Annotated in this window: 52 protein-coding genes and 1 tRNA gene (1 of these 53 running past the window's edge); 35 read left to right on the top strand and 18 right to left on the bottom strand. The window is 66.9% G+C overall.

Annotated features, from left to right (window positions below):
• The 5 genes in view from CRO50_RS00265 to CRO50_RS00245 are tightly spaced (at most 24 nt apart) and all read right to left on the bottom strand, a layout consistent with a single transcriptional unit that may run on beyond the window.
• Window positions 1-511, bottom strand: the beginning of a protein-coding gene (locus CRO50_RS00265; RefSeq protein ID WP_097143877.1) for an amidohydrolase family protein. Its footprint begins 716 nt before the window's first position; 511 of the gene's 1,227 nt are visible here — the first part of the coding sequence; it begins with the start codon at window positions 509-511; the stop codon falls past the left edge of the window.
• Window positions 512-535: 24 nt separating this feature from the next.
• Window positions 536-1,693 carry a M24 family metallopeptidase gene (locus tag CRO50_RS00260; protein ID WP_232617788.1) on the bottom strand — a complete coding sequence of 386 codons (1,158 nt, stop codon included), beginning with the start codon at window positions 1,691-1,693 and terminating at the stop codon, window positions 536-538.
• Window positions 1,690-2,796: an Ldh family oxidoreductase gene (locus CRO50_RS00255; protein WP_097143876.1), complete on the bottom strand. Its 1,107-nt coding sequence runs from the start codon at window positions 2,794-2,796 to the stop codon at window positions 1,690-1,692. Before CRO50_RS00255 ends, CRO50_RS00260 begins: the two co-directional genes overlap by 4 nt.
• Window positions 2,793-3,668: a DUF4438 domain-containing protein gene (locus CRO50_RS00250; RefSeq protein WP_097143875.1), complete on the bottom strand. Its 876-nt coding sequence runs from the start codon at window positions 3,666-3,668 to the stop codon at window positions 2,793-2,795. Before CRO50_RS00250 ends, CRO50_RS00255 begins: the two co-directional genes overlap by 4 nt.
• The gene (locus CRO50_RS00245) at window positions 3,665-4,546 is read right to left on the bottom strand and encodes a DUF4438 domain-containing protein (RefSeq protein ID WP_097143874.1); all 882 of its coding nucleotides are present in this window, start codon (window positions 4,544-4,546) and stop codon (window positions 3,665-3,667) included. The genes CRO50_RS00250 and CRO50_RS00245 overlap by 4 nt, the downstream gene beginning before the upstream one ends.
• A gap of 197 nt (window positions 4,547-4,743) precedes the next feature.
• On the opposite strand from CRO50_RS00245, the gene CRO50_RS00240 reads away from it, so the two are divergent.
• Genes CRO50_RS00240 through CRO50_RS00190 form a run of 11 tightly spaced genes read left to right on the top strand, consistent with a single transcriptional unit; the run spans window position 4,744 to window position 15,614 of the window.
• Window positions 4,744-6,273 (top strand): carboxypeptidase M32, encoded by a 1,530-nt coding sequence (locus CRO50_RS00240; protein WP_097143873.1) that lies wholly within the window; start codon window positions 4,744-4,746, stop codon window positions 6,271-6,273.
• Window positions 6,274-6,290: 17 nt separating this feature from the next.
• A complete protein-coding gene (locus CRO50_RS00235) occupies window positions 6,291-7,493 on the top strand; it encodes a pyridoxal phosphate-dependent aminotransferase (protein WP_097143872.1) in 1,203 nt (400 codons plus the stop codon).
• Between the two features lie 17 nt (window positions 7,494-7,510).
• On the top strand, window positions 7,511-8,002 hold the full coding sequence (locus CRO50_RS00230; RefSeq protein WP_097143871.1) for a VOC family protein: 492 nt from the start codon (window positions 7,511-7,513) through the stop codon (window positions 8,000-8,002).
• The gene (locus CRO50_RS00225) at window positions 7,999-8,997 is read left to right on the top strand and encodes a succinylglutamate desuccinylase/aspartoacylase family protein (RefSeq protein ID WP_097143870.1); all 999 of its coding nucleotides are present in this window, start codon (window positions 7,999-8,001) and stop codon (window positions 8,995-8,997) included. The genes CRO50_RS00230 and CRO50_RS00225 overlap by 4 nt, the downstream gene beginning before the upstream one ends.
• A gap of 33 nt (window positions 8,998-9,030) precedes the next feature.
• Window positions 9,031-9,930, top strand: coding sequence for a polysaccharide deacetylase family protein (locus CRO50_RS00220; RefSeq protein WP_097143869.1), 900 nt, complete (start codon window positions 9,031-9,033; stop codon window positions 9,928-9,930).
• Complete coding sequence (locus tag CRO50_RS00215) at window positions 9,927-10,448, top strand: ureidoglycolate lyase (RefSeq protein ID WP_097143868.1); 522 nt, start codon at window positions 9,927-9,929, stop codon at window positions 10,446-10,448. The genes CRO50_RS00220 and CRO50_RS00215 overlap by 4 nt, the downstream gene beginning before the upstream one ends.
• A gap of 43 nt (window positions 10,449-10,491) precedes the next feature.
• A complete protein-coding gene (locus CRO50_RS00210) occupies window positions 10,492-11,412 on the top strand; it encodes an NAD-dependent epimerase/dehydratase family protein (protein ID WP_097143867.1) in 921 nt (306 codons plus the stop codon).
• Entirely contained in the window at window positions 11,409-12,461 is a 1,053-nt protein-coding gene (locus CRO50_RS00205) for a Gfo/Idh/MocA family protein (protein ID WP_097143866.1), read from the top strand. The genes CRO50_RS00210 and CRO50_RS00205 overlap by 4 nt, the downstream gene beginning before the upstream one ends.
• On the top strand, window positions 12,458-13,540 hold the full coding sequence (locus tag CRO50_RS00200) for a Gfo/Idh/MocA family protein (protein ID WP_097143865.1): 1,083 nt from the start codon (window positions 12,458-12,460) through the stop codon (window positions 13,538-13,540). The genes CRO50_RS00205 and CRO50_RS00200 overlap by 4 nt, the downstream gene beginning before the upstream one ends.
• Window positions 13,537-14,253, top strand: a complete 717-nt coding sequence (locus CRO50_RS00195; protein ID WP_097143864.1) for an SDR family NAD(P)-dependent oxidoreductase — start codon at window positions 13,537-13,539, stop codon at window positions 14,251-14,253. Before CRO50_RS00200 ends, CRO50_RS00195 begins: the two co-directional genes overlap by 4 nt.
• On the top strand, window positions 14,250-15,614 hold the full coding sequence (locus CRO50_RS00190) for a M20/M25/M40 family metallo-hydrolase (RefSeq protein WP_157791756.1): 1,365 nt from the start codon (window positions 14,250-14,252) through the stop codon (window positions 15,612-15,614). Before CRO50_RS00195 ends, CRO50_RS00190 begins: the two co-directional genes overlap by 4 nt.
• A 94-nt stretch (window positions 15,615-15,708) precedes the next feature.
• On the opposite strand, the gene CRO50_RS00185 is transcribed toward CRO50_RS00190, so the two are convergent.
• On the bottom strand, window positions 15,709-17,928 hold the full coding sequence (locus tag CRO50_RS00185; RefSeq protein WP_232617789.1) for a transglycosylase domain-containing protein: 2,220 nt from the start codon (window positions 17,926-17,928) through the stop codon (window positions 15,709-15,711).
• Window positions 17,929-18,193: 265 nt separating this feature from the next.
• Here CRO50_RS00185 and CRO50_RS00180 point away from each other — a divergent pair, with 265 nt between their 5' ends.
• Window positions 18,194-18,532, top strand: coding sequence for a P-II family nitrogen regulator (locus CRO50_RS00180; protein ID WP_097143862.1), 339 nt, complete (start codon window positions 18,194-18,196; stop codon window positions 18,530-18,532).
• Window positions 18,533-18,563: 31 nt separating this feature from the next.
• Complete coding sequence (locus tag CRO50_RS00175; protein WP_097143861.1) at window positions 18,564-19,895, top strand: ammonium transporter; 1,332 nt, start codon at window positions 18,564-18,566, stop codon at window positions 19,893-19,895.
• A gap of 96 nt (window positions 19,896-19,991) precedes the next feature.
• Here the strand turns inward: CRO50_RS00175 and CRO50_RS00170 are convergent, their stop codons facing one another.
• Window positions 19,992-20,405 carry a rhodanese-like domain-containing protein gene (locus CRO50_RS00170; RefSeq protein ID WP_097143860.1) on the bottom strand — a complete coding sequence of 138 codons (414 nt, stop codon included), beginning with the start codon at window positions 20,403-20,405 and terminating at the stop codon, window positions 19,992-19,994.
• Window positions 20,406-20,688: 283 nt separating this feature from the next.
• Here CRO50_RS00170 and CRO50_RS00165 point away from each other — a divergent pair, with 283 nt between their 5' ends.
• The 5 genes from CRO50_RS00165 (at window position 20,689) to CRO50_RS00145 (ending at window position 26,179) form a co-directional block, all read left to right on the top strand.
• Window positions 20,689-21,912, top strand: a complete 1,224-nt coding sequence (locus tag CRO50_RS00165; protein WP_097143859.1) for a urate hydroxylase PuuD — start codon at window positions 20,689-20,691, stop codon at window positions 21,910-21,912.
• 44 nt (window positions 21,913-21,956) lie between these two features.
• Window positions 21,957-22,262 carry a hypothetical protein gene (locus CRO50_RS00160; protein WP_097143858.1) on the top strand — a complete coding sequence of 102 codons (306 nt, stop codon included), beginning with the start codon at window positions 21,957-21,959 and terminating at the stop codon, window positions 22,260-22,262.
• A gap of 406 nt (window positions 22,263-22,668) precedes the next feature.
• Window positions 22,669-24,552, top strand: coding sequence for a DNA mismatch repair endonuclease MutL (mutL, locus tag CRO50_RS00155; RefSeq protein WP_097143857.1), 1,884 nt, complete (start codon window positions 22,669-22,671; stop codon window positions 24,550-24,552).
• Window positions 24,549-25,769 carry a DNA recombination protein RmuC gene (locus CRO50_RS00150; RefSeq protein ID WP_097143856.1) on the top strand — a complete coding sequence of 407 codons (1,221 nt, stop codon included), beginning with the start codon at window positions 24,549-24,551 and terminating at the stop codon, window positions 25,767-25,769. The genes mutL and CRO50_RS00150 overlap by 4 nt, the downstream gene beginning before the upstream one ends.
• An 83-nt stretch (window positions 25,770-25,852) precedes the next feature.
• On the top strand, window positions 25,853-26,179 hold the full coding sequence (locus tag CRO50_RS00145; RefSeq protein ID WP_097143855.1) for a DUF3775 domain-containing protein: 327 nt from the start codon (window positions 25,853-25,855) through the stop codon (window positions 26,177-26,179).
• A 17-nt stretch (window positions 26,180-26,196) separates the two neighbouring features.
• Here CRO50_RS00145 and CRO50_RS00140 read toward each other — a convergent pair whose 3' ends face one another.
• The 3 genes from CRO50_RS00140 to CRO50_RS00130 all read right to left on the bottom strand — a co-directional run bounded on the left by CRO50_RS00140 (window position 26,197) and on the right by CRO50_RS00130 (window position 29,350).
• The gene (locus CRO50_RS00140) at window positions 26,197-26,931 is read right to left on the bottom strand and encodes a TonB-dependent receptor (RefSeq protein WP_097143854.1); all 735 of its coding nucleotides are present in this window, start codon (window positions 26,929-26,931) and stop codon (window positions 26,197-26,199) included.
• Window positions 26,932-27,143: 212 nt separating this feature from the next.
• On the bottom strand, window positions 27,144-28,298 hold the full coding sequence (locus CRO50_RS00135) for a saccharopine dehydrogenase family protein (RefSeq protein ID WP_097143853.1): 1,155 nt from the start codon (window positions 28,296-28,298) through the stop codon (window positions 27,144-27,146).
• Entirely contained in the window at window positions 28,295-29,350 is a 1,056-nt protein-coding gene (locus CRO50_RS00130; RefSeq protein WP_097143852.1) for a saccharopine dehydrogenase, read from the bottom strand. The genes CRO50_RS00135 and CRO50_RS00130 overlap by 4 nt, the downstream gene beginning before the upstream one ends.
• 133 nt (window positions 29,351-29,483) lie before the next feature.
• Between CRO50_RS00130 and CRO50_RS00125 the strand changes: the two genes are divergently transcribed.
• Window positions 29,484-30,680, top strand: coding sequence for a hydantoinase/carbamoylase family amidase (locus CRO50_RS00125; protein ID WP_097143851.1), 1,197 nt, complete (start codon window positions 29,484-29,486; stop codon window positions 30,678-30,680).
• Window positions 30,681-30,690: 10 nt separating this feature from the next.
• On the opposite strand, the gene CRO50_RS00120 is transcribed toward CRO50_RS00125, so the two are convergent.
• Both CRO50_RS00120 and CRO50_RS00115 read right to left on the bottom strand, forming a co-directional pair.
• Window positions 30,691-31,392, bottom strand: coding sequence for a response regulator transcription factor (locus CRO50_RS00120; RefSeq protein WP_097143850.1), 702 nt, complete (start codon window positions 31,390-31,392; stop codon window positions 30,691-30,693).
• On the bottom strand, window positions 31,389-33,293 hold the full coding sequence (locus CRO50_RS00115) for a PAS-domain containing protein (RefSeq protein WP_232617790.1): 1,905 nt from the start codon (window positions 33,291-33,293) through the stop codon (window positions 31,389-31,391). The genes CRO50_RS00120 and CRO50_RS00115 overlap by 4 nt, the downstream gene beginning before the upstream one ends.
• A 274-nt stretch (window positions 33,294-33,567) precedes the next feature.
• Between CRO50_RS00115 and CRO50_RS00110 the strand changes: the two genes are divergently transcribed.
• From CRO50_RS00110 to CRO50_RS00070, 9 genes are all read left to right on the top strand, one after another.
• A complete protein-coding gene (locus tag CRO50_RS00110; RefSeq protein WP_097144654.1) occupies window positions 33,568-35,535 on the top strand; it encodes an AMP-binding protein in 1,968 nt (655 codons plus the stop codon).
• Window positions 35,532-36,374 carry an ABC transporter ATP-binding protein gene (locus CRO50_RS00105; RefSeq protein WP_179747175.1) on the top strand — a complete coding sequence of 281 codons (843 nt, stop codon included), beginning with the start codon at window positions 35,532-35,534 and terminating at the stop codon, window positions 36,372-36,374. Before CRO50_RS00110 ends, CRO50_RS00105 begins: the two co-directional genes overlap by 4 nt.
• A 125-nt stretch (window positions 36,375-36,499) precedes the next feature.
• A complete protein-coding gene (locus tag CRO50_RS00100; protein ID WP_097143847.1) occupies window positions 36,500-37,486 on the top strand; it encodes a branched-chain amino acid ABC transporter permease in 987 nt (328 codons plus the stop codon).
• A gap of 92 nt (window positions 37,487-37,578) precedes the next feature.
• Window positions 37,579-37,806 carry a hypothetical protein gene (locus CRO50_RS00095; protein ID WP_143516828.1) on the top strand — a complete coding sequence of 76 codons (228 nt, stop codon included), beginning with the start codon at window positions 37,579-37,581 and terminating at the stop codon, window positions 37,804-37,806.
• Window positions 37,803-38,012 carry a hypothetical protein gene (locus CRO50_RS00090; protein WP_097143845.1) on the top strand — a complete coding sequence of 70 codons (210 nt, stop codon included), beginning with the start codon at window positions 37,803-37,805 and terminating at the stop codon, window positions 38,010-38,012. Before CRO50_RS00095 ends, CRO50_RS00090 begins: the two co-directional genes overlap by 4 nt.
• A 3-nt stretch (window positions 38,013-38,015) precedes the next feature.
• Window positions 38,016-39,092: a branched-chain amino acid ABC transporter permease gene (locus tag CRO50_RS00085; RefSeq protein WP_097143844.1), complete on the top strand. Its 1,077-nt coding sequence runs from the start codon at window positions 38,016-38,018 to the stop codon at window positions 39,090-39,092.
• A 117-nt stretch (window positions 39,093-39,209) separates the two neighbouring features.
• Window positions 39,210-40,505, top strand: a complete 1,296-nt coding sequence (locus CRO50_RS00080) for an ABC transporter substrate-binding protein (RefSeq protein WP_097143843.1) — start codon at window positions 39,210-39,212, stop codon at window positions 40,503-40,505.
• Window positions 40,506-40,593: 88 nt separating this feature from the next.
• Window positions 40,594-41,430 (top strand): ABC transporter ATP-binding protein, encoded by an 837-nt coding sequence (locus CRO50_RS00075; RefSeq protein WP_097143842.1) that lies wholly within the window; start codon window positions 40,594-40,596, stop codon window positions 41,428-41,430.
• 19 nt (window positions 41,431-41,449) lie between these two features.
• A complete protein-coding gene (locus CRO50_RS00070; RefSeq protein ID WP_097143841.1) occupies window positions 41,450-42,685 on the top strand; it encodes a phenylacetate--CoA ligase family protein in 1,236 nt (411 codons plus the stop codon).
• A 135-nt stretch (window positions 42,686-42,820) separates the two neighbouring features.
• On the opposite strand, the gene ykgO is transcribed toward CRO50_RS00070, so the two are convergent.
• Window positions 42,821-42,946 (bottom strand): type B 50S ribosomal protein L36, encoded by a 126-nt coding sequence (gene ykgO / locus CRO50_RS00065; RefSeq protein WP_010141322.1) that lies wholly within the window; start codon window positions 42,944-42,946, stop codon window positions 42,821-42,823.
• 84 nt (window positions 42,947-43,030) lie between these two features.
• Window positions 43,031-43,105: transfer RNA gene (locus tag CRO50_RS00060), tRNA-Val, on the bottom strand.
• 182 nt (window positions 43,106-43,287) lie between these two features.
• Between CRO50_RS00060 and CRO50_RS00055 the strand changes: the two genes are divergently transcribed.
• Window positions 43,288-44,148, top strand: a complete 861-nt coding sequence (locus tag CRO50_RS00055) for an N-formylglutamate amidohydrolase (RefSeq protein WP_097143840.1) — start codon at window positions 43,288-43,290, stop codon at window positions 44,146-44,148.
• A 217-nt stretch (window positions 44,149-44,365) separates the two neighbouring features.
• Here CRO50_RS00055 and CRO50_RS00050 read toward each other — a convergent pair whose 3' ends face one another.
• Entirely contained in the window at window positions 44,366-45,631 is a 1,266-nt protein-coding gene (locus tag CRO50_RS00050; protein ID WP_097143839.1) for a DNA polymerase IV, read from the bottom strand.
• A 46-nt stretch (window positions 45,632-45,677) separates the two neighbouring features.
• Between CRO50_RS00050 and CRO50_RS00045 the strand changes: the two genes are divergently transcribed.
• Entirely contained in the window at window positions 45,678-46,130 is a 453-nt protein-coding gene (locus CRO50_RS00045) for an NUDIX domain-containing protein (RefSeq protein ID WP_097143838.1), read from the top strand.
• A gap of 4 nt (window positions 46,131-46,134) precedes the next feature.
• Here CRO50_RS00045 and pyrF read toward each other — a convergent pair whose 3' ends face one another.
• On the bottom strand, window positions 46,135-46,887 hold the full coding sequence (pyrF, locus tag CRO50_RS00040) for an orotidine-5'-phosphate decarboxylase (RefSeq protein WP_232617791.1): 753 nt from the start codon (window positions 46,885-46,887) through the stop codon (window positions 46,135-46,137).
• 163 nt (window positions 46,888-47,050) lie between these two features.
• Window positions 47,051-47,371, bottom strand: coding sequence for a hypothetical protein (locus CRO50_RS00035; protein ID WP_097143837.1), 321 nt, complete (start codon window positions 47,369-47,371; stop codon window positions 47,051-47,053).
• 196 nt (window positions 47,372-47,567) lie between these two features.
• Between CRO50_RS00035 and clpB the strand changes: the two genes are divergently transcribed.
• Together clpB and CRO50_RS00025 are read left to right on the top strand one after the other, a co-directional pair.
• Window positions 47,568-50,189, top strand: coding sequence for an ATP-dependent chaperone ClpB (gene clpB, locus CRO50_RS00030; RefSeq protein WP_097143836.1), 2,622 nt, complete (start codon window positions 47,568-47,570; stop codon window positions 50,187-50,189).
• 246 nt (window positions 50,190-50,435) lie between these two features.
• Entirely contained in the window at window positions 50,436-50,954 is a 519-nt protein-coding gene (locus CRO50_RS00025) for a DUF2867 domain-containing protein (RefSeq protein WP_097143835.1), read from the top strand.
• Here the strand turns inward: CRO50_RS00025 and CRO50_RS00020 are convergent.
• A complete protein-coding gene (locus CRO50_RS00020; protein WP_157791757.1) occupies window positions 50,921-51,469 on the bottom strand; it encodes a nucleoside 2-deoxyribosyltransferase in 549 nt (182 codons plus the stop codon). The genes CRO50_RS00025 and CRO50_RS00020 overlap by 34 nt on opposite strands.
• Before the next feature lie 339 nt (window positions 51,470-51,808).
• Between CRO50_RS00020 and CRO50_RS00015 the strand changes: the two genes are divergently transcribed.
• The 3 genes from CRO50_RS00015 to msrQ all read left to right on the top strand — a co-directional run bounded on the left by CRO50_RS00015 (window position 51,809) and on the right by msrQ (window position 55,037).
• On the top strand, window positions 51,809-53,302 hold the full coding sequence (locus CRO50_RS00015; protein WP_416061095.1) for an FMN-binding glutamate synthase family protein: 1,494 nt from the start codon (window positions 51,809-51,811) through the stop codon (window positions 53,300-53,302).
• 173 nt (window positions 53,303-53,475) lie between these two features.
• On the top strand, window positions 53,476-54,402 hold the full coding sequence (gene msrP / locus CRO50_RS00010) for a protein-methionine-sulfoxide reductase catalytic subunit MsrP (protein ID WP_097143832.1): 927 nt from the start codon (window positions 53,476-53,478) through the stop codon (window positions 54,400-54,402).
• On the top strand, window positions 54,402-55,037 hold the full coding sequence (msrQ, locus tag CRO50_RS00005) for a protein-methionine-sulfoxide reductase heme-binding subunit MsrQ (protein ID WP_097143831.1): 636 nt from the start codon (window positions 54,402-54,404) through the stop codon (window positions 55,035-55,037). The genes msrP and msrQ overlap by 1 nt, the downstream gene beginning before the upstream one ends.
• The last annotated feature ends 366 nt before the right edge of the window (window positions 55,038-55,403 follow it).

Below are 55,403 nucleotides of genomic sequence, written 5' to 3'. Positions count from 1 at the left end.
CCTCGCGGCAGACCCAGTAGGTATGGCCGCCGGTCTGGATGATGCTCTCGCCCGAGACCAGCAGGCGCGGACCCGGAAAGATCCCCTGGGCCACGGCCTGCTTGGTGAAGAGGTTGGCGTCATGCACGCCCAGGTCGCGCACAAGGGTGATCCCGGCACGCAGTGACTTCAGCATGTTGCCCGCCGCCTTGTAGGCGCGGATCTCGGGGGCATCGAACATGGACTGCTGCGAGAGTTCATGAATGCCGTCCCAGGACAGGTGGGCGTGGCTGTTCATCATTCCCGGCATCAGTGTCGCGCCGCCGGTGTCGATGGTCTCGCCGCAGGCCGGGGCCTCGGCGCGGGGGCCGGTGGCGGCGATATGGCCGTCCTTGATGTGGACGAAGCCATCCTCGATGATCTCGTCCCCGACCGCGGTCAGGACGCGGCCCAGCAGGACCCGCTCCGGTGCGGGGGTGTCGAACATCGGCTTGGTGATTTTCTGGTATTTCCAGGCGGCTGGTTCAGGCATCTCGTGCTCCCTGTTGGTCTTGGATCACAGCGCGATGACACGCGCGTCGATCGGTGTGTCGGTCTGGAAACGGGAGGGAACCTCCACCCCCGTTTCGGTCGTGATCATGGTGTTGATGGTGCGGTATCCGTCGCGGCCGGGGCGGTAGACGCCGGGTTCCGAGGAGAAGACCATGCCGGGGCCGGTCGACGTGGCATCGCCGGGCGCGAGCCAGGGGGCCTCGTGGCCCTGAAGCCCCATGCCGTGGCCGATCCGGTGCCGGATCGCCCGCCCCAGGCCTGCCTTGCGCAGTTCTTCGAGCGCGGCGTCATCGACCTGCTGGCAGCTGGCGCCGCGGGCCAGGGCCTCTTGCGCGGCAAGATCGCAGGCCTCCATGGCCTGCATAATGCGGCGCTGTTCGGCACTGGGGGTGCCCAGGATCAGCGTCACCCCGCTTTCGGCGTGATAGCCCCCGAGGCTGCCACCTATTCCCGCGATCAGGGTTTCCCCCGGCTGCGGCACGCGGGGCAGCACCGCGCCATGCGGCAGCGCCGCGCGCGGGCCCGAGTGGACCGAGGCGGTGATCCCCATTGGCTGACCGGGGAAGGCGTCGCGGTGACGGGCAAGCAGCGCACCACGGGCATGCGCCATGGCATCGGCCATGAGGTCCTGTTCGGTGCCGCCCTGGCGGATGATGTCGGCGGCCTGGGCGTGCAGGCGGTGCAGGAAGAGGTCTGCGAAATGCGCCGCCTCGCGCACCAGGGCCAGTTCCTCGGGCTGCTTGACGGTGCGCTCCAGCATGCCGTGGTCGGTCAGGTCCAGCGCTGCCGTCGCCGCCCGCGCGGCATCCAGCAGCCGGGCTTCCAGCTGGTCGAGGCCGACGCGCTTGCGGCCGATCTCTTCCAGCATCCAAAGGACGGGCGGCACATGACCGGGGAACTCGGGGTAGCAGCGAAGGTCGGCGATACCTGTCCCCTCGGCGTTCTCGCGTTCCAGCTCGGGCATGAACAGGATCGCCTCGCCATCCACCGGCAGCCAGACCGCCATGGGCCGTTCATTGGCGGACAGGAAGAGCCCCGTGGCATAGGCGATATTGGCGACATGGCAGAGCAGCAGCCCGTCCAGGCCCGCCGCCTGCGCGCGCAGGCGCAGGCGGTCGCGGGCGGCGGCGTGAAAGCCGGGTGTCAGCGGTGCGGGTGTCACAGGATGTCCCCGGTGTAGGCGCCCAGCACCTTCAGCTCGGTCTTCAGGCCCAGCTCGGGGCCGAGCTTGCGGAAGTCCTCGAGCACGCTGTCGGCGATCGGCACGCCGTTCTCGGACTTGCTGGCCTCGCGGCGGGCTTCCTGTTCGCCGGGGACGAGGATCTCGTCGAAACCGGGGCGCAGGGCGCGGGACTTGGCCATTTCGATGAACTGGCCCATGCGGGCTTCGTATTCGGACGGCTCCATGAACCAGGAGATGTCCAGCGCGATGAACATGTGACTGACGTCCAGCTTCTTGGGGTCCGCATAGGGTGTCAGGCCGAAGCCCGCGCCCGAGAGCACGCCGGTCAGGGCCTCGGTCATGAAGGCCAGGCCATAGCCCTTGTGCCCGCCGATCCCCAGCAGGGCGCCCTTCATCGCGGCGGCAGGGTCATCGGTCTCCTCGCCCTCAGGGGTCAGCGCCCAGTCGAGGGGCATCTTCTTTCCCTCGCGCAGGTACCAGTTCATCATGCCCTTGCCGGCGGTGGTCAGCGCGATGTCGAGCACGGCCGGAAAGCCCTTGTCCGAAGGCGCGGCGATGGACCAGGGGTTGGTGCCGGTGACGCCTTCGCGCCCGCCCCAGGGGGCCATCTCGGGGCCGGCGTTGGTAAAGGCGATGCCGATGCAGCCCGCCTCCAGTGCCCGGCAGGCATGTACCGCGCTGGAGCCGTAATGCGTGGAATTGCGCACGACCACCGTGCCGATGCCGTTTTCCTTGGCCTTCTTCACCGCGAGGTCCATGGCCTTGGAGGCGGCGACGGTGCCAATGCCGTTATGGGCATCGACAAGGGCCAGGCTGGGGGCCTCCTTGAGGATGGTCCAGGGCGCACGCGGCGCCACTTCGCCATTGTTGATCCGCTCCTGGTAGCGGCGCAGGCGCATAACGCCCTGGCCCTGGCCGGGATGGAAGCGCAGCTCAGAGAAGATCAGCGCATCGGCGAAGATGCCGGCGTCCTCGGCGGTCAGGCCCAGGGCCTCGAAACCCTCGGCCACGAAGGCACGCAGCGAGGTCTTCTCGACGTTGGTCATGGTGATGGCGCGCGCCGGGGTCTGTTCGGTGGTCATGCGGAAAGCTCCAGGATGTCGGCGATGTTGGCGGCGGCCTCGTAGCTGGAGAGCTGGCCGTCGGGGGCGGTCATGACCACGGTCATGCCGGGGCCGTAGCCGGCGCGGGGGCCGTCGGTCTGGCCAACGATGCCGATGGACATCGCACCCCGCAGGTAGCCGTGGTTGTAGCGGCTGTCGGTGTCGGCGATGGCCACCACGTCACCCAGCCGCAGCTTGTCCAGGCCGTGCCGGGCAAGCTCCGCGCGGTCGGTCGACTGGATGTGCAGCGAGCCGCCCTCCGAGGTCAGCCCGGCCCCGGCGCCCACCATGTGCGGCGGGACGGTTGCCACGACGCCCATCTTCAGCACGCCGTTCTCGACGGTCTTCGGCAGCTTGTCGAAGAGCGCCGGCGCCAGCGACTTGAAGGCAATGCCGGGGTGATCGGCCAGGGTCATCCCGACCCCTTCGGCGGCGATCATGATCTGGTCGTCGACGGCGATTTTCTGGCGCGTGGCGCGGTCGAAATGCACGATGACCTGGTCGGAGAAGCGCCCGGACTTGCCGGTCACGGTCCCGGTGACGCCCTTGGCGGCGCCGCTGGTGACGGTGGCGCGGTTGCCCACACAGGCGAAGATGTTCAGCCCGCGGTTCTTATTGGCATCCGGGTGGGCGATGGAGACCGAGGGATGCACGCAATCGCCCGACCAGCCGAAGGCGCTGTCACCCACGGAAACGTTGTAGACGATGCCGCCGAAGGTCGGCCAGAGGAAGGCCTTGCCCTCTGCGGTCAGGCGATAGGGCTCGGCGGGCAGGGCAGAGAAGCCCGGATTTGCGACCCGTCCGGCAACGGAGACGGCGACGAGATCGGAGGCGTTGGTGGTCACGGTCATGCGAGCACTCCATGGTTCAGGTCAAGGGACAGGCGGGTTGCGATGTTGGCGTCAGGGTCGATGTGGAAGTCGATGCTGCCGTCCGTCGTGGTCATCAGGGTCAGGATGCCGGGCCCGTGGCCGGTCATGATCGAATCCCCGTGGATGCACAGGGCGATGCTGACCGCGCCCTCGCGGTAGGAGCGGCCGAAGTGATGATCGGCGTGGCGGATGGCGATCAGGTCGCCCAGCTGCATCTGGTCGATGCCAAGCTCGGCCATCAGCGCCCGGTCGCCCGACATCAGGTCCTGGTCGACATATTCCGAGTTGAGCTCGGCGCCCGAACCCATGATCCGGATCGGAAGCTCCATGGCGACGGGCACCTGCAACTTGCCGTTTTCAATCGTGATTCCGAGGGCGTGGAAGAGCCGCGGACTCATCTTCTTGAATTCGACTGCCGGAAATTCGGGCAGTTCGAAGCCGCGCCCGTGGGTGATTACCTGGATCGTGTCGCCGGGGGCGATCAGCTTCTGGGCTTCATCTTCGAACTGCACGAGAATCCGGGCGTGTTCTCCGATCACGATGCCCCGTGCGCCTTCGGCCATGCCCGAGGTCACGACGGCCTCGTTGCCGATGCAGGTCAGGTAGTGAAGCGCATGATGGCGGCCGCTGTCGGCATCATCGTCGATCGAAACGCCTGGTTCCACGTGGTCCGCGGCCCAGCCGAAGGCCCGGTCGCCGCAGCGCACGTTGTAGGTCACACCGAACATGCCGGGCAGCACCGTGGCGCGGCCGTCGGGGTAGGGAATGTACTGGCCCGCCTTGACGGATGGCGTGGTCACCACGCCGGCGACGGCCATCTGTACGAGGCTGGTTTCATTGGTCGCTGGGTCTGGCATCGGGTTTTGAATTCCTCCTGGTCGAAGGCGCATCGAGGCGCTGTTTGGTGTTGACAAGTTTACGGGCAATTGCCACCAGTAGATTGTCGACATTGTTGATGTAGATGGGAAGCACGCGATGCTTCCATAGTCAAGAGCTCCGGTTCGGCGGGCTCGGCAATGTCGGGAAAACAGACGCAAGACAGGGACGAAATGTCATGAGCCTCAGCAATCTTCTCACGCTATCCGGCCAGGTGAACGACCTGCTGAACGCTAGCTCCGTCCTTTCGTGGGATGCGCGCACGATGATGCCCAAGGGTGGCAGCGAAACGCGGTCGAAGCAGCTGGCGACGCTGACCGTCGCGGCGCGGGACCTGCTGTGTTCGGACCAGATGAAGCGCGCGCTGGAGGGGGCCGAGAAGGATGTGGCGGGCCTTGACGACACGGCGCCCGAAGCGCGGATGGTCGCCCAGGTGCGAGAAGCCATCGCCTATCACGAACGCATCCCGGCCGAGCTGCTGCGCCGCAAGACCGAGCTCGGCGGCATTGGTCACGACAAATGGGCCGAAGCGCGCGAAAAGGCGGATTTCTCTCTCTTCGCCCCGGCTCTTAAGGATATCGTCGATGTCAGCCGCGAGATGGCCGAGGCGATCGGCTACGAGGACCACCCCTACGACGCGCTGATGTACCGTTTCGAGCCGGGGACGACCACGGCCGAACTGAAGACGCTCTTTGCTCGCCTGCGCGAAGGCATGCTGCCGCTGGTGCAGCAGATCGCCCAGAAAGAGCAGCCGCGGTCGGATTTCCTGTACCGGGAGTACCCGGTCGAGGGGCAGATGGCCTTCGCGCTGAAAATGGCGGCAAAGCTGGGCTACGACCTGGATCGCGGGCGCCTCGACACCACGGTGCATCCCTTCGAGATCAGCTTCACGCGCAATGACGTGCGCATCACCACGCGGGTGAACCCCAAGTACATGCCGATGTCGCTCTTCGGGGCGCTGCACGAAACCGGCCATGCCCTTTACGAGCAAGGCGCGGATCCTGCCTATGTGCGCACGCCGCTGGCCACCGACCTGGTCGGGCTCTATGCGGTCTCGGGTGTCAGCTTCGGCGCCCATGAAAGCCAGTCCCGCCTGTGGGAAAACCACGTCGGCCGCAGCCGCGCCTTCTGGCAGAACCATTTCGCCGACATCCAGGCTGCCTATCCCGAGACCCTCGCGGATGTCACCTCCGAGGAATTCTACCGCGCCGTGAACCGGTCGCGCCCCAGCCTGATCCGGGTCGAATCCGACGAGCTGACCTATGACTTCCACATCATGCTGCGGGTCGAACTGGAAAGCCGCATGATCGAAGGCAGCCTTTCGGTGGACGACCTGCCTGAGGCCTGGAATGCCGGCATGAAGTCCTACCTGGGCGTGGATGTGCCCGATGATGCGCAGGGGGTGCTGCAGGACGTGCACTGGTCCTCGGGCCAGATTGGCACCTTCTGCAACTATACCATTGGCAACATCATGGCGGCCCAGCTCTTCGAGAGGGCGATGCAGGAACAGCCTGCCATCGGCACCGCCCTGGAGGGCGCCGATTACGCGCCGCTTCGCGACTGGCTGACCGACAAGGTCACGCGGCATGGCCGCCGCTACGGGCGCGACGAGCTGCTGGTGAACGCCACGGGGCGGACGCTCGATCCCGAGCCCTACCTGCGCCACCTCACCTCGAAATTTTCCGAAATCTACGGCCTCGCGGTCTGAACAGGGGGATAGAAACCATGAGTACGCCGAACGCAAAACGTCTCGCCAAGCGGGTCAAGCTGTCCGAAGAGCACCTGATCACCCGGATGCTGAACATCGCCGAAGGCCTCGAGGACGTGATCAAGCTGGGCCGGGGCGACCCGGACCTGGACACTCCGCCCCATATCGTCGCCGCAGGTCAGAAAGCCCTGGCCGAGGGGGCGACGCACTATACCCATCCGCTGGGCATCCTGCCCCTGCGCGAAGCCATCGCCGAGCAGATCCGCACCTACGGCGGCGCCGATTACGCCGTGGACGAGATCATGGTCACCCCCGGAGGCCAGCACGGCATGTTCGTCATTGCCCTGGCGCTTCTGAACGCCGGTGACGAGATCATCGTGCCCTGCCCCGGCTACAACCCCTACGGCCAGGCGGCCGAGCTTTCGGATGCCAAGGTCGTCAAGGTGCCCATGGGGATGGAGACCAACTTCACCCTGACCGCCGAGATGATCGAGCCGCATATCACCGAGCGCTCGAAGATCCTGGTGCTGATCAACCCCAACAACCCCACCGGGACGGTCACCGCGCCTGACGAGGTGCGCAAGATCGCCGCCCTGGCCGAGAAGCACGACCTGATCGTGATCTCGGACGAGATCTACGCCCGGCTGACCTTCGGCAATCACACGGTGCAATCCGTGGCCGCGCTGCCGGGCATGAAGGAGCGCACGATCACGCTGTCCGGCTTCTCCAAGGCCTATGCGATGACCGGCTGGCGGATCGGCTACCTGGCCGGGCCCCGCGACCTGATTACGCCGATGTCCGAGATCAACCACGCCTTCGCCATCTCGACCGCCGCGGTGAGCCAGCACGCGGCCCTGGCCGCCGCCAGCGGCCCGCAGGAGTGCGTCGAGGAGATGCGGGCGACCTACGATGCCCGCCGCCAGGCGATTTGCGCCGGTCTGGACCGGATCGGCATGTCCTACGCCGAGCCCCAGGGCGGGTTCTACGTCTATGCCGATGTCTCGAGCCTGGGACTGGGCATTACGGCAGGCACCTTCTGCGAACGGCTTTTGGCCGAGGGCAAGGTGATGATGTACCCCGGCACGATCTACGGCGACCACACGGATGACTTCGTGCGGATGTCGATGACCCAGCCGGTAGAGAGAATCAACGAAGCGATGGCGCGCATGGCCTCGGTGGTGGAGACGATCCGCGCCGAAAGCCATGAAGCTGCCCTCTGAAGACAGGGAAGACAGAGATGAACATGAAGTCAGACAATCCGAACGTGCGCGGGATCAAGCACATGGCTTTCGCGGTCAGCGATGCCGAGAAGGCGCTGGAAGCCTACGCCCGCTACCTGCACGTGCCCGCCGAGACCGAGATCACCCACTTCCCCAAGTCGGGCAACAAGGTCGCCCTCTTCTACCTCGGTGGCATCGAGTACCAGCTCTGCCAGTCCACCGATCCCGATGGCCGTTTCGCCTCGTGGATCCGCGAGCGCGGCGCCGAGGGGCTGCACCACATCTGCTACGAGGTCGACGACATCGACGCCGCCCTGGCCCATGCCCAGAAGCAGGGCGCCAGCCTGCGCGAATGCAAGGCCTGCCAGAAGACCGGCAGCCATGCCCACCCTGAAGGCTGGGTGGCCTTCCTCGACAATGACGCCGGCGGCATCGAGATCGAATTCATGCAGGTCTACACGCCCGAGCAGCTGGCCGCCTACGAGAAGTCGGGGGCAGAAGCAGTATGAGCACGGTAGAGAACCAGACCCTGACGGTGGGCAGCGCCTCGGCGAAGCCCGGTGAAATCGCGCGCGGCCATATCGCCGCCAGCACCCTTGCGGGGGGCCTCCGCGTCGACATCCCGGTCGTCGTGATCAACGGCGCCAAGCCCGGCCGTGTCTTCTGGGTCAACGGCGCCATCCATGGCGACGAACCCGAGGGCCCGCGCGCCTGCCAGCTGGCCATGGGCCGCATCGACCCCGCGCAGCTGACCGGCGCCGTGGTGCTGGTGCCGGTGGTCAACCCGATGGCCTTCTCGGCCGCCGAGCGGGGCAACCCGCTGGATACCTTCACCTACGACATGAACCGCATCTATCCGGGCAAGGCTGATGGCTATTTCTCGGAACGGATCGCGCACGCTCACTGGATGGCGATGAAGGATGTCGCCGACATCGAGATCTCGATCCACTCGGGCGGTTCGCATTCCTACCTCGACAAGGCGATCTTCGTCGACGAGCGCCCGGAATCGGTCGAACTGGCCAAGGCCATGGGGCCGGGCTGGGGCTGCATCATGTCCAACTTCACCAAGACCGGCAGCCCGATGGCCGCGCTCAACGGCAGCGGCAAGACCGGCATCACGGTCGAGCTGGGCGGCCGCTCGGCGACCTCGCCCGACCGCTTCCGCTGGGTGGCCGAGGAACTGGCGGCCTCGATCCTGAACATCTGCTACCACTACGACATGCTGCCCGGCGAAGCCGCCTATCCCGACCCCTGCTACAAGGGCGTGCAGGAAGCGCTGCTGGCACCGGCCTCGGGCATCTACCTGCCGGTCGAGGGCGTGGATTTCCTGACCATGATGAAGAAGGGCGACCCGATCGCGCGCATTGTCGATGTCTTCGGCGACGAGGTCGGGGCACTGGAGGCCCCGGCGGACGGCATGTTCTTCGGCCTGCGCGCCTTCCCCAACGTCCAGATGGGTGACTGGTGCTGCTTCTTCTGCAAGGTGGAGGGTACCCGTGACTGAGTTGCCCGCTCGCCCCTGCCCGCAGGAGGCCGCATGACAGACACACGTGACTTCCTTGGGTACGGGGGCGGCGCGCCGCAGGTGCGCTGGCCCAATGGTGCAGGTCTTGCACTGAACTTCGTGCTGAACGTAGAGGAGGGGTCCGAGTACTCTCTCGGGGATGGCGATGGCCGCTCCGAGGGGGCCCTGCTGGAGGTGCGCGCGCCGCGCGTGCCCCAGGGGGACCGCGACCTCGCATCGGAGAGCATGTACGAATATGGCCAGCGCGCCGGCTTCTGGCGCATCCGGGACCTGTTCCGCGACCGTGGCCTGCCGCTGACCATCTTCGCCTGCGGCCTGGCCCTCGAACGGGCGCCCAAGGTGGCCGAGGCGGTGGCCGAAAGCGGCTGGGATATCTGCGCCCATGGCTGGCGCTGGATCGAGCACTACCGGCTGGACGAGGCGACCGAGCGCGAGCATATCGCCCGCGCCTACGACAGCATCAAGCGCATGACCGGCCGCGCGCCCGATGGCTGGTACAGCCGCTATTCCCGCTCGCCCCGGACCCGGCGCCTGGTGGTCGAACACGGTGGCTACAGCTACGACAGCGATGCCTACAACGACGACCTGCCCTATTGGACCGCGGTCGGCGAGACGGCTCACCTGGTGGTGCCCTATTCGCTTGTGACCAATGACGCCAAGTTCCTCTCGGGCGATGTCTTCAATCCGCAGGACTACGCGGATTTCCTGATCGCCTCCTTCGATGTGCTGCTGGCGGAAGCCGCCACCAGGCCGCGCATCATGTCGGTCGGTATCCATTCGCGCATCCTGGGTCACCCAGGGCGACTGTCGGGCCTGATGCGCTTCATCGACCATGTTCAGAAGGCCGAGGGCGTCTGGATCGCGGGGCGCGCGGATATCGCGCGGCACTGGGCCGAGGTGTCGCCTGCATGACCGGAACCGGACGACCTGCACGCCGCCTGTCGAACGAACAGGTGATCGTGCTTCAAGACCCAGATGATGCCGCCTTCGCCCCCTTCGGCGAATTCGTGAAGCCCCCCGCCGTCTCGGAGCGCCGGGCCTTCTACAGCGCCCACTTCGACCCGCGCCCGGAAACGGCCGCCCCCGTGGTGCACGTGAACCGGGTCGCGCCCTCGGTGCTGCCGCTGGTCTGCGCCGGCGTCGAGCGCCACCCCCATGCGGCGCAATGCTTCGTGCCGATGGATGTCAGCCGCTACGTCGTGATGGTGATGCCCTCGGACGAGAACGGCGACCCGGTGCCCGCGGCGGCGCAGGGCTTCCTGGTGCCCGGCAACCGGGGCGTGATCTTCCGCCCGATGGTCTGGCACATGGGCGCCTGCGTCCTCGACCGCGACGGCAATTTCGTCGTGATGATGTGGCGCGGCGGACCGGGTGCGGACGATGAGTTCCGCTCGATCCCGCCAGTCACCCTGATGGAGCCCGGCGCATGAGCCGCCGGCCCGTCCTGATGACTGCCCAGATGGCTTCCCAGCGATGAGCGGCGACCGACGTCATGTGGTGGTCACCGGGGCCGGTGGCTTCGTCTGCGCGGCCTTTGCGCAGGCGCTGGCCAGCCGTGGATGGCAGGTCACCGCCCTGGACCGGCACTTCGACGCAGCGGCGCGGCGGAAGCTGACAGGCGTGCGTCTCGTCGAGGCAGATCTGCTGGCCTCGCCGGGGGTCATCGCCTCCCTGGCGCCGGGGGCGGTGATCCATGGCGCGGCGCTGACGGCCTCACCCGAGGCGCTCGGGATCAGCCCGGCGGCGCATCTGGAGATGAACACCACCCTGACCCTGCGCGCCCTGGCCGAGGCCCGGCAGGCCGGGGCCGGGCGGCTCATCTTTCTGAGCTCCACCGGGGTCTTCGACCAGCGCGACGGGCTGGACCGGGCACGGCTGACCGAGGACATGACCCCGACGGCCAAGGGCCCCTATGCCGCCACCAAGCTGGCGGGAGAGATCCTGACCATGGCCGCCCAAGAGCCGGACTTCGCTGCCCTTCCCCTGCGCCTGGGCAATATCTTCGGGCCGGGCGAGGTGGCGCGCCCCTCCCGCCCCGGTCTCAGCCTGCCGCAGCGCCTGCATGCCGAGGCGGTGCAGGGCATGCTGCGCTCGGGCCGGGCAGGCGCCCTGCGGGAATGGGCCTGGTTGCCGGATCTCGCCCAGGGCGTCGCCGCGCTTCTCGAGGCCCTGCCCGACGTTGAACCCGGCGTCCTGCACGCGGGTACGCCGCCGGCCATCGGCGATGAGGCCCTGGCAGAGCTGATCGCGCCGGGTGTGCCACGCCACTTCGCAACCGACGGGCCGATGCGCCCGCCCATGGGCAGTTGCCGCCGCTCGCCCATGGCCTTGCTTGACTGGACAGCGATCCCGGCCGGACTGGCGGCCCTCGGCCTGTCGGAGGATACCCCATGACCCCTTCCCCCCTGCGCCTTGTCGTCATCGGTCTCGGCGCCCGAGCCCGGACCTGGCTGCGCGTGGTCGCCGAACGCGACGACGTGCAGGTCGTGGGCCTGGCCGATCCCGGAGAGGCGGCCCTCAAGGCGGCGGCGACCCTGTTCCCGGCGGCCGCAACGGCTGCGGATGCGGCCGGCCTGCTGCGACAGGTCGAGGCCGACGCGGCGCTTCTGGTCACGCCACCGGGCGGTCGGGAGGCCCAGATCGAGGCCTGCCTCGGCGCCGGGCTGGACATCCTGGCCGAGAAGCCCCTGGCCGATGATGTCGGCCTGGCCGCGCGCTACGTGGCACAGGCCGAGTCCCTGGGCCGCAAGCTGATCGTCGGGCTGAACTTCCGCTACCTGCCGGTCACCGTCGCCCTGCGCCAGGCCCTGGCCGAAGGGCGTGTCGGCCAGCCCGAGTTCGCCCGTTTCACCTACGAGCGCTGGCGCGACGGCCAGCTGCCGCATCTGAACAAGTACCCGCTGACCATGGATCAGCCGATGCTCTGGGAGCAGTCGATCCACCACTTCGACCTGATGCGCCATGTCTACGGGGCCGAGCCGCTGAGGATCGACGCCCGGACCTTCAACCCCAGCTGGTCGATGTACCGTGGCGACGCCAATGTTTCGGCGCTGATCGACTTCGAGGGCGGGATGTTCGTCAACTACCAGGGCACCTGGGCGGGCGGCGTCGACCGGCTGGATTTCGACTGGCGCACCGACTGCACCGACGGGGTCCTGATCCAGCGCGAGATGTTCTCGGACCTGGTCGCCGCCCGGCGGACCGAAGCGGAGTACACCCCCGTCCCCATGGCCCCGCATGAACCCTGGCTCACCGATGCCCGTGCCCTGCTCGACATGGCCGTGCGGGCCTTCACGGGCCAGGGCCCGCTGGAGTGTTCGGGGCGTGACCATCTGCAATCTCTGCTCATGCTGGCGGCCTGCATCCGGTCTTCGGACCGCGGAGCCCCCGTCAGCATCGCCGAGCTGCGCGAAGAAACAGACCAACAGGAGAAATCAGCATGATCAGAACGGGAATTATCGGCGCGAGCTTTGCCCGCGATGCCTATCTGCCCGCGCTTGCCCACATCGACGGCGCGACCCCCGTCGCGCTGGCCTCCGGGCGGATGGAGAGCGCCCGTGCCGCCAGCGAGCCGCACGGGATCGAACATGTCTACGACGACTGGCGGCAGATGCTGGACGAGGTCGAGCTGGACCTGGTCTGCATCGCCACGCCGACCGTCATGCATGCCCCCATGGTTGAGGCCTGCGTGGCTCGCGGTGCCCATGTCCTGTGCGAGAAGCCGACGGCCATGAACGCGGCCGAGGCCCGCGCCATGCTGGAGGCCGCCCGTGCCGCAGGCCGCCTGCACATGGTGGACCACGAGCTGCGCTTCAATCCCAATCGTGCCCGTATCGCCGAGATGATCGCCCAGGGCGACCTGGGCGAGATCCGGCATATCAACATCACCAATATCGGCGCCTCTTGGAACGACCCCGCCAGCCGTCCGCGCGGCGACTGGTGGTCGGACCGCGCCCAGGGCGGCGGCCGCCTGGGGGCCAATGGCTCGCACCAGGTGGACATGCTGCGCTGGTGGCTGGGAGAGCCCGCCTCGGTCATCGGCCAGGCGCTGACCATGGTGCCGGACCGGATCGACCCGAAGACCGGTGAGGGCTGGACAGCGACCTCCGACGACCTCTCTCACCTCACGCTGCAGATGCCCTCGGGCGCGCTGGCGCAGGTCTTCATGTCCGGTGTCGCCGCCGCCAACATGGGTAACGAGACGCAGATCTTTGGCTCGAAGGGGACGATCACCCTGTCGAACTCGGATGAGCGGCTCTACTTCGCCAAGGGCACCGGCGGCTTCGAGGAGATCACCGTCACCGATCCCAATGCGGGCCTGCCGGGTCTGAACAAGGGCATCTGGAACGTCTCGGTCCTGGAGGCCCTGCGCGAGCTGACCTCGGCCATCGCAGAGGGCCGCCCGCTGGCCCGTGGCGCCACCTTCGTGGACGGGCTGCGCAACCAGATGGTGCTGGACGCGGTCTGGACCTCGACCGAGGAACGCCGCTGGATCGACCTCGACCTGGCCAGCGCCACATGACCCGCCCCCTTGCCGAACAGCATGTCGTCATCACCGGCGCGGCGCAGGGACTTGGCGCGGCCATCGCGCGCGCCTTCGCCGCCGAGGGGGCCTCGCTGGGGCTGATCGACCGGGACGGGGCGGCGCTGGCCGCCCTGGGAACCGAGCTGGGTGCCCGGACCGTGGTCTGCGACCTCTCCGATGCGGATGCCACCCGCGCCGCCATCGCCGAGCTGCGCGCAGCCGGGCCGGTCGACACGTTGGTGCATAACGCCGCCATCCTGAAACCCCAGCCCTTCGCCGAGGTCAGCTACGAGATGTTCCGCGCCACGCTGGACGTGGGCATCGACGCGGGCTTCATCCTGGCCCAGGCCGTCTGGCCCGACATGGTGGCGCGAGGCGGCGGGGCGCTGATCTTCGTCTCCTCGCAGTCCGGCATCAAGGGCTTTGCCGACGAGACCGCCTATTGCGCCGCCAAGCACGCGCTGGAGGGGCTCTCCAAGTGCCTGGCCATGGAAGGCGAGGCCGCGGGCATCCTGTCCTGCACGATCACCCCCGGCATGGCGATGCAGACGCCGATGTCGGAACAGAACTACCCCCCGGAGCTGAAGAAGAAGTGGGTCGCGCCAGCGGCGCTGGCCCCCGCCTTCCTGCGGATTGCCGCCACGCGGGCGCCGGGGTTCAGCGGGGCGCGGCTCAACGCATGGGACCTGTCCCAGGAGGAAACGACATGAGCGACATGAAGGAAATCTACGACTACATCGATGCCCACGCCGACGAATTCGTCGCCGATCTGCAGAGCTTCGTGCGCCAGCCGTCGATCTCTGCACAGGACATCGGTCTGCGCGAATGCGCCGAGCTGCTGCGCGACATGATGCACAAGGACGGGCTGCCGGCGGAGTTCCACGAACTGCGTGAAGGTCCCCCGGTTGTCTTCGGAGAGATCAAGTCGAAGAGCTCGAAGAAGTCCATGCTTTGCTACTCGCACTACGACGTGCAGCCGCCCGAGCCGATCGAGGCCTGGACCCACGGTGGGCCCTGGTCGGCCGAGATCGTCGACGGCGTGCTCTACGGGCGCGGCGCCACGGACAACAAGAGCGGCGTCATGGCCTTCAACAAGGCGGCCAAGGCCTTCCTGGCGGTACGCGGCGACGTGCCGGTCGGACTGAAGCTGCTGATCGAGGGGGAAGAGGAAATCGGCTCTCCGAACCTCGGGCCCTGGGCCGAGCAGAACAAGGAGCTGCTGGCGGCGGACGGGATGCATTGCCTGGACGGGTCGCTGGAAGTCGGCCCGGATGTGCCCGATGTCTCGCTTGGCCTGAAGTCGGTGCTCTTCGTCGAGCTGGTGGCGCGGGGCGCCAGGACCGACGTGCATTCGCTGAACTTCCCGCTAGTGCCGAACCCGGTCTGGGACCTGGTCCACTGCCTGGCCACGATCATGGACCGGGACCGCAATATCCTGATCGACGACTGGGCCGAGGGCATCTACATCCCCGACGAGGATCACGAGGGCTTCCTGGCCGACAAGGCCGCGCGGATCGACTTCGACCTGCTGAAGGAAGAGCTGGGCGTCGACAACTTCGTGCTGAACCGCGAAGGCATCGACGCCGTCCGCGCCCGCACCTACGAGCCTACGGCCAATATCCAGGGCATCGTCGGCGGCTACACCGGCAAGGGCACCAAGACCATCGTTCCGGCCGAGGCGCGGGTGCGCATGGACTTCCGCCTGATCCCCAACATCCAGCCTGATGCCGCGGCGAAGAAGCTGCGCGACCACATCGCGGCCCAGGGCTTCGACAACATCGAGGTGCGGACCTTCGAGCGCGCCGAGGAGCCCTACAAGATCTCGGCCAAGGAAGACATCAGCGAGGCGATCATCGCCGCCGCCCATGAGGTCTATGGCGAGCCCCCGATCGTCAACGGCGTCTCGGCCGAGGGCGCCATCCTGCGTCACGTCTGGATTCCCTGCGTCTTGACCGGCTTCGCCAATCCCGGCTGCAACCTGCATGCCCCGGACGAGAACGTGCACGTGGACAAGTACATCCAGGGCATCAAGTACGCCGCCGCGATCATGGAGCACTTCGGCAAGAGCTGAGGCGCCCGGCACTGAAGACATGAAGGCGCGCGCTCCTCGTGTAGCGCGCGCCTTTCGTCTTTCCCGGCATTGCCGGTCGGGGTGGCCTGGGCGGTCAGTTCAGGCCGAAGATATCCTTCAGCGCCCTCTCGATCACGTTGTCCAGCCGCTGCCCGCTGCCCTGGGAGGGCGCGCCTGGCAGGTTGCGCGCGGGTTCGGGGGCCGGGTGCAGCATCGGCAGCTCATGCACCGGCAGGCCGTCGTGGACGCGGGTCATGACCTCGTGGAAGATCTCGGCGGGCAGACCCGAGCCGGTGACGCCGGTGAGCGGGGTGTTGTCGTCGTAGCCCATCCAGACCCCGGCCACGTAATCGGCCGAGAAGCCCACGAACCAGGCGTCGCGGGCGGCCTGGGTGGTGCCGGTCTTGCCCGCGATCTCGCGGTCGGCAAGGCCCGCGCGGCCGCCAGTGCCCTGGGTGACGACCTGGCGCATCATGTAGATCAGCTCCCGGGCCGCTTCCTCGCGGATCACCCGCTCGCCGATGCCGCCGTCGCTGCCCATCAGGGGCTCTGCATCGCCTTGCAGGCGTACTTCCTTCAGCCCGTAGGGCGTGACGGAGGAGCCGCCGTTGAGGATACCGGCATAGGCTCCCACCATCTCGACCAGGGTGCTTTCCGAAGCGCCGAGCGCCAGAGCCGGGCCTGCGGCCAGGTCGCTCTGGATGCCGAAATCGCTGGCGATCTTGCGCACGTTCTCCAGCCCCACCTCGGTGGCGACCCGCACCGCCGGGATGTTCAGCGACTTCATCAGCGCTTCTTCCAGCGTCACGGGGCCGCGGAACTGGTGGTCGTAATTCTCGGGGCTCCAGGGACCCGAGCCGGGGATGTCGATGGTCAGCGGCGCGTCGTCCACCACGTCATTGTAGTGATAGCCCAGCTCCAGCGCGGTGGCATAGACGAAGGGCTTGAAGCTCGATCCCGTCTGCCGCAGCGCCTGGGTGGCGCGGTTGAACACCCCGCCGCCGGTCACGTCACGACCGCCCACCATGGCGCGCACGGCGCCATCGGCGCTCATCACCACCACGGCGGCCTGGGCGTTGGAGCCCTCGCGGACCTTCTCTTCGAACACCCATTTCACCGCTTCCTCGGCGGCGCTCTGGATGCGCTGGTCCAGCGTCGTGGTCAGCATCACGTCGGCGGTGGTCTTCGAGGTCAGGAAATCCGGCGCAGACGACATTATCCAGTCGGCGAAATAGCCGCCCGATTGCTCCTGTGCCTTCTGGCTCAGCTGCGCCGGGTTGGCGATGGCATCCTCTGCGGCGGCATGGGACAGGTAGCCCTGATCCTCCATGAGCCGCACGATGACCGAGGCCCGGTCGCGGCTGCGCTGCAGGTTGTTGGTCGGCGCGTAGCGGGTCGGTGCCTTCAGAAGGCCGGCCAGCATGGCGGCCTCGGCGGGCGTTACATTGGCTGCCGACTTGCCGAAGTAGCGCTGGCTGGCGGCCTCGAAGCCGCGCGTGCCCTCGCCCAGGTAGGCCCGGTTCATGTAGAGCGTCAGGATGTCATCCTTGGTGTAGCGCATCTCCATGCCGACGGCATAAATCGCCTCGCGGGCCTTGCGCGCCAGAGTGCTGGCGCGGCAATCGGCCTCGTAGGCGGCCTCGCTGTCCCAGACCGTCGGATCGTAGCTCTGGCCGAAGCAGAGCAGCTTGGCGGTCTGCTGGGTGATGGTCGAACCGCCGTTGCCCGACAGCGGCCCGCGCCCCTCGCGCAGGTTGATGCGGATGGCGCTGGCGATGCCGCGCGGAGACACGCCGAGATGGCGATAGAAGCGCTTGTCCTCGGTGGCGACAATGGCGTTCTTCAGATGCGGAGAGACCGTTTCGGCACTGACCATGCCGCCGAACTGGTCGCCGCGCCAGGCATAGACCTCGCCCGAGTCGTCCAGCAGGGTGACCGAGCCCCGCACCCTTCCGTCATAGAGATCCTCGAGCGGCGGCATGGTCAGGCCCGAGATCGCGGCGGCCAGGATCACCAGCGCGGCGGTGACCGCACAGAGACGCCAAAGCACGCGCCAGATCAGGCCGAAGATCCAGCCGAAGATCGAGAGGAAGAAGTTCACCACGGGATTGCGACGCTTGGCCGGGCTGCGTCGGCGAGGTGCCGCCTTCCGGGCCGTCTTTCGCGGCGGGGCCTTGCGGGCCACCTTGCCACGACCCTTGCCGCCACCACTGCCGCTGCCGCCACCGCTTCGCGCGGGGCGTTTCGGGCCTTTCGACCCACCATAGCGTTTATCCGCGACCAAACGAGGTCTGCGCTTGCCTGAATCACTCATGCGTCCTGCCCGGAGCCTTTCTTTTGCCGCAGGATACCCCCTCTCGGCGTGAATGTTGAGCCGCTCGATGCCCCAAAGGGCGATTCAGATTTGCCTAAATTTAGGGCGAAATTTCAGAACCGATCAAAAACCCGGCAGTCGAAGGGCGATTTCCTCTGTTCTGGGGGCGGATCTGTTCCGCATCTGGGGGCATGGCGGCTTAGTTGCCAGTGCCAAAGGGCGGGTGCGCTGAGCGCGACAGCCCGCAAAAAGGAAGGGGATAGTAGTGAAACTGATCATTGCGACAATCAAACCGTTCAAGCTGGAGGAGGTCCGCGAGGCGCTGACCGAGATCGGCGTGCGCGGGATGATGGTGACGGAAATCAAGGGCTTCGGCTCTCAGTCGGGCCATACCGAAATCTATCGCGGTGCTGAATACGCCGTGAATTTCGTGCCCAAGATCAAGCTGGAAATCGCCGTTTCGGCGGCCATGGCCGACCAGGTGGTCGAGACCATCACCAGCACCGCCAAGACCGGCAAAATCGGCGACGGCAAAATCTTCGTGCTGGATGTCCAGCAGGCGGTTCGAGTGCGGACCGGCGAAACCAACGACGACGCGCTCTGAGACGCCGGACAGGGGAAAGGAAACTAATCCAATGAAAACCTTCGCAAAACTTGGCCTTGCCGCAGCCGCAATCGCGCTGCCGAGCCTCGGCCTTGCGCAAGATGAAGCCGTCGCGGCCGCCGTGCCGACCGACTCCGTCTTCATCCTGAACACGCTGCTGTTCCTTATCGGCGGCTTCCTGGTCTTCTTCATGGCCTGTGGCTTTGCCATGCTGGAAGCTGGCCTGGTGCGCTCCAAGAACGTCGCCATGCAGCTGACCAAGAACGTCATGCTGTTCGGCCTGGCGTCGATCTTCTACTACCTGATCGGCTACAACCTGATGTACCCGCTGGGTAGCTGGGCCGTCGATGGCGTCCTGTCCGGTGTCTGGGGCCCCGGCGTCCTGGAAGCTGTCGGCGTGACCGCCGAGACCGCCGACGACTACGGCTACGCCTCCACCGGTTCGGACTTCTTCTTCCAGCTGATGTTCTGTGCCGCAACCGCGTCGATCGTCTCGGGCACCCTGGCCGAACGCATCAAGCTGTGGCCCTTCATGATCTTCACGATCATCCTGACCTCGATCATCTACCCGATCACCGCATCCTGGACCTGGGGCGGCGGCTTCGTCGGCGAAGCTGGCTTCTCGGACTTCGCTGGTTCGACCATCGTGCACTCGGTCGGTGGCTGGGCTGCTCTGACCGGCGCCATTATCCTGGGCCCGCGCCTGGGTCGCTATGTCGACGGCAAGGTCATGGCCTTCCCCGGCTCCAACCTGTCGCTTGCCACCCTGGGTACGTTCATCCTGTGGCTCGGCTGGTTCGGCTTCAATGGCGGCTCGCAGCTGGCCATGGGCTCGGTCGGTGACGTCGCTGACGTGTCGCGCATCTTCTCGAACACCAACACGGCTGCTGCCGGTGGTGCCGTGGCTGCCGCGATCCTGACCCAGCTGATGTACAAGAAGGTCGACCTGACCATGGTGCTGAACGGCGCCCTGGCTGGCCTGGTCTCGATCACCGCTGAACCGCTGACCCCGACCCTGGGTGCGGCGACCATCATCGGCGCCATCGGCGGCATCCTGGTCGTCTTCACGGTTCCGCTGCTGGACAAGCTGAAGATCGACGACGTTGTCGGCGCGATCCCGGTTCACCTGGTCTGCGGCATCTGGGGCACCATCGCCGTTGTCTTCACCAACGACGGCGCCTCCCTGGGCTCCCAGATCTACGGTATTGTCGTCATCGGCGGCGCCACCGTGATCGCCTCCGCAGTGGTCTGGTTCCTGCTGAAAGCCATCGTCGGCATCCGCGTCTCGGAAGAAGACGAGATCGCTGGCCTCGACATGGCCGAGCTCGGCATGGAAGCCTACCCGGAGTTCTCGAAAGGCTGATCCTCCTTCCATAATTCAGCCAATACCTGGCCCAGGCGCGCAAGCGCCTGGGTCTTTTCGTTGCAAGCCCCTGCCTGACCCAACCGCACGCCCGGCTTACCAGCGCAAACCCCTTGCCGGCTGGGGGCGCAGCGATTGCTCCTGCCAGGCCATGCTGCCCGTCTCGGGATCGAGACCGCGCCAGGGCAGCCCCGCCGCCTTCCAGCCCGCGATCCCGCCGTCCAGGTGTCCGATCCGCTGCAGCCCGCTCGAGATCAGCCCCCGCGCGACCCTGGCCGAGCGCAGCCCGTTGGCGCAGATCAGCACGATCTTCTTCACCTCCTGGTCCGGCAGGGCCGCGGCATCGAATTCCGCCATCGGCATCAGCAGGCTGCCGCCAAGGCGCTCGGTGGCGTATTCGGCCGCGCTGCGCACGTCGATCACCACCACCCGCCGCGCATCGCGGGCAAGGGCCAGCTCGTCGGGGGCCCAGGTCTCCAGCTCGAAAGTGCCGAGTTTCTCCGTCTTCATGCTTGTCCTCTTGTGTCGCCCCGCCGTCGAGAGGGGCCAGAGATAGGACTACGTAGCGGCGTCGACCGCCTATGTCGCGCGATGTGTAGAATGCCATGCAACTTGCTCGGGTCGCCGGTCCGGTCCCGCCGCAGGCCATGGGGCAGGGCGGTCTTCGCCCGCCTGGGCGCTGCCCCATCCCTGAGCTTTTCCACCGCCCCGTCGGGGCAGTCGCGGCGCCTAGATTGCCGCCCCGCGCAAACCGTGCTTATGCTTGGGAAAAGCATGACCTCTGGGGGACAGAATGTACGATTTGGCGGCCATCGGGGCCTGGGTGGAGTTCGCGGTCCGCTGGCTGCACGTGGTGACGGCGATCGCCTGGATCGGATCGTCCTTCTATTTCATCGCGCTGGATCTGGGCCTGAACCGAAATGTTCCCGGCCCGGCGGATGGCGAGGAATGGCAGGTCCATGGCGGCGGCTTCTACCATATCCAGAAGTACCTGGTGGCACCTGCCGAGATGCCCGAGCACCTGGTCTGGTTCAAATGGGAAAGCTACGCCACATGGCTCTCGGGCTTCGCCCTGCTCTGGCTGGTCTACTACCTGGGCGCGGATTTCTACCTGGTCGACCCGGCGGTGGCCGATCTTCCGGCCTGGGGCGCCATCGCCATCTCCCTGGCCTCGCTGGGTCTGGGCTGGCTGATCTACGACTTCCTCTGCAAGTCGAAGTTCGGCGACGACAACACGCGGCTGATGATCGGGCTTTACGTGATCCTGGTCGGGCTGGCCTGGTTCTACACCCATGTCTTCACCGGCCGCGCCGCGCTGCTGCATCTCGGGGCCTTCACCGCCACGATCATGTCGGCCAATGTCTTCTTCATCATCATGCCCAACCAGCGCATCGTGGTGGATGACCTGAAGGCGGGCCGGGTGCCGGATGCCAAGTACGGCAAGATCGCCAAGCAGCGTTCGACCCACAACAACTATCTGACGCTGCCGGTCATCTTCATGATGCTCAGCAACCACTACCCGCTGGCCTTTGCCACCGAATACACCTGGATCATCGCCAGCCTGGTCTTCCTGATGGGCGTCACCATCCGGCATTTCTTCAACACCATGCATTCCAAGAAGGGCATGCCCTACTGGACCTGGCTTCTGACCGCGCTGATCTTCCTGCTGGTGATGTTCCTGTCCACCGCCCCGCTCTGGCGCGATGCCCCCGAGGACGAGGCCGCGATCCCCGCGGGGCTGGAGCATTTCGCCCAGGCCGAGGGCTACGAGGATGTCCATGACATCGTGCTGGGCCGCTGCTCGATGTGCCATGCGGCCGAGCCCTTCTACGACGGTATCCTCTGGGCGCCCAAGGGCGTGCGGCTGGACAGCGAGAGCCAGATCCTGCGCAACGCCCGCGCCATCTACCTGCAGGCCGGGCTGGGCCATGCCATGCCGCCCGCTAACGTTTCCTTCATCGAAGAAGAGGAACGTCAGGCCATCCGTGACTGGTACGAGGCCGCGACTCGCGGCTAGGCCCGAAAAACCGGGGAGGGTCCATGAAAGGAGCGGTCCTTGCCTTGCTGCTCCTTACCGCCCTTCCGGCGCGGGCCGAGCAGTTCGCCGCCCCGGTGGCCTTCGGGGCCATGTTCGACGCCGAGGTCACGGTGTCGATCCGCCGTTTCCGCGCCGAGGCGCAGGAGGTCTGGCATATCGCCGGAACCTGCGCCGGGGCAGAGGGGGCGACGGTGATCCGGCTGACGGATTTTCCCGCCAATGCCGATCTGACCGTGTTTCTGGGCGCCAAGCCTGCGCAGGCGCATCGGGTGATCTGCGTGACGAACCCGGATCGGGCGCCGGATGCGGTGCGGGATTTGCTCCCGTAGGGCGGGGTTTCACCCCGCCGCCCAGGGCAGCCGCCTTCCTCTTCACCACCGCCAAAGGTGGGTTGGCACCCACCCTACGCCATGCGCTCCCCTTGGCGCGGGCTGCAAGCCCGGGCCGCGCCCGCCGGGGCCCCGCCCGCTCGGCCCTCGAAACCACCCCCGGAGGTTTCGCCGCATTGCGGACCGGACCGAGCCCCTCCCCCCGGGAGGGCGCATTTGCGATGTCGGAAGATCGGGGCTCGGCGTGGAAGCTTCGAGGCAAACACTCCAGCCAAAGGTCAAGATGCGCCCACCCAGGGTCGGGCGCGGCCCGCCGCTCTGCACGCCTGACATGGGCTCTGACCGCCTTGGCATTCCCTCTGGTCTGCCATTTCCGACTCACTCACCCCATGCTACATTTCGCGGTATGCACCGTAGTGACCCCCATATCCTCGATTCCCAGCCCGTGATCCGCCAGCTCGATGAGGGCGCGATCAACCGTATCGCCGCCGGTGAGGTGGTCGAGCGCCCTGCCTCCGCGGTGAAGGAGCTGGTGGAAAACGCCCTCGACGCCGGGGCCACGCGGATCGAGGTCACCGTGGCCGACGGCGGCAAGACCCTGATCCGGGTCGCCGACGATGGCTGTGGCATCCCGCCGGAAGCCCTGCCGCTGGCGCTGTCGCGCCATGCCACCTCGAAGATCGACGGCTCGGACCTGCTCAACATCCATTCCTTCGGCTTCCGGGGCGAGGCGCTGCCCTCTCTCGGGGCCGTCGGGCGGCTGACGCTGACCTCGCGCGCCAAGGGCCATGAGGCGGCAGAGATCAAGGTCTCGGGCGGGCAGCTTTCCGCGGTGAAACCGGCGGCGCTGAACAAGGGCACCGTCGCCGAGCTGCGCGATCTCTTCTACGCCACCCCGGCGCGGCTGAAGTTCCTGCGCACCGACCGGGCCGAGATGCAGGCCGTGACCGATGTCATCAAGCGTCTGGCCATGGCCGAGCCCTTCGTTGGCTTCACCCTGAGCGATGCCTCGGGCGGCGACACCCGCACCATCTTCCGTGCCGACCCCGAGTCGGGCGATCTTTTCGACGCGCTGCACGGGCGGCTGGCCACGATCCTGGGCCGCGATTTCGCCGAGAACGCGCTGAAGATCGACGCCACCCGCGACGGCATCCGCATGTCGGGCTATGCCGCCCTTCCGACCTATTCTCGCGGCGCGGCGGTGGCGCAGTTCCTCTTCGTCAACGGTCGCCCGGTGAAGGACAAGCTGCTGACCGGCGCGCTGCGCGCCGCCTATTTCGACTACCTCTCGCGTGACCGCCACCCGGTCGCCGCGCTCTTCCTCGATTGCGACCCGCAGCTGGTCGACGTCAACGTCCACCCGGCGAAATCCGAGGTCCGCTTCCGCGATCCCGGCACCGCACGTGGCCTCATCGTCTCGGGCCTGCGCCACGCCCTGGCCGAGGCCGGGCACCGCGCCTCGACCACCGTCGCCCATGCCACGCTCGGCGCCTTCCGCCCCGAGGAAGCGCCGCGCACGCCCGAGGGCAAGCCCTTCGTCTACCAGGCGCCCGACCGCCGCCCCTCCGGGGGCTATGGCGCGTTGAACAGCTTCCAGGCGCCCGCGCCCGCCTCCTACATGTCCGAAGGGCTGCGCGGCTTCGATCACGCCCCCTCGGCCCGTGTCGAGCCGGTGGTGGAGGACGCCCCCGAGCAGACCCCGCTCGAGGAGTACCCCCTGGGGGCCGCCCGCGCCCAGGTGCACGAGAACTACATCGTCGCCCAGACCTCGCGCGGGATGGTGCTGGTGGATCAGCACGCCGCCCATGAGCGCCTGGTCTACGAGAAGCTGAAGCGCCAGATGGCCGAGAACGGCGTTGCCTCTCAGGCGCTGCTGATCCCCGAGATCATCGAGCTCTCGCAGGGTGATGCGCAACGGCTGCTGGACGCGGCAGAGGACCTGGCGAAGCTGGGTCTGGTCATCGAGCCCTTCGGCGGCGGGGCCATCGCGGTGCGTGAAACCCCGGCCATCCTGGGCGAGATCAACGCCGAGGCGCTGCTGCGCGACGTGCTGGACGAGCTGACCGACCAGGACGATTCCATGGCCCTGCAGGCGCGGATCGAAGCGATCCTCAGCCGCGTTGCCTGCCACGGCTCCATCCGCTCGGGCCGCCGCATGCAGGTGGCCGAGATGAACGAACTCCTGCGGCAGATGGAGGCGACCCCGCACAGCGGGCAATGCAACCATGGTCGCCCCACCTACGTGGAGCTCAAGCTCTCCGACATCGAAAGGCTCTTTGGCCGCACATGACCCAGATCGACCTCAACGATCCGCTGACCCTCGCCGCCCTCATCGGCGGCGCTGCCTTTCTGGTCCTGCTGGTCCTGATCATCGCGGCGATCCGTGCCGCATCGCGCGCCTCCGAGCCGGTGATCTGGCAGATGAACCAGCTGGGCCGCACCGTCGAGGGGTTGGCCAAGGGGCAGGAGCAGCTTTCCGGCGGGCTTTCCACCGTCTCGAATGCGCAGAACCAGGGCCAGACCCAGATGCTGCACATGCTCGAGACCCGCATGGCCCATGTGCAGAAAGAGATGAACGATCGCCTGCACGCCAATGCCATGAGCCAGGCCCGCGCGCTCTCTGAGATGCAGGAGAAGATGAACGAGCAGCTTCAGGGCGGCTCGGAGAAGACCACGAAGAGCCTGACCGAGCTGCAGCAGCGCCTGCAAGTCATCGACAAGGCGCAAGAGAACATCACCAAGCTCTCGGGCGACGTGCTGTCGCTGCAGGACATCCTGTCCAACAAGCAGACCCGTGGCGCTTTCGGGGAAATCCAGCTGAACGACATTGTCGGCAAGGCGCTGCCCTCGGACAGCTACTCGGTCCAGGCGACGCTTTCCAACGGCAAGCGCGCCGACTGCCTGATCCACCTGCCCAACCCGCCGGGCCCCATCGTCATCGACGCCAAGTTCCCGCTGGAGGCCTACGAGGCCCTGCGCGGTGCCCAGACCGCCGATCACAAGGCCCGCGCCCAGACCCTGTTCCGCCAGGCTGTCCGCGCGCATATCAAGGCGATCTCGGAACGCTATATCATCGAAGGCGAGACCGCCGACGGCGCGCTGATGTTCCTGCCGTCCGAGGCCGTCTATGCCGAGCTGCACGCCAATTTCCCCGAGATCGTCCGCGAGGGTTTCTCGGCGCGGGTGTGGATCGTCTCTCCGACCACCTGCATGGCGACGCTGAACACCATGCGCGCCATCCTCAAGGATGCCCGTATGCGCGAACAGGCCGGGGCGATCCGCAAGACGCTGTCGATGCTGCACCGGGATGTCGAGCTGGTGGTGGAGCGTGTCGGCAAGCTGGACACCCACTTCAACCAGGCCCGCAAGGACCTGGACGGTATCGGCACCGCCGCCGAGCGCGCCGGCAAGCGGGCCGCGAAGCTGGACAACTTCGACTTTGAGGAGGTCGGCAGCGATGCCGACAGCCCGCTCGAGAGCCTGACCGGAGATGGCCCAAAAACCTGAGCCCGCGCCACAGGATTTGCGGCAAATCAAGGAAGGGCGTACTCTGATCGGGGCAAGGTGCTTACCGAACAGGAGAAAACGCCATGCTCGATATCTCGATCACCAAGATTGCCAATGTCATCCTGATGGCGCGCGAGTTGGAACGCGCCGAGGGTGAATTGCACGCCTTTCTGGAGAACCTCAACGAGGATGAGCTGATCAGCCTCGTCGCGGTAATGTGGATCGGCCGCGACAGTTTCGCCGCCGATGAGCTGGAAGAGGCCAAGGCCACCGCCCGCGCCGAAGCCACGACGCCGACGCCCGACTACCTGCTGGGCACGCCGCATCTGTCCGATCACCTGGAAAACGGTCTCGACGCGCTTGGCCTTTCGGCCAGCGACGAAGAGGACGACCTGGTCCGGGGCGGCTGAACCGCCCCGGCTCTGTCCTAGAACTGCGGATTGAAGCGGAACATCTTCGGAGCGGGGCTGTCGCCGAGCGTGATCTCCACGCCGACAGTCACGAGGTTGCCACCATAGATATCAGGGTAGCTGCTGCCGAATTCCTGATCCTGCCAGCCGTAATCGGCGTAAAGCCGGGCGCGGTTGCCAAGGTCATAGGCGATGCCGATCGTCGCCAACCCATAGTGCCCGTAGTCGCCCGAGTCCTCGTAACGCAGGCCGCCGCGCAGCTGCAGCCTGTCGTTCAGATCGTACTGGGCGTAGACCTCGGCCAGGTCAAAGTTATCAAAGCCCTGGTCCGAGTCGGCGTGCCCGAGCCGGGCTTCCAGCCGCAGCCGGTCCAGCTGATGGACCAGCTCGACCCCGAAGTGCAGGGCGTCCACTTCGCCAAGTCCGTTGTAGCCCAGGTAGGCCCCCAGCCGGGTCGCAGGGCTGACGTCGAAGAACCCATGCAGCGCCACCGCCGAGCCGCCGTCGGGTCGTTGAAGCGACTGGTTCGAGTGGAAGAACTGCAGTGTCCCCAGTGTCAGCTGTCCGCCGAAGCCGTTGTCGAAGAGCATCGAGACATCGCCAATGAGTGTCCCGAAGGTAGCCTCGAAGCCCTGTCCGTCATCGTACTCTTTGTAGTCAAAGCCCAGTCGCGCCCCTTCCAGCTCCTGCGCCATGGCCGAGCCAGAGAGGCAGATCGCTGCCAGGCTCAGGGCCATTTTGAAATTGGACATCTCTAAATCCTCCCAAGAAACCGCCTGATACTCCGACTTTGGTCGGTCTATACAAGGGTCACGATTGGAAGATCCGGTTGCGTGTGAAAAATCCCACAATCCCCATGGTTGTGTCTTCGCCCGGCGCGGAGGCGCTGGCCGGGGGGCGGGGGGGCGACAAAGCAAAAGGGCGCAGCCTTGGCCGCGCCCTTTTCCGATGAAGTCTGACCCCCTCAGGAGAGGTAGTCGATGCGTTCCAGCACGTCCGACATGTCCTCGACCTCGGAAAGCCATTCGCGGCGGATGTCCTCGGCGAAGATCTCTTCGGCGGCGTTGGAGGCGGTGACCACGCCCGGTGCCAGGCGCGAGGCGACCAGCGCCTCGATGGCCAGGGCGACCGAGACCGACACCAGGCGGCCCATGGCGCTGCCTTCCGGCTTGCCCGAGGCATCCATGGCCCAGGCCTGGTCGAAGACCGGCTTGCCGCCAGAGGTGGCGGTCAGGCGCACGAACATGACCACGCGGTCGGCCTCGCCCTCGTCATAGGCATGGCTGTCCCACAGCCCGTCCGAGATCTCGCGCAGGCGGGCGTCGCCTTCGGGGCCGGTCAGCGTCTCGATCTCGCGGAAGAGCCCTTCCCAGGCCCTGGACCAACCGTCCAGACGCAGGGTGCCACGCACGAAGTCCTGCACCTGCCAGCTCTCGTCGAAGCCGTATTGCGCGATGAAGGGGACCGAGTCGCGGTTCGGGTAGGCCTCGAAGACCTCCGCGCCGGGCAGCGGGTTCTCGTAGCGGGTGATGGCGTCCCAGGGGCGCGCGACGTGCAGCTCTTCGCCGCCCTTCAGCGAGCGCGAGGGCGAGCGCAGCGCCTTCAGCACGCCAAGCGGAGACCAGCTGAACTTGTAGCGGAAGTCGTTGGCAACCTTCGGGAAACCACCGCAGTAGGAGGTGAAGGAGACCTCGGGCGCCTCGGGTGCCAGCTCTTTCAGGCGCGCGACCAGGTCATCGGCCAGCACGTGGTCGATGCCGGGATCAAGGCCCACCTCGTTGACGAAGCTCAGGCCCTTCTCCTTCGCCGCCGCATCCAGCGCCGCCATCTCGGGCGAGACATAGGACGAGCAGACGAAATGCGCACCGGCCTCGAGGCAGGCGGTGGCCAGCGGCACGTGCAGATCGCCCGGCAGCATCGAGACGGCGATATCGCCGGGCTCCAGCGCTGCCGCGACGGCCTCGAGCGAGAAGGCGCGGATGTCCTTGGTCAGGTCGCCCACCTCGGCCTCGGCCTTCTCGACGGTCCGGTTCCAGACCACGACGGGGTAGTCGCCTTCCAGCAGTCGCCGCAGGCCGGGGATCGCGGAAAGGCCCGTGCCACACCAGTGAATTTTCATGCCAATGCCTCCAGATGTTCGTCGAAGAAGCCCTTGGCTCCGCCCCAGACGCCGCTGTCCAGCGCGTCGAGGGTCAGGAGCGAGGGCAGAAGTTGGGCCGCGTAATCCTCGCTGCTTTCGAGGGGCAGCATAGAGGGCAGGTTGTCGATCGCCATGACATCCAGCGGCGGGGTGTCCCGGACCCGCAGGGCCGGTGCCTGCCAGGTCGTCGTGCGGTCATAGACCTTCACCGGCGAGAAATCCGAGGTCGGGTCGCAGGCCACGTCACCGATGACGGTCAACCGGCGCGGGCCATCGGCCATCTCGACCGGCACGAAGACCGGGGTGCCGGGCATGGCGAGGATCGAGTTGAGGAAGATCTCGTGCTCGGCGATTTCGGGGAAGGGCCCGCCATGGGCCGTCTCGGCCATGTCCCACTTGGTAACCTCGCAGCCAAGCGCCTCGCAAAGGTCCGCGCCGCCGCGACCGACGCGGCCAAGGGCGCCGATGACGATGGCGCGCGGGCGGGCGTCATAAGGGGCGAGGCGTTCGTGCAGGTCGGTCAGCAGAGAGTCCTTGTCCGGATAGGCGCCGACGGCAGGGCAGATGGTGCCCTGCTGCTGCGCTGCCCAGCACATCAGCGAGACGGCGGCGCCCGCGTAACCGGCCCAGTAGCCGAAGGCGGCAACGCGACGGCCGTTCTCGTCCAGCAGGTATTCCAGATCGTAGAGCGTGCCGCCGCCTGCACGGAAGCGTCGCAGCAGCTCCTGCCCGGCGGGCTGGCCCTTGTAGGCATGGCCGAACATGATGTGGCGGTGGCGCAGCGGCGTGCCGTCCTCGGGCAGCTCCTTCAGGCCGAAGATGATCGCCTCGGCCGGCGCCTCGGGCCAGGAGCCCTCGGGCGCGATCTCGGCCCCGGCGTCGATATAGCCCTGAAGAGGCAGGATGCGGCTGGAGCTCTCTTCGACCGTCAGGCGGAAGCCCTTTTCGATCAGCGCCTTTGCACCTGCAGGCGTCAGCCCCGCGCGGTCTTCGTTGGCGCGCTGTTCGGCGCGCAGCCAGATATGGGTCATGAAGGGCTCCTTTCGGGGGTCGGGTATAAAGGCCCGGCGGAGGGATGCAATGCGAGCCCGGATCGGGGCGGGGCGATTTGCCTTTCCGGGCGCGCTCCTGTTCTCTGCGAGGCAACCAAGGAGGTGTGCCCCGATGATTCCCGTGAACCCCGACCGTTTCCTTGCCGATCTTCACCACCTGCGCAGCTTCGGCGCCGCCGGGGTCGGCAAGGGGGTGATCCGGCCCGCCTATTCCGCCCCCGACATCGCCGCCCGCAAATGGCTGGCCGAGCAATATGCCGGTGCCGGGCTGGAGGTCGCGGTGGACCCCTGCGGGTCGGTCTTCGGGCTGGCACCGGGAAAGTCCCTGCTGGTCGGCTCGCACTCCGACAGCCAGCCCGAGGGCGGCTGGCTGGACGGCGCGCTCGGCGTGATCTGCGGCCTTGAGCTGGCCCGCGCCGGTGCCGAGGCCGGGGTGCCGATCTCTGCCGTCTCCTTCCAGGATGAAGAGGGCCGCTTCGGCGTCACCACCGGCAGCCGCGTCTGGGCTGGCCATTCGACGCTGGAAGAGGCCGACGCGCTGGTCGACAGCACGGGCGTCAGCTTTGCCGAGGCCCGCGCCGCCATGGCCGACATGGTCACCGGCCCGGTCGACCCTTCGCGCTTCACCGGCTTCCTGGAATGCCACATCGAGCAGGGCCCCTGGCTGGACGAGGCCGGAGAGGCCGCGGGCGTGGTCAGCGATATCGTCGGCATCCGCGACATGCGCATGACCTTCGAAGGAGAGCAGAACCACGCCGGCACCACGCCCATGCACCGCCGCCGCGACGCGCTGCAGGCGATGCTGCGCTTCCAGTCCCTGATCGCAGAGCGTTTCCGCAACGTGGTCACGCCGCAGACGGTCTGGACCACCGGCCATGTCGAGGTGCATCCGGGTTCGCATTCCATCGTACCGGGGCGTTGCAGCTTCTCGATGCAATGGCGCGACGGCGACAGCGACCGTCTGGCGCGCATGGAAGAGATCATCCGCACCGCCGCCGACGAGGTCGCCGCCGAGACCGGCATGATCCTGACCACCTCGGCCATGCTGGGTCTTGAGCCCGTCCCCATGGACCCCACCATCCGCGCCGCCCTCGAAGCCGCCGCCGAGGCGCAACTGCCGGGCCGCTGGCGCCGCATGCAATCGGGCGCCCTGCATGACGCCACCAGCCTGGCGAAGCTGATGCCGGTCGCCATGCTCTTCGTCCCCTCGATCAACGGCATCAGCCACGCCTTCGCCGAGGACACCGACGAGGCCGACCTCGTGGCAGGCCTGAAGGTCCTGGCCGAGGCGGTGGAGCGGCTGGCCTGATCCCTCGGGGCTAACCCCAGTCCACATCCCCCAGGAAGATATACCCCGCGCCGTAGATCGTCTTGATCAGGCGCGGGTTCTTCGGGTCCTCGCGCAGCTTGGTGCGCAGGCGCGAGATGCGGACGTCCATGGCGCGGTCGAAGGCTTCTCCGGCGCCGCCGCCAAGGACCTCCTGCATCAGCGCGCGCGAGATCAGCCGCTTGGGGCGTTCCAGGAAAAGGCGCAGGACCTCGCTTTCCGCGTGGGAAAAGGGGGTCTCTGCGCCCTCGCTGTCTTCCAGCACGAAACGGTCGAAATGCGCGGTCCAGCCGGCGAAACGGGCCTGGCCGGCGGTGTCGGGGGCCGGGCGGTCACGGCGCAGGCGGGCGCGGATGCGGGCCAGGACCTCTGCGGGGTCGAAGGGCTTGATGATGTAGTCGTCGGCACCCAGCTCCAGCCCGGTGATGCGGTCCTGCACCTGCGCCCGGCCCGAGATGATGATCACCGCCGCGCCCTTCTCGGTGGCCAGACGATGCACCAGGGTCAGACCGTCGCGGTCAGGCAGCGACAGGTCCAGCAGGCAGAGATCCGGCGTCATTCCCGACAGCGCGGCCTCGAACTCGGTTGCCCTGCCGAAGGCGCGGCTGCGGAAGCCGGCCTCTTCCAGCGCGGTCTGCAGGATCGAGCGGATCTCGGGCTCGTCGTCGAGAATGGCGATCAGGGGGCTGGTCATGTCCGATCCTCTTTCGGGGACAATAGGGCGGCGAGATGCCCCTGGTCGAAGGGTTTCTGCAACACCGGCGCGCGGGCGCAGGCGGCACGGTAGAGCGGGTGGTCGGCGCGCAGCGAGGTCATGATGCAGAGTGGCGGCGCCTGCGCGGGCAGGGCGTCGAGCAGGTCGAGCCCGGTGGTGCCCCCGGCAAGCGACAGGTCCGACAGGATCAGCACCAGCTCGGGCAGGTCGCGGGCGATGGCCAGGGCCTCGTCGGCGCTGGCGGCCTCGATAACGGAATAGCCGAGCGCCACCAGCATGTCGCGGACCGAGCGGCGCAGATCGGGGCTGTCCTCGACCAGCAGGGCGAGGCCGGGGGTCAGCGGACGCGGGGCTTCGCGCCAGGGCAGTTGCAGGGTGACACGGGCGCCGTGCGCGTTCTCCAGCCGCATCTGCCCGCCGGCCCGCTGGGTCATGTCGAAGACCATCGACAGGCCGAGGCCGGAGCCCTCGCGCCCCTTGGTGGTGAAGAAGGGCTGCATCGCCTGCTCCAGGGCGCGGTCGGTGAAGCCCGGCCCGGTGTCGGTGACAGTGATCTCGAGCCAGGTGCCTGCCTGGGCGCGGGCGGCAAGGCGGATCTCTCCGGCGGCCTCGCCGATGGCATCGCGGGCGTTGAGCACCAGGTTCAGCAGGCTGTCCTGCAACATGCCGGGATCGAGCCAGAGCCGCTGCGCGCCCACCTCGTCCTCGATCACCAGGGTGACCGCATCGGGCAGGGCCGGGCGGGCGAGGGTGGCGAAGTCGCGCAGGAAGGCGGACCAGACGGTGGCGGCGGGGCGATGGTCGCGGCCGCCGGTCATCGTGGCGATACGGTCCAGCAGGTCGCCACCGCGGCGGGCGGCGGCAGAGGTTGCCGTGACCAGCTCCTGTGCCGCGGCGGGCAGCGCCATCCGGTCGAGGCGCGATTGCAGGCCCAGGATGATCGTCAGCAGGTTCGAGAAGTCATGCGCCATGCCCGAGGTCACCTGCGCCGCCAGTTCGCGCCGCTTGGTCTGCGCCAGCGCGGCGCGGGTCTGGGTCTCTTCGGTGACATCCATCGACATGATGTAGGCCCCGCTCTCGGCAGGGGTCATGGCGGTGCGAATCCGGCGCCCGGTGGCATCGTCGGTGAACTCGAAGGTCCCGGCGCGCCCCGCCAGCGCCGCCTCTAGGTGCGGGCGCACCTTCTGGTAGGCCTGCTGGCCCAGCACATCGGCCATGTGCAGGCCGACGATATGGGCCGGGCGCCCCGGCATGATCCGCGACAGGCGGCGGTTGGAATAGGTATAGATCCGGTCGGGCCCCAGATGCGCGATATGGGCCGGCAGCATCTCGGTCATCAGGCGGATGCGCGCCTCCATCCCGGTGAGCTCGCGCTTGGCCTCCTCCAGCGCCGAGTTGGTGGCCTGCAACTGACGGTTGGTGGCCGCCAGCTCTTCGGCGCGGGTCAGCAGCTGTTCCGACAGCAGCTCTGAGCGGGTCCGCAGAAGCTGTTCCTGCCGGTGGCTGTCGGTGATGTCGGTATAGACGGTGACCCAGCCCCCCTCGGGCAGCGGCGCGCCCTCGACGCTGATCACCCTGCCATTGGGGCGGGTGCGTTCCATGTAGTGTGGCTCGAAGGCCAGGGCCTTCTCGACCCGCAGGCGCACCGCCTCTTCCAGGTCTTCCTGGGGGCCGTATTCCCCCGAGATGCAGAGATGGCGGATCGTGTCCTCGAATCGCGCGCCGGGCTGGGTCAGCTCCAGCGGCAGGTCGAACATCAAGCGGAAGCGTCGGTTGCATTGCACCAGCCGCAGGTCCTGGTCGTAGATCGACAGCGCCTGCTGGATCATGTTCAGCCCGGCCATTGTCATGCGATCCGTACGTGCCTGGTGGCTCGGCATGCGCTGCGTTCTCCCCCCGCTCAGGACTAGCCGGAAACCCGCAACCGAGCCAGCCCCCGGCTTTGCAGTTGCAGCGCGATTTCGCGCTCGCGGCATCCGTAACAATTTGAAAGATTCCGGAAATGATACGGTAAAAGTCGCAGATAATGTTTGACTAGTCAGCGGCGTCCGACGCAATGTAACGGCGCGATGATGACTATCTGACCCGTCTTGAGGAGGACGGTTTTTCCGGTCGGGGAGGGCTGGAAAAGGGGAGGAGAACGTCGTGAGAGACATCTCGCACACAGCGGGCGGGCCGGTCGAAACCGTGCCCGCCCTGCTCGACCGAAATGCAAAGACCTGGCCGGACCGGACCGCCTACCGCGAGAAGGAGTTCGGCATCTGGCAGAGCTGGACCTGGGCCGAGGCTCGGGAAGAGATCCGCGCCCTTGCCCTTGGTCTGCTGAACCTCGGCGTGCAGCCGGGGGATTTCATCGCCATCATCGGGACCAACCGCCCCCATCTCTACTGGGCCATTCCGGCCGCGCAGATGCTGGGTGCCGTACCCGTGCCGCTTTATTCCGACAGTGCCGCCGAAGAGATGGCCTATGTGCTGGACCATTGCGGCGCGCGCTTCGTCGTGGCCGAGGACCAGGAGCAGGTCGACAAGGTGCTTGAGGTCCGCGCCGGGCTGCCGGCGCTGGAGCATGTGCTCTACCTCGACCCGCGCGGCATGCGGAAATACGACCACGCGCATCTGCATGACTTCGCCCATATCCAGGAGCAGGGCCGCGCCGCCCGTGACGAGCTGACGCCCGAGCTGGAGCGCCGCGCCGCGGCCCTGGGTCCCGAGGACATCTGCGTCATGCTCTATACCTCGGGCACCACCGGCAAGCCCAAGGGCGTGGTGCTGTCGCATCGCAACATCGTCGAGACCTCGCGCAATTCCAGCACCTTCGACGACCTGGGGCCGGGCGAGGAGGTGCTTGCCTACCTGCCCATGGCCTGGGTCGGTGACTTCATCTTCTCGATCGGACAGGCCTATTGGTCGGGCTTCTGCGTCAATTGTCCCGAAAGCGCCGAGACCCTCTCGACCGACCTGCGCGAGATCGGACCCAGCTATTACTTTGCCCCGCCGCGGATCTTCGAGACCCAGCTCACCAATGTGATGATCCGCATGGAAGACGCCGGCCGGTTCAAAAAGTGGTTGTTTGACAAGTTCATGGCCCATGCGCGTCGGGTGGGCGGCCGGCTGTTGGATCGGCAGCCGGTGGGGACCGCGGACCGTTTGCTTTACCGGCTGGGCGGCTGGCTGGTCTACGGTCCCCTCAAGGATACCCTCGGCCTTGGCCGGGTCCGCGTGGGCTATACCGCCGGCGAGGCGATCGGCCCCGAGATCTTCGATTTCTACCGCTCGCTTGGGATCAACCTGAAGCAGCTCTATGGCCAGACCGAGGCTTCGGTCTTCATCACCCAGCAACCGGATGGCGAGGTGCGCTCGGATACCGTCGGCGTGGCCTCTCCGGGTGTCGAGCTGAAGATCGACGAGAGCGGAGAGGTCTTCTACCGCAGCCCCGGTGTCTTCCAGCTTTACTACAAGAACCCCGAAAGCACCGCCTCGACCAAGGATGCCGAGGGCTGGGTGGCGACGGGGGATGCGGGCTTCATCGAGGAAGGCACCGGCCACCTGCGGATCATCGACCGGGCCAAGGATGTGGGCAAGATGGCCGATGGCCGCCTCTTCGCGCCCAAGTACGTTGAAAACAAGCTGAAATTCTTCCCCGCGATTCTCGAAGCCGTGGTCTTCGGCGACGGGCGGGAGACCTGTGCGGCCTTCATCAACATCGACCTGACGGCGGTCGGCAACTGGGCCGAACGCAACAACATCGCCTATTCCAGCTATCAGGAGCTGGCGGGCCACCCCCAGGTGCTGGAGACGATCCGGTCTCATGTCGAAGAGGTGAACCGCTCGGTCGCCGCCGACGAAATGCTCTCGGGCTGCCAGATCCACCGCTTCCTGGTGCTGCACAAGGAACTGGACGCCGATGACGGCGAGATGACCCGCACCCGCAAGGTGCGCCGCAAGATCGTGGCCGAGAAATACGCCGACCTGATCGCCGCGCTCTACGACGGCTCAAAGCAGGTCTCGACCCGCACCGAGGTGACCTACGAGGACGGCCGCAAGGGCCATATCTCGGCGACGCTCACGCTTTGCGATGCGGCGGTGGTGGCGCAGGGCGCGGAAAGGGTGGCAGCGGAATGAGTGTTGCGGAACAGATGGTTACGGATCAGCCGGGCGAAGGCTGGGTGACCGAGGACGGGCGCCGGATCGGTGGCGTGATGATGGAGATGCGCAACATCACCCTGCGCTTCGGCGGGGTGGAGGCGATCAAGGATATCTCCTTCGATATCCGCCAGGGCGAGATCCGTGCGATCATCGGGCCCAATGGCGCGGGCAAGTCCTCGATGCTCAACGTGATCAGCGGCTTCTACAATCCGCAGGAGGGCGAGGTCTGGTATCACGGCAACCGGCGGCCCCGGATGCGCCCCTACGAGGTGGCGCGGCAGGGGGTGGCGCGGACCTTCCAGAACATCGCGCTCTTCGAGGGGATGACGGTGCTGGACAACGTCATGACCGGACGCCTTAACCACATGAAATCCGGCATTTTTCGGCAGGCCCTGTGGTTCGGGCGCGCCGAGCGGGAAGAGATCGAGAACCGCGAGAAAGTCGAGCAGATCATCGACTTCCTCGAGATCCAGAGTATCCGCAAGACCCCCGTGGCGCGGCTGCCCTATGGGCTGAAGAAGCGTGTCGAGCTGGCCCGTGCGCTGGCCGCCGAGCCGTCGCTGCTGCTGCTGGACGAGCCCATGGCGGGCATGAACGTCGAGGAGAAGGAGGACATGTCGCGCTTCATCCTTGATGTGAATGACGAATTCGGCACCACCATCGCCCTGATCGAGCATGACATGGGCGTGGTGATGGACCTGAGCGACCGGGTGGTCGTGATGGACTACGGGCGCAAGATCGGGGACGGGACGCCGGAGGAGGTGCGCTCGAACCAGGATGTGATCGACGCCTACCTGGGGGTGGCCCATGAGTGAAATCCGTCCCGAAAACACCCGTCGGTGGCCTGTCTGCAACGCGTCGGTATCACGTCGGTATTGCGTCGGTGCCGGGCGCGCGGTGGCGCAGCCCCTCGTTAACCCCCTGACCGGAGGTGCTGACCATGCCTGACCAGCTTCTATTCGCCATGGAGGTCTTCCTGAACGGGCTGATGGCCGGGGTGCTCTACGCGCTCGTGGCGCTTGGCTTCGTGCTGATTTTCAAGGCCTCGGGGATCTTCAACTATGCGCAGGGGGTCATGGCGCTGTTTGCGGCGCTGACCCTGGTGGGGATCATGGAAGGGCAGGTGCCCTTCAGCCACCTGATCAACGCGGTCTTCGGCACCGAGGTGCATCACTTCGGCTGGCACCTGCCGGCCCTGGCGGCGATCCTGCTGACCGGCGTGGTGATGATCGTGCTGGCCTGGGTGGTGAACCGGCTGATCTTCCGCCACCTGGTGGGGCAGGAGCCGATCATCCTGTTCATGGCCACCATTGGCCTCGCCTATTTCATGGAAGGTCTGGGTGACCTGATGTGGGGCGCGGATATCAAGAAGCTGGACGTGGGTCTGCCGCAGGGCATCAACCTGTGGATCGACGAAACCACCTTCGAGGCCTTCGGCTATGGCTTCTTCATCGACAATCTCGACCTCTGGGCCACCGGCATCGCGGCGGCGCTGGTCGTGGCCCTGACCATCTTCAGCCAGTACTCGAAACAGGGCCGCGCCCTGCGCGCGGTGGCCGATGACCACCAGGCGGCGCTTTCGGTGGGCATCAGCCTGAACTTCATCTGGGTGCTGGTCTGGTCCATCGCGGGCTTCGTGGCGCTGGTGGCGGGGATCATGTGGGGCACCAAGTCGGGGGTGCAGTTCTCTCTTTCGCTCATCGCTCTGAAAGCCCTGCCGGTTCTTATGCTGGGCGGGTTCACCTCGATTCCCGGTGCGATCGTCGGCGGGCTGATCATCGGGGTGGGCGAGAAGCTGTTTGAATTTGCCATCGGTCCGCTGGTCGGCGGGGCAACCGAGAACTGGTTCGCCTATGTCCTGGCGCTGCTCTTCCTGGTGTTCCGGCCTCAGGGCTTGTTCGGCGAGCGGATTATCGAGAGAGTGTAAAGACCCCGGTGGGCGGCTGCGCGACTTTGTCGCGACACCCGCCCGCCCGGGGCCCCCGGTTGAGGAGCCGGGGTCCAATGGAGGAGAAAGACATGAAAGACATCAAGGGCATCCGCCTTTCCGCCATGCTGGTCGTCTGGGCCTGCTACTGGGGCTTCGTCTTCTGGGCCGCCAAGGCCGAGGTCGCCGCCGGACACCATGTGCTGGTCAATGCCGTGATCATCGCCATCGGCCTGCTGGGCGCCTGGCTGACCTATATCGTCGCCTGCCGCCGTATCGGCTGGGCACGCGGCGACGACAGCGCGGAGGGCAAGGCATGAAGGCGCTGGCGATCCTGAACGTGCTCAGCTGGGCCAGCTTCTGGTGCTTCGGCCTGATCGCGGTCTTTGCCGATCTCTCGGGGAGCGAGCAGCTGGCGGCGGCGCTCCTGTCGGGGGCGGGTTTCCTGGGCGGCATGCTGGCCCACCTGGGGCTGTGCAACCGCATCGGGCCCCGCCAGCGCATCGCCCCACAGAGCGAGGTCTGAGACATGCTTTACCGCGAGGCCGGAGATTTCAAGACAAGCTACAGGGAAGACAACCAGAGCTTCCCGATCCGCTTCGACCGGATCGCGGTTCAGGTGGCGCTGGTGCTGGCGCTGCTGGTGGTGCCCTTCGTGATCAACGATTACTGGGCCAACGCGGTGGCGCTGCCCTTCCTGATCTATGCCATTGCCGCCATCGGGCTGAACATCCTGGTGGGCTATTGCGGCCAGGTCAGCCTGGGCACCGGCGGTTTCATGGCCGTGGGCGCCTATGCGACCTACAAGCTGATGACCGCCTTCCCCGAGGTCTCGATCATCGTGCACGTCCTGCTGGCGGGTGGGATCACCGCCGGGGTGGGCGTGCTCTTCGGCCTGCCGTCCCTGCGGATCAAGGGTTTCTACCTGGCCGTGGCGACGCTGGCGGCGCAGTTCTTCCTGGTCTGGCTGTTCAACCGGGTGCCCTGGTTCTACAACAATTCGGCCTCGGGCCAGATCAGCGCGCCGGAACGCGGCGTGCTGGGCCAGGCGGTGACCGGCCCCAATGCCGAGGCCTGGGTGACCTATCTCTTCTGCCTGCTCTTCCTGCTTTTCTGCGCCCTGGTGGCGCGGAACCTGACGCGGGGCACGCTGGGGCGCAGCTGGATGGCGATCCGCGACATGGATATCGCCGCCGAGATCATCGGGGTGAACCCGCTGAAGGCCAAGCTGACCGCCTTTGCCGTGAGCTCGTTCTTCATCGGCATCTCGGGGTCGCTGTTCTTCGCGGTCTATCTCGGTGCGGTCGAGGTGGGCGAGGCCTTCGGCATCAACAAGAGCTTCCTGGTGCTCTTCATGATCATCATCGGCGGGCTGGGCCGGATCGCCGGCAGCCTGATGGGCGCGGCCTTCCTGGTGCTGCTGCCGGTGCTCTTGAAGAACCTGCTGGTCGGCGGCTTCGGCTGGCCCACGGACCTGGCGGCACATCTTGAATTCATGATCGTCGGCGGGCTGATCGTCACCTTCCTGGTGGCCGAGCCGCACGGGCTGGCGCAGCTCTGGCGCGTCGGGAAAGAGAAACTCAGACTTTGGCCCTTCCCCCACTAGGGAGGGACCACGCGGCAGGGAAGAGGAGCCCGGCCGCCCGCAGGACCCGATAGGGCCCTGCATCCGGGGAAGAGGAGCCCCGGCACGGACCGTCCAAACCCAAGGGAGGAGATAAGGATGGCGACGAACAGACTGAAGGCCGCGGGCGCGGCCCTGGTATCGGCTTGCCTGCTGGCAGGCCCCGCCGCGGCGGATCTGGTGTTCCCGGATCTGAGCTATCGCACCGGCCCCTATGCGGCCAACGGTATTCCGTTCTCGGACGGCTACCAGGATTACATGACGCTGCTGAACGAACGTGACGGCGGTATCGGCGGCGTGGCGATCGAGGTGCTGGAATGCGAAACCGGCTACAACACCGAGAAGGGCGTGGAGTGCTACGAGGCCACCAAGGGCGAAGGCGCGCTGCTGTACCAGCCGCTGTCGACCGGCATCACCTACCAGCTGATTCCCAAGGCCACCGCTGACGGCATCCCGGTGCATTCGATGGGCTATGGCCGGACCTCGGCCAAGAACGGCGAGGTCTTCCGCTGGGTCTTCAACTATCCCGCCAACTACTGGGATGGCGCCAGCCATGCGATCAACCACATCCTGGCCGAGAACGATGGCGACATCTCGGGCAAGAAGATCGCGCTGGTCTATCACAACTCCGCCTACGGCAAGGAGCCGATCCGTACCCTGGAAGAGCTGTCGGCCAAGCATGGCTACGAGCTGATGCTGCTGCCCGTGGATCACCCCGGCCAGGAGCAGAAGAGCCAGTGGCTGCAGATCCGCCGTCAGAAGCCTGACAACGTGATCATGTGGGGCTGGGGCGTGATGAACCAGGTCGCCATCCAGGAAGCCGTCAACATCCGCTATCCGATGGAGAACTTCATCGGCATCTGGTGGTCGGGCTCGGAAAATGACGTGCTGCCCGCCGGGGATGGCGCCGATGGCTACAAGGCGCTGACCTTCCACAACCTGGGCGACGACTACCCGGTCTATGACGATCTGCAGAGCTACGTCGTCGACGCGGGCAAGGCGGCGGGTGCCGGCGATCAGCTGGGCACGGCGCTTTACAACCGCGGCATGTACGCGGCGATGCTGGCCACAGAGGCCGCCCGTACGGCGCAGGAGATCCACGGAACCGCCGACATCACCCCCGCGATGATGCGCGACGGCATGGAGGCGCTGGAGATGACCGAAGAGAAGATGGCCGGTCTCGGCCTGCCGAACTTCGGTCCGACCTTCTCGGTCACCTGCTCGAACCACGGCGGTGACGGGCTGGGCGCCGTGGCGCAGTGGGATGCGGGCGCCAAGGAATGGTCGCTGATCAGTGACTATGGCCCCGCCGACGAAGAGGTTCTGCGGCCGCTGATCATCGCCGACAGCACCGCCTTCGCCGAAGAGAACGGCATCACGCCGGGCTGCAACTGAGCCTGCGCCGGTCCCCGGATCTTCGGGGGCCGGCATCCGCCACGGGCGGAGAGTTTGAGTATTCCTGGCCGTCGAAAGAGAGGGGCCCATGCTGGACAGTGCATCGCAGAAAAGCGCCGTGACCGCCGAGACCCTTCTGGAGGTCAACAATATCGAGGTGATCTACAACCACGTGATCCTCGTGCTGAAGGGGGTCAGCCTTTCCGTGCCCAAGGGCGGCATCACCGCGCTGCTGGGCGGCAACGGGGCGGGCAAGACCACCACGCTGAAAGCCATCTCGAACCTGCTGCACAGCGAGCGCGGCGAGGTCACCAAGGGCTCGATCCTCTATCGCGGAAGCCGCATCCAGGACCTGGACCCGGCCAGCCTGGTCAAGTCAGGCGTCATCCAGGTGATGGAGGGCCGCCACTGCTTCGAGCATCTGACGGTGGAAGAGAACCTGCTGACCGGCGCCTATACGCGCTCGGGCAAGGGCCAGATCGAGGCCGATCTGGAGCTGGTCTACAGCTACTTCCCCCGCCTCAAGGTGCGGCGCAAGAGCCAGGCGGGCTATACCTCGGGCGGCGAGCAGCAGATGATCGCCATCGGTCGCGCACTGATGTCGCGCCCCGAGATGATCCTGCTGGACGAGCCCAGCATGGGCCTTGCGCCGCAGCTGGTGGAAGAGATCTTCGGCATCGTCAAAAGCCTGAACGAAGAGCAGGGGGCGACCTTCCTGCTCGCCGAGCAGAACACCAACGTGGCCCTGCGCTTTGCCCATTACGGCTACATCCTGGAATCGGGGCGCGTGGTGATGGACGGCGCAGCCGCCGCCCTGCGCGAGAACCCCGACGTGAAGGAATTCTACCTGGGCATGTCCGAGGAAGGCCGGAAGTCCTTCCGCGACGTGCGGTCCTACCGGCGCCGCAAGCGCTGGCTCAGCTGAGATCTTGAGGGAGGAAGAGATGTCCAGCCATGCCCGCTCCAGTCACTTCGACGCGCTGGAGACCCGCAGTCCCGACGAACGCGAAGCCGCCATCGCCCGGCAGTTGCCCCGGCAGATCGCCGCGGCCGCTGCGCTGCCCGGCTATGCCCGGACCCTGGGCCAGGTGGAGCCGGAGCAGGTGCGCTCGCTGGCCGATCTGGCGGCGCTACCGGTGCTGCGCAAGAGCGACCTGGTGGCCCTGCAGCGCCCCGGCACGCCGCTTGGCGGGCTCTCGGCGCTGCCACCGCAGAGCTACGCCCACCTGTTCCAGAGCCCCGGCCCGATCTACGAGCCGGGTGGGGCGGGCCATGACTGGTGGCGCATGGGGCGCTTCCTGCATGCGGCGGGAATCGGGCGCGGCGACGTGGTGCAGAATTGTTTCTCGTACCACCTGACGCCCGCCGGTATGATCTTCGAGAACGGCGCCCGTACCGTCGGCGCCTCGGTGCTGCCCGCCGGCACCGGGCAGACCGAGCTGCAGGCGCGTGCGGCCCATGATCTTGGCGTCACCGCCTATGCCGGCACACCGGATTACCTGAAGGTGATCCTGGATCGCGCCGAGGCCGATGGGCTGGAGTTGCAGATCACCAGGGCGGCGGTCGGGGGCGGGGCGCTTTTCCCCAGCCTGCGCGCCGAATACGCCGAACGCGGCATCGCCTGCCTGCAATGCTATGCCACCGCCGACCTGGGCAATATCGCCTACGAGAGCGCGGCGATGGAGGGAATGATCATAGACGAGGGTGTCCTGGTCGAGATCGTCACCCCCGGCACCGGCACCCCGGTGGCACCGGGCGAGGTGGGCGAGGTGGTGGTGACCACGCTGAACCCCGACTATCCGCTGATCCGATTCGCCACCGGCGATCTCTCGGCGCTGATGCCGGGCACCAGCCCCTGCGGGCGCACCAACCTGCGCATCAAGGGCTGGATGGGTCGGGCCGACCAGACCACCAAGATCAAGGGCATGTTCGTGCGCCCCGAACAGGTCGCCAGCTTCGTGGCGCGCCACGACGAGATCACCCGCGCCCGCGTCGTCGCGCTGCGCGAGGGCGAGGCCGACCGGATGCTGGTGCAGGTGGAGAGCCCCGGCGGCGATGCCGAGGGCTATGGCCGCTCTGTCAGCGAGGTGATGAAGCTGAAGGCCGAGATCGAGGTCGTCGCACCGGGCAGCCTGCCCAACGACGGGCTGGTGATCGAGGATCGGCGCAAGTACGACTGACGCCCGCATCCGGGCCCGGCGTCTGCGGGGCCCGGTGGACGGGGGCGGGGGGCCGCTCGTCTGGGGGAAAAGCTGCGGGCAAAGAAAAAGGGCCGCGAAACGCGACCCTTGATCTGGTAAGCTCGGGTGCTTCGATTAGCCCTGACGGGCTTTGAAGCGACGCTGCGTCTTGTTGATAACATAGACGCGGCCCTTGCGGCGCACGACGCGGCAATCGCGGTGGCGCTGCTTCAGCGAGCGGAGCGAGTTACGAACTTTCATGTTCATCTCCTCATGTCGCGGCGCGGCAAGCGCCAGTTTCGTGCTGGGAACGGGACGCTGAGGTCCCGAACCCGGTGAATTAGATGGTGGGCGATACAAGGATCGAACTTGTGACCCCTTCGATGTCAACGAAGTGCTCTACCGCTGAGCTAATCGCCCACTGGCTTGGAATTCCTTGCTTCTTTCGCTTCAAGACATCCCCGAAGGTGCCGTCCTGAGACTAAAGAAGCGCGGATAACCGCGCCGGTTCGCGTCCTATAAAAGGAGTCGTCGGGGGGATCAAGGGGCTTTTGGCAATCCTTTTTTGCGCTACACTCGATTGCGGTTCCGGTGGAGACAGCATGACGAGCAGCGCCTTCGATATTTATCGGCCTGAAACGCTTGGTACGAGCGTGGTTTTCGCCTCTCCGCATTCCGGCTGCGATTACCCCGATGACCTGATGCGCCGTACGCAGCTTGATGAAATGCAGATCCGATCCTCGGAAGATGCCTTTATCGACAGGCTTTTCGCCTCGGTGCCCGAGCTGGGCGCGCCTCTGCTGTGCGCCCGTATGCCCCGTGCCTACGTGGATCTCAACCGCGCCGCGGATGAGCTTGACCCGGCGGTGATCGAAGGGGTGCGCCGTCGCGGCCACAACCCCCGCGTGGCCTCCGGCCTGGGGGTGATTCCCCGCGTCGTTGCCGGTGGGCGTCCGATCTACCAGGGGAAACTGCCGCTGCCCGAGGCGGAAGCCCGGCTGGAACGTGTCTGGCACCCCTATCACACCGCCCTGCGCGGCTTGCTGGCCGAATCGCACCGCGCCTTCGGCGAGGCGATTCTCGTTGATTGCCACTCCATGCCGCATGAGGCGCTTGATTCGGTGCGCCGCAATTCGCCGCGCCGCCCCGACGTGGTGATCGGAGATCGCTTCGGCGCCTCGGCGGAAGGCCAGCTGGTGGACCGGATCGAAGAGGCCTTCAGCCGTGCCGGTCTCTCGGTGATCCGCAACGCGCCTTTCGCGGGCGCCTATGTGACCCAGCACTACGGCCGCCCCGCGCGCCGCCAGCATGCGGTGCAGGTCGAGATCGACCGGTCGCTCTACATGGACGAAGCCCGCATCGAGCCGCGCGCCGACTTCGGCGACTTCGCGGCGCTGATCCGGGGCGTCGTGGGCGAGATCGCCGCCATCGGACGGACCGGCCTGCCCCTGGCGGCAGAATGAGGCTGCCCCTGCGGGGCGATGCCTCCGGCGGGAGTATTTCCAGCCTGGTGATGCAGCGGGACATTGCCCGGAAAGGCTCTCTCCTTCTCCATTGAGAGCGTCCAAGCCCTTCGGTCAGACGTAGGCCGCCCTGAAGGGCGCAACCTGCCTCATCACCAGGCTGGAAATACTCTGGGGGGAGCGCAGCGGGGGGCAAGGCCCCCCTCCGGGCTTTCGGCTAGCGCAGGGCCCGGCCCTTGCGGATCGCGTCCTTGCCGAACCTCTCGCGGATACGGTCCGAGGCGCGCTCGGCGGCGGAGCGGCGGTGCGCATCCGGGTCCAGCAGATCGCCCGACAGATCCGCGCCGCCCGCCGGGCCGAGGTCGGTGACGCCGACGCCGATCAGCCGGAAGGGGCCGCGATCCTCGAGCTTGTCGAAAAGCCCGCGCGCCTCGCGGTAGATGCGGTCGGCCAGCTGGCTGGGCTCGCGCAGCGAGAGCCGTCGGGTCAGGGTCGAGTGATCCGCCCGCTTCAGCTTCAGCACGACGGTGCGCCCGGCGATCTCCTTTGCCTTCAGCCTGTCCGAGACCTTCTCGGACAGGCGCCAGAGATGACCGTCCAGCAGCTCGGGGTCGGCGGTGTCCTCGAAGAAGGTGGTCTCGTTCGAGACCGATTTCATCGGCGCATGGGCCGAGACCCGGCGATGGTCCTGACCGCGCGACAGGTGGTAGAGCCGCGTCCCCATGGAGCCGAAGCGGGCCACCAGGTCCGTCTGTTCCCACCTGCGCAGGTCGGCGAAGGTATGGATGCCGGCCCGGTCCAGCGAGGCCTGGCCCGCGGCACCCACCCCCCAGATCATGCTGACGGGCTTCGGGGCCAGGAAGTCCATCGTCTCGGCGGCGCCGATCACCGCGAAGCCATGCGGCTTGTCGAGATCCGAAGCGATCTTGGCCAGGAACTTGTTGTGGCTGAGACCGACCGAGCCGGTCAGCCCCAGCTCGTCGCGCATCCGCCGGATGAGCCCGGCCAGCAGCAGCGCCGGGGGTTTGCCGTGCAGCCGGGCGGTGCCGGTCAGATCGAGGAAGGCCTCGTCCAGCGACAGGGGTTCGATGGCGGGGGTCAGCTCTTCCATCATGGCGCGGATGGCGCGGGAGGCTTCCACGTAGCGTTCCATCCGGGGGCGGATCACCACCGCCTCGGGGCAGAGCTTCAGCGCCTGGAACATCGGCATGGCCGAGCGCACGCCGCGGATGCGGGCCACGTAGCAGGCGGTCGAGACCACGCCGCGCCGCCCGCCGCCGATGATCACCGGCTTGCCCGCCAGCGAGGGGTCGTCGCGTTTTTCGACCGAGGCATAGAAGGCGTCGCAATCCATATGGGCAATCGACAGCGACATCAGCTCGGCGTGGGCCACGCAGCGCGGAGAGCGACAGGCCGGGCAGCGCAGAGCGCCCGCCGGATCGGCGGTGAAGGCGGTCAGGCAGTCGCGGCAGAGGGCGTCCATGGCATTATCCGATGGCCTGATTGGGCTTCGATGATATACCCGCCCCATGGCGAACGAAACAGGAATCCCCGCAGGGGCAAGGGACCGGCGGCGCGTCTTCGACGGCGCCAAGGCGGCGCTTTTCCTCGGGGCGCAGATCGCGGTGCTGCAGCGCGACGATATCCCGACGATCCCCTTTCCCGGCCTCTGGGACATGCCCGGCGGCGGCCGCGATCCGGGGGAATCGCCGCTGGAATGCGTGATCCGCGAGGCCCGCGAGGAGCTCTCGCTCGCGCTTTCGCCCGAGGATTTCCACTACGCCCGCCCCTACCTGGAGAAGACAGGCCTGGAGGTCTGGTATTTCGCCGCCCGCCTCGCGCCGGAGCGCGTCCCGGAGATCCGGTTGGGGGACGAGGGGCAGGGCTGGGCGCTGATGACGCCCGAGGCCTACCTGGCACATCCGCTGCGGATACCGCCCCTCGCGGGGCGGCTCGCGGATTACCTGCGCAGGCAGGGCTGAGGTTTCAGCGGTTCGGGTGCGCGGCCTGGGGCGAGCGCAGCTCGGCCACCACGGAGCGGGCGGCGGCGCGGGGGTCCTCGGCGCGCCAGATCGGGCGACCGACCACCACGTGATCGGCCCCGGCAGCGACGGCGGCGGCAGGGGTGGCGATACGCTTCTGGTCATCGCTCTCGGCACCGGCGGGGCGGACACCGGGCGTGACGATCAGGCGACCGTCGGCATTGGGCAGGGCCCGGATGGCTGCGGCTTCGTTCGGAGAGCAGATGATGCCATCGGCACCGGCCTCGAAGGCGCGGGCGGCGCGCTCGACCACGATCTCGGAGACATCGCCGGGCTGGATCAGCCCGTCATCGAGATCGCCACGTTCCAGCGAGGTCAGGATGGTGACGGCGAGGATTTGCAGATCCTTGCCCGAGGCGCCCTGCTTGGCGGCGCGCACCACGTGGGGGTCGCCATGCACGGTCAGGAAGTCGAGGTCGAACTGGGCAATGCCCTTCACCGCGTTCTCGACCGTCTGGCCGATGTCGAAGAGCTTCATGTCCAGGAAGATACGCTTGCCGTGTTCCTGCTTCAGCTCGTTGGCCAGCGCCATGCCGCCCCCCGTGAGCATGCCGAGTCCGATCTTGTAGAAAGAGACAGCGTCGCCGATCTCTTCGGCCAGCTTCAGCCCCGAGAGGGCATCGGGCACGTCGAGGGCGACGATCAGGCGGTCATCTGCGGGCGATTGGGAGTTGGGCATCGGGCGGGCTTCAGGCATGAGGTCTCTCCGGATTTTCGACCTCTTCCGCCTTTTGGCCCTTCAGGTCAAGGCGCAACCGGGGCGCAACCGGGCTCTGGGCCTGGGCGCAGCCCGGTCACCTTGCGGCGCATGCCGGGGGTGGTGCCGGCCCAGGGCCGGCTAGGGGCCGACGCTGGGCCGCTCAGGCGGCGCGGCCCAGGATGCGTTCCCAGAGCGCCGAGGTGGCCTGTTGCACCCGCAGCGGCAGGTGTTCGAGCATGGCCTCTTCGCGGCGGGCGCGCAGGGTCTCCGTGCCACGGGCGTGGCGGCGGCAGGCCAGTTCCGAAAGCGCGCGGGTCACGGCGTCATATTCCATGTCCAGCGGCGCGCGGAGCGAGATGGGGTAGGTGAAGACCTCGCCGGCGTCATGCAGCATGACGGCGGCCTCGAAGGCCCGTTCGGCGGGGTTGTAGCGAACCCGTGCGATACGGGTCAGGTAGTCAGGAGCGGCGTTCCGGGTCATGGGGACCTCCTTCCCGGCTGGTTGCGCTGTCTTGGGGAATAAACCGCTGGCCCCGGCTCCGGGTTCCGGTTTTCGCTCGGAAGCGGCTTGAACCCGCCGATGCGGCCCCCCATCTCATTATCGTGAGGTCCCGAAGCGGCCATGCCTCGAAGAGGGTGGCCAAAGATGGGGACGCTTCGAGAAAAGGAGAAATGCCATGGACTTGTCGAAGTTCACGGAGAGGTCGCGCGGTTTCATCCAGGCGGCCCAGACGATTGCCATCCGGGAAGGCCACCAGCGCCTGGTTCCCGACCATATCCTGAAAGCCCTGCTGGATGACGAGGAAGGCCTGGCGGCCAACCTGATCCGCAAGGCAGGCGGAGAGCCGCAAGCGGTGACCCAGGCCTGTGACCTGGCGCTCGGCAAGATCCCCGAAGTCAGCGGCGATACCGGCCAGATCTACATGGATACCGCCACGGTCAAGGTTCTGACCGAGGCCGAGAAGGTGGCCAAGCAGGCCCGCGACAGCTTCGTTCCGGTGGAACGGCTGCTGACCGCGCTCGCGCTGGTGAAATCCGGTGCCAAGACCGCGCTGGAGGCCGGCGGCGTGTCTGCACAGAAGCTGAACGCCGCGATCAACGAGATCCGCAAGGGGCGCACCGCCGATACCGCCAGCGCCGAGGATACCTTCGAGGCGCTTGAGAAATACGCCCGCGATCTGACCGCCGCCGCCGAAGAGGGCAAGATCGACCCGATCATCGGCCGCGATGACGAGATCCGCCGCGCCATGCAGGTGCTGTCCCGCCGGACCAAGAACAACCCGGTGCTGATCGGTGAGCCCGGTACGGGCAAGACCGCCATCGCGGAAGGTCTGGCCCTGCGCATCATCAACGGCGACGTGCCCGAGAGCCTGAAGAACAAGCGTCTTCTGGCGCTGGACATGGGCGCGCTGATCGCCGGTGCGAAATATCGTGGCGAGTTCGAGGAGCGGCTGAAGTCCATCCTGTCCGAGATCGAGACCGCTGCGGGGGAGATCATCCTCTTCATCGACGAGATGCATACCCTGGTCGGCGCCGGCAAGACCGATGGCGCCATGGATGCGGCCAACCTGATCAAGCCCGCGCTGGCGCGCGGCGAGCTGCATTGCATCGGTGCCACGACGCTGGACGAATACCGCAAGTACGTCGAGAAGGACGCGGCTCTGGCCCGTCGTTTCCAGCCGGTGATGGTGGCCGAGCCCTCGGTCGAGGACACGATTTCGATCCTGCGCGGCATCAAGGAGAAGTACGAGCTGCACCACGGGGTGCGGATCTCGGACAGCGCCCTTGTCGCGGCGGCGACCCTGTCGAACCGCTACATCACCGACCGCTTCCTGCCCGACAAGGCCATCGACCTTGTGGACGAGGCCGCAAGCCGTCTGCGTATGGAAGTGGACAGCAAACCCGAGGAGCTGGATCAGCTCGACCGCCAGATCCTGCAGATGCAGATCGAGGCCGAGGCGCTGAAGAAGGAAGACGACGCCGCTTCGGTGGACCGGCTCGAGACGCTCGAGAAGGAACTGGGCGACCTGCAGGAGAAGGCCGACGCGATGACCGCCCGCTGGCAGGCGGAGCGTGACAAGCTGGCCGGTGCGCGTGAGCTGAAGGAACAGCTGGACCGCGCCCGCGCCGATCTGGACATCGCCAAGCGCCAGGGCGACCTCGGGAAGGCCGGAGAGCTGGCCTATGGCATCATCCCGCAGCTTGAAAAGCAGCTGGGCGAGGCCGAGGCGGCCGAGGCCGAAGGCGGCGTCATGGTCGAAGAGGCCGTGCGGCCCGAGCAGATTGCCCAGGTCGTGGAGCGCTGGACCGGCATCCCGACGGCGAAGATGCTGGAGGGCGAGCGCGAGAAGCTGCTGCGCATGGAAGATGGTCTGCACAAGCGGGTCATCGGCCAGAACGCCGCTGTCCGCGCCGTGGCCAACGCGGTGCGCCGGGCGCGTGCCGGGCTGAACGACGAGGGGCGGCCCCTGGGCAGCTTCCTGTTCCTCGGCCCGACCGGCGTCGGCAAGACCGAGCTGACCAAGGCCGTGGCCGAGTTCCTTTTCGACGACGACAACGCCATGGTGCGGATCGACATGTCGGAGTTCATGGAGAAGCACTCGGTCGCCCGTCTGATCGGCGCCCCTCCGGGCTATGTCGGTTATGACGAGGGCGGCGTGCTGACCGAGGCCGTGCGCCGGCGCCCTTACCAGGTGGTGCTCTTCGACGAGGTCGAGAAGGCGCATCCGGATGTCTTCAACGTGCTGTTGCAGGTGCTGGACGATGGTGTGCTGACCGATGGCCAGGGCCGCAGGGTCGATTTCAAGCAGACGCTGATCGTGCTGACCTCGAACCTTGGTGCCCAGGCGCTGAGCCAGCTGCCGGATGGCGGCGATGCCTCCGAGGCCAAGCGCAACGTGATGGACGCGGTGCGGGCGCACTTCCGCCCCGAGTTCCTCAACCGTCTGGACGAGATCATCGTCTTCGACCGCCTGGGCCGCGCCGACATGGGCGGGATCGTCGAGATCCAGCTGGGGCGCCTCGAGAAGCGCCTGGCCGGTCGCAAGATCCGGCTGGAGCTGGACGAGGAGGCCCGCAAGTGGCTGGCCGAAGAGGGCTACGACCCGGTCTTCGGGGCGCGTCCGCTGAAGCGGGTGATCCAGCGCGCCCTGCAGGACCCGCTGGCCGAGGCGATCCTCGGCGGCGAGATCCGCGACGGCCAGGTGGTGCCGGTGACCGCGGGGCCGGAAGGCCTGGTGATCGGCGACCGGCTTGGCACTTCGGGGCGCGATGCGCCGGAGGAAGCCACGCTGCACTGAGCGAGGTCGTATATAGTAGAGAGGGGCGGTCCTGCGGGGCCGCCCTTTTCGTGTCGGGACGGTGGATTGGCTGCCCGCTGATGGATGCCCCCTGATGGCTGCCCTCCCACCTCTGAAGGGAGAGCCCGCCGCGCGCCCCGGCCGTAGGGGGGCAACCCGCCTTCCCGCCCGGTGCCTGGGGGCGATCTGTCGCGGGGCGCTTCCCGCCGATCTGCGCTTTGCTCGCGTCAGTATGAGGAGAGAGCCATGGTCGCCATTGCCGATGTCCCGCTGGTCGCCCCCCGTGGTGCGCTGAACTACCTGGATCACCGCAGCCGTGCCCTGCCGAAGGGCACCGCGCCGCTGACCGCGCTGGAGGTCTGGACCGCAATGATGGCGAAGCCGCTGCCGGGCATGGCCCCGGCCTTCCGTCTTCGCGATGCGATCTCGGCCTGCTTCGGGGTCAGGCGGATCGGCGGTTTCAGCGGCGCCCGCGTGGACCAGGTCGCGGCGGGAGATCACCTGGACTTCTTCCTGGTGGAAGAAGTGCGCCCCGATCTGCTGGTGCTGACCGAGCGCGACAGGCACCTGGACGTGATGACCTGCCTCTCGCTGGAGCCGGGGGCCGGGACGGGGCCGGTCGTGACCGTCACCTCTTCCGTCCGGGTGCACAATGTCTTTGGCCGTCTCTACATGCTGCCGGTCGGCCTGGCGCATCGGGTCATCGTGGTGCTGATGCTGCGCCGGCTGCCTCAGGCGCTGGCGGCGAGGGACCGGGCCGCCTGACGGAAGACCGTCAGGTCCTCGAAGGGCAGGGGGGTGTCGGGCAGGAAGACCCTTCCGCCGCCGTCGCGGATCGCGCCATCCACCATCAGGTTGTCGGTCAGGCCGAAGGGCTCGATGGAATAGCCGTCCGGGGTGGTGGGGCGGCGCTCTCCGGGAATCGTGCCGTAGGTCTCGGCGATGCGGGCGCCGAAGGGGCGCGGGTCGGTGGAATAGCCGACCAGCCGGTGCCCGAGCGCCACCATGAAGCCCAGCTCCACCGCGGTGCCGACATCCATCGAGGGGCCGTGGAAGGGCGTCAGGTTGACCAGCGCCGCCATGCAGGAGCGAGCCAGGCGGAAGTCCTTCTCGGCGATCGCCAGCCCGTGCTCGGCGGGGCTGCGGCCTTCGGGCGGGACGAACTCGTCCAGCGGGAAGACGGGGGCCAGCCCCAGCTCGCGGCAGATCTGCTTCTTCTTTTCTCCGAGCGCCAGGGCTTCGGGGTGGAAGACATCGGGGCCGGCCAGGTAAACGCGCATCTTGAGGTCCTTTTTCGCCCTTCCTGCCGCGCCGCGGGGGGCGGGGCAAGGGGGGGCTCTGCCCCCCGTCTCCTGCGGAGCCTCCCCCCGGAGTATTTCCAGCCTGGTGATGCGCATTCGGGTCTGCGCATCAGTCAGGCGGCCGGAGATCGTCTGGCCCACGGTGGCCGGGGGAGGGGGTGCGGCCCTCGCATGGCAGAGAACCGGGGCGAGACCGCGAAGGGTGGGTTGCGGCTGGCTGGCAGCTTCGCCAAGGTGCAGGCAGCAGCTCTGGCAGGAGAGAAGACCCCAATGGATTTCATCGCGCCCATCGTCGAATGGCTTGTCTTCATCTTCGTCATGGCCATCGGCCTTGGCATGCTGGCCGTGCTGGTGATGTTCCTTCTGGACCTGAGCCAGCGCGAGGACGCCATCCGGCGCAATTACCCGGTGATCGGGCGCTTCCGGGGGGTCTTCACCAAGCTGGGCGAGTTCTTCCGCCAGTATTTCTTCGCCATGGACCGCGAGGAGTTGCCCTTCAACCGGGCGCAGCGCGACTGGGTCTATCACTCGGCCAAGGGCAAGGGGAACACGCTGGCCTTCGGCTCGACCCGGAACCTGTCGATCCCCGGCACGCCGATCTTCGTCAACGCGGTCTTCCCGCCGCTGGATGACCAGTTCGCCGCCACCAAGCCGATGGTCATCGGCCCCCATGCGCGCCATCCCTACAATGCGCCCTCGATCTTCAATATCTCGGGCATGTCCTATGGTGCCCTGTCGCGCCCGGCGGTCGAGGCCCTGTCGATGGGGGCGAAGGAGGCCGGCATCTGGCTGAACACCGGCGAGGGCGGCATGTCGCCCTATCACCTGGAGGGGGACGCGGACCTGGTCTATCAGATCGGCACCGCCAAGTTCGGCGTCCGCGACCATGACGGCAACCTCAGCGAGGAGAAGTTGCGCGCCGTGGCGGCCAAGCCCCAGGTGAAGATGTTCGAGCTGAAGCTGGCGCAGGGCGCCAAGCCCGGCAAGGGCGGCATCCTGCCCGCCGCCAAGGTCGATGAAGAGGTCGCCTCCATTCGCGGCGTGCCCATGGGCAAGCCCGCGATCAGCCCGAACCGTCACCGCGAGATCGACGACTTCGGCGACCTGCTGGACATGATCGCGCATCTCCGCGATGTCACCGGCAAGCCCGTCGGTTTCAAGACGGTGATCGGCTCGTCCGATGCCTACGAGGAGCTCTTCGAGATGATCCTCGCCCGCGGCCCCGAGAGCGCGCCCGATTTCATCACCATCGACGGCGGAGAGGGTGGCACCGGCGCGGCGCCGATGCCGCTGATGGACCTGGTCGGCATGCCCCTGCGCGAGGCGCTGCTGCGCATCGTCGACATGCGCGACCGCTTCGGCCTGAAGGACCGTATCCGCATCATCGCCTCGGGCAAGCTGGTGAACCCGGCGGACGTGGCCTTTGCCATCTGCGCCGGCGCCGACTTCGTCACCTCGGCGCGGGGCTTCATGTTCTCGATGGGCTGCATCCAGGCGCTGAAGTGCAACAAGAACACCTGTCCCACGGGCATCACCACCCATGACCCGCACCTGCAGCGCGGGCTGGTGGTGCAGAAGAAGTACAAGGGTGTCGCCAATTACGCCCGCTCGGTGGTCAGCGAGGTCGAGATGATCGCCCATTCCGTGGGCGTCGCCGAGCCGCGCCAGATGCGCCGGCGCCACGTGCGGCTGGTGCAGGCGGATGGCAATTCGGTGGTGCTGCGCAAGCTGCGCCCCTCGACGGAGCCCCGCGCGGAGGTGCCCGAGGCGAGCCGGACCAACGAGGCGCCGGTTTCGGCCCCCGACAGCTGAGGCCGACAGCTGAGGCCGAGGCCTGTTCTGGGGGCTGTTTGGGGGCCTGATCGGGCCCCCGGAACCGGCGCAATTGTTACAGCCCCATGGCGCAGGTGTGACCAGGCATCATTTTGCCGAAACCACATGCCTTGCTATCTCGTGTCTCAGGGGAAGCCGAAAGGAGGCACGCCATGAGACGGAACTGGAACGGCAAACTGACAGAGAAGGACGTGACGCCCGAGTCCGTCTACCTGAACCGCCGCAACCTGATCGCGGGCGCCGGTGTCGCCGGCCTCGGGCTGGCCGGCCTGGGGCTGGGCTCGATGGGCGGCAGCCCGGCCGAAGCCGCGCCGCAGGGCCTGAAGCCGAACAGCTTCGAGGACATCACCAATTACAACAACTACTACGAGTTCGGCACCGGCAAGGAAGACCCGGCCCGCTATGCCGACGCGCTGACGCTGGCGCCCTGGTCGGTGACCATCGACGGCATGGTCGACAAGCCCGGCACCTACGGGCTGGAAGACATCCTGAAGGGCAAGCAGATCGAAGAGCGCATCTACCGCCTGCGCTGCGTCGAGGCCTGGTCCATGGTCATCCCCTGGAACGGCTTCGAGCTGGCCTCGCTGCTGAAGGAGGTGGGCGTGCAATCCGGTGCCAAGTACGTGGCCTTCGAGACCGCCCTGCGCCCCGACGAGATGCGCGGCGTCTCGCGCCGCGTGCTCGACTGGCCCTACCGCGAAGGCCTGCGCCTTGACGAGGCCATGCATCCGCTGACCCTCCTGGCGACCGGCGTCTATGGCCGCGACCTGCTGGGCCAGAACGGTGCGCCGCTGCGGCTGGTGGTGCCGTGGAAGTACGGCTTCAAGTCGATCAAGTCGATCGTCCGCATCACGGTGCAGAAAGAGCAGCCCTTCACCAGCTGGAAGGATGCCAACCACCGCGAGTACGGCTTCTATTCCAACGTGAACCCCGAGGTCAGCCACCCGCGCTGGTCCCAGGCCACGGAACGGGTGATCGGCGGCGGGCTGCGCTCGCGCCGCGAGACGGACATGTTCAACGGCTATGGTGAAGAGGTGGCCCATCTCTACAAGGGCCTCGACCTCAAGGCGAACTACTGATGTCGGTGATTGCCCTTCCCACCCAGGTGCAGCGCTCGATCGCGGACCCGGTGAACCGGGTGCTGCGCAAGCTGCCGGCATGGCCTCTCTACATACTGGGCGCGCTGCCGCCGGCCTGGCTTTACTGGGCCGCGCTGAATGACCGGCTGGGCGTCGATCCGGTGAAGGAGATGGAGCACCAGATGGGGCTCTGGGGTCTCTGGCTGATCATCGCCACGCTGACGGTGACGCCGCTGCGCACGGTGACCGGGATTTCCCTGCTGAAGTTCCGCCGGGCCCTCGGGCTGCTGACCTTCTTCTATATCACCCTGCATATGCTGGTGTGGATGTATTACGACGTGCAGTTTCTCAGCCAGGTCTGGGCCGACATCGTGAAACGTCCCTATATCACCATCGGCATGGCGGGCCTGCTGCTGATGGTGCCGCTGGCGCTGACCTCCAACACCTGGTCGATCCGCAAGCTGGGGCGTCGCTGGCGCCAGCTGCACAAGCTGGTCTACGCGGTGGCGATCCTGGGGGCGCTGCACTTCGTCATCCTGGTGAAAGGCTTCCAGCTGGAGCCCATTCTCTACATGGCCGCGATTCTGGTGCTGCTGGCCCTGCGATTCCCGATTCTGGCCAAGAAGAGACGCTGATCCGCGTCTATTTCGGGCAAATCACCCCGAAAAGGGCCCTGGAAAGCGGCGGAGCTTACCCGATTACGAATCCGAGTCTCCTGAAAACTTGCGATTCACCCTCCAGGCCCCCTTTCGGGGCCTGGATTTCTGCCGGGATGCGGGGAATCTTGCCGAGTTAAGCCTATGTATTTGCTCGCTTAATCGCTTCTATGCAAAAAATGTGACGGGTTGCGGGATTTTCCCCTTGCGGGTTTGGGTCACTAACCGTAGAACCCCCTTCACCGGCGGCGCTGAGGCGCACCGGGGCGCCACGGAGGCGGACGGAACGGAGGGCGGCGGAGCTGCTTGAAGGACCTGAAGCTGAGGTGGTGATAGAAATTCAGA

Origin of the sequence: Pseudooceanicola antarcticus (assembly GCF_900215355.1) — a bacterium.
GTDB classification, from domain to species: domain Bacteria; phylum Pseudomonadota; class Alphaproteobacteria; order Rhodobacterales; family Rhodobacteraceae; genus Pseudooceanicola; species Pseudooceanicola antarcticus.
Note: the sequence above shows the minus strand (reverse complement) of the source record. Positions and strands in the feature narration are given on the sequence as shown.

Excerpts from the sequence above, each read along its gene's own strand:
- CRO50_RS00255 (WP_097143876.1), bottom strand. The coding sequence starts at position 2,796 with ATGACCACCGAACAGACCCCGGCGCGCGCCATCACCATGACCAACGTC.
- CRO50_RS00250 (WP_097143875.1), bottom strand. The coding sequence starts at position 3,668 with ATGACCGTGACCACCAACGCCTCCGATCTCGTCGCCGTCTCCGTTGCC.
- CRO50_RS00245 (WP_097143874.1), bottom strand. The coding sequence starts at position 4,546 with ATGCCAGACCCAGCGACCAATGAAACCAGCCTCGTACAGATGGCCGTC.
- CRO50_RS00240 (WP_097143873.1), top strand. The coding sequence starts at position 4,744 with ATGAGCCTCAGCAATCTTCTCACGCTATCCGGCCAGGTGAACGACCTG.
- CRO50_RS00235 (WP_097143872.1), top strand. The coding sequence starts at position 6,291 with ATGAGTACGCCGAACGCAAAACGTCTCGCCAAGCGGGTCAAGCTGTCC.
- CRO50_RS00230 (WP_097143871.1), top strand. The coding sequence starts at position 7,511 with ATGAACATGAAGTCAGACAATCCGAACGTGCGCGGGATCAAGCACATG.
- CRO50_RS00225 (WP_097143870.1), top strand. The coding sequence starts at position 7,999 with ATGAGCACGGTAGAGAACCAGACCCTGACGGTGGGCAGCGCCTCGGCG.
- CRO50_RS00220 (WP_097143869.1), top strand. The coding sequence starts at position 9,031 with ATGACAGACACACGTGACTTCCTTGGGTACGGGGGCGGCGCGCCGCAG.
- CRO50_RS00215 (WP_097143868.1), top strand. The coding sequence starts at position 9,927 with ATGACCGGAACCGGACGACCTGCACGCCGCCTGTCGAACGAACAGGTG.
- CRO50_RS00210 (WP_097143867.1), top strand. The coding sequence starts at position 10,492 with ATGAGCGGCGACCGACGTCATGTGGTGGTCACCGGGGCCGGTGGCTTC.
- CRO50_RS00205 (WP_097143866.1), top strand. The coding sequence starts at position 11,409 with ATGACCCCTTCCCCCCTGCGCCTTGTCGTCATCGGTCTCGGCGCCCGA.
- CRO50_RS00200 (WP_097143865.1), top strand. The coding sequence starts at position 12,458 with ATGATCAGAACGGGAATTATCGGCGCGAGCTTTGCCCGCGATGCCTAT.
- CRO50_RS00195 (WP_097143864.1), top strand. The coding sequence starts at position 13,537 with ATGACCCGCCCCCTTGCCGAACAGCATGTCGTCATCACCGGCGCGGCG.
- CRO50_RS00190 (WP_157791756.1), top strand. The coding sequence starts at position 14,250 with ATGAGCGACATGAAGGAAATCTACGACTACATCGATGCCCACGCCGAC.
- CRO50_RS00185 (WP_232617789.1), bottom strand. The coding sequence starts at position 17,928 with ATGAGTGATTCAGGCAAGCGCAGACCTCGTTTGGTCGCGGATAAACGC.
- CRO50_RS00175 (WP_097143861.1), top strand. The coding sequence starts at position 18,564 with ATGAAAACCTTCGCAAAACTTGGCCTTGCCGCAGCCGCAATCGCGCTG.
- CRO50_RS00170 (WP_097143860.1), bottom strand. The coding sequence starts at position 20,405 with ATGAAGACGGAGAAACTCGGCACTTTCGAGCTGGAGACCTGGGCCCCC.
- CRO50_RS00165 (WP_097143859.1), top strand. The coding sequence starts at position 20,689 with ATGTACGATTTGGCGGCCATCGGGGCCTGGGTGGAGTTCGCGGTCCGC.
- mutL (WP_097143857.1), top strand. The coding sequence starts at position 22,669 with ATGCACCGTAGTGACCCCCATATCCTCGATTCCCAGCCCGTGATCCGC.
- CRO50_RS00150 (WP_097143856.1), top strand. The coding sequence starts at position 24,549 with ATGACCCAGATCGACCTCAACGATCCGCTGACCCTCGCCGCCCTCATC.
- CRO50_RS00145 (WP_097143855.1), top strand. The coding sequence starts at position 25,853 with ATGCTCGATATCTCGATCACCAAGATTGCCAATGTCATCCTGATGGCG.
- CRO50_RS00140 (WP_097143854.1), bottom strand. The coding sequence starts at position 26,931 with ATGTCCAATTTCAAAATGGCCCTGAGCCTGGCAGCGATCTGCCTCTCT.
- CRO50_RS00135 (WP_097143853.1), bottom strand. The coding sequence starts at position 28,298 with ATGAAAATTCACTGGTGTGGCACGGGCCTTTCCGCGATCCCCGGCCTG.
- CRO50_RS00130 (WP_097143852.1), bottom strand. The coding sequence starts at position 29,350 with ATGACCCATATCTGGCTGCGCGCCGAACAGCGCGCCAACGAAGACCGC.
- CRO50_RS00125 (WP_097143851.1), top strand. The coding sequence starts at position 29,484 with ATGATTCCCGTGAACCCCGACCGTTTCCTTGCCGATCTTCACCACCTG.
- CRO50_RS00120 (WP_097143850.1), bottom strand. The coding sequence starts at position 31,392 with ATGACCAGCCCCCTGATCGCCATTCTCGACGACGAGCCCGAGATCCGC.
- CRO50_RS00115 (WP_232617790.1), bottom strand. The coding sequence starts at position 33,293 with ATGCCGAGCCACCAGGCACGTACGGATCGCATGACAATGGCCGGGCTG.
- CRO50_RS00105 (WP_179747175.1), top strand. The coding sequence starts at position 35,532 with ATGAGTGTTGCGGAACAGATGGTTACGGATCAGCCGGGCGAAGGCTGG.
- CRO50_RS00100 (WP_097143847.1), top strand. The coding sequence starts at position 36,500 with ATGCCTGACCAGCTTCTATTCGCCATGGAGGTCTTCCTGAACGGGCTG.
- CRO50_RS00095 (WP_143516828.1), top strand. The coding sequence starts at position 37,579 with ATGAAAGACATCAAGGGCATCCGCCTTTCCGCCATGCTGGTCGTCTGG.
- CRO50_RS00090 (WP_097143845.1), top strand. The coding sequence starts at position 37,803 with ATGAAGGCGCTGGCGATCCTGAACGTGCTCAGCTGGGCCAGCTTCTGG.
- CRO50_RS00085 (WP_097143844.1), top strand. The coding sequence starts at position 38,016 with ATGCTTTACCGCGAGGCCGGAGATTTCAAGACAAGCTACAGGGAAGAC.
- CRO50_RS00080 (WP_097143843.1), top strand. The coding sequence starts at position 39,210 with ATGGCGACGAACAGACTGAAGGCCGCGGGCGCGGCCCTGGTATCGGCT.
- CRO50_RS00075 (WP_097143842.1), top strand. The coding sequence starts at position 40,594 with ATGCTGGACAGTGCATCGCAGAAAAGCGCCGTGACCGCCGAGACCCTT.
- CRO50_RS00070 (WP_097143841.1), top strand. The coding sequence starts at position 41,450 with ATGTCCAGCCATGCCCGCTCCAGTCACTTCGACGCGCTGGAGACCCGC.
- ykgO (WP_010141322.1), bottom strand. The coding sequence starts at position 42,946 with ATGAAAGTTCGTAACTCGCTCCGCTCGCTGAAGCAGCGCCACCGCGAT.
- CRO50_RS00055 (WP_097143840.1), top strand. The coding sequence starts at position 43,288 with ATGACGAGCAGCGCCTTCGATATTTATCGGCCTGAAACGCTTGGTACG.
- CRO50_RS00050 (WP_097143839.1), bottom strand. The coding sequence starts at position 45,631 with ATGGACGCCCTCTGCCGCGACTGCCTGACCGCCTTCACCGCCGATCCG.
- CRO50_RS00045 (WP_097143838.1), top strand. The coding sequence starts at position 45,678 with ATGGCGAACGAAACAGGAATCCCCGCAGGGGCAAGGGACCGGCGGCGC.
- pyrF (WP_232617791.1), bottom strand. The coding sequence starts at position 46,887 with ATGCCTGAAGCCCGCCCGATGCCCAACTCCCAATCGCCCGCAGATGAC.
- CRO50_RS00035 (WP_097143837.1), bottom strand. The coding sequence starts at position 47,371 with ATGACCCGGAACGCCGCTCCTGACTACCTGACCCGTATCGCACGGGTT.
- clpB (WP_097143836.1), top strand. The coding sequence starts at position 47,568 with ATGGACTTGTCGAAGTTCACGGAGAGGTCGCGCGGTTTCATCCAGGCG.
- CRO50_RS00025 (WP_097143835.1), top strand. The coding sequence starts at position 50,436 with ATGGTCGCCATTGCCGATGTCCCGCTGGTCGCCCCCCGTGGTGCGCTG.
- CRO50_RS00020 (WP_157791757.1), bottom strand. The coding sequence starts at position 51,469 with ATGCGCGTTTACCTGGCCGGCCCCGATGTCTTCCACCCCGAAGCCCTG.
- CRO50_RS00015 (WP_416061095.1), top strand. The coding sequence starts at position 51,809 with ATGGCCATCGGCCTTGGCATGCTGGCCGTGCTGGTGATGTTCCTTCTG.
- msrP (WP_097143832.1), top strand. The coding sequence starts at position 53,476 with ATGAGACGGAACTGGAACGGCAAACTGACAGAGAAGGACGTGACGCCC.
- msrQ (WP_097143831.1), top strand. The coding sequence starts at position 54,402 with ATGTCGGTGATTGCCCTTCCCACCCAGGTGCAGCGCTCGATCGCGGAC.